Origin of the sequence: Nonomuraea sp. NPDC050783, from assembly GCF_040802095.1 — a bacterium.
Taxonomy (GTDB): domain Bacteria; phylum Actinomycetota; class Actinomycetes; order Streptosporangiales; family Streptosporangiaceae; genus Nonomuraea.
Genome location: NZ_JBFAHK010000013.1, coordinates 112,935 through 163,619, shown reverse-complemented (window position 1 = coordinate 163,619; position 50,685 = coordinate 112,935). Strand labels below are relative to the sequence as shown.

Genomic DNA, 50,685 nt, shown 5'->3' with positions numbered 1-50,685 from the left:
GCCACGACGTCCCCGCCCCTCGTCGCCTCGCGCTCGCACCATAGTCGTCAAAGGACGTGGGATGAATGCCTGATGGAAACGCGTCGGGCGGTCCGGAAGCCCGGCCCGCGGCGGGCGTCACGACGGCTCGAGCAGCGCGTGGTCCTCGTCGAAGATGTCGCCCGCGGAGATCACGATGAGCGGGTCGGGCTCCCCGACGACCTGGTGGTCCTTGCCGTCGTAGTCGAAGAGGCTGAGCACGTACCGCATGGCCTCCAGCCGGGCGCGCTTCTTGTCGTTGCTCTTGATGACCGTCCAGGGGGCGCACTCGGTGTCGGTGTGCAGGAACATGTCCTCCTTGGCGCGGGTGTAGTCGTCCCACTTGTTCAGCGAGGCCAGGTCCATCGGCGACAGCTTCCACTGCCTGACCGGGTCCACCTGGCGGATGATGAACCGGGTGCGCTGCTCGGCCCGTGACACCGAGAACCACAGCTTCACCAGGTGCAGGCCCGACTCCACCAGCAGGCTCTCCAGCCGCGGCACCTGCTCCATGAACTCCAGGTACTCCTCATCGGTGCAGAAGCCCATGACCCGCTCCACGCCCGCCCGGTTGTACCAGGAGCGGTCGAACATCACGATCTCCCCCTTGGCCGGCAGGTGGGCGATGTAGCGCTGGAAGTACCACTGGTTGCGCTCGCGCTCGCTCGGCTTCTCCAGCGCCACGACGGTCGCGCCGCGCGGGTTCAGGTGCTCGGTGAAACGCTTGATCGTGCCGCCCTTGCCGGCGGCGTCGCGGCCCTCGAACAGGATCACCAGCCGCCGGCCCGTCTCCTTGATCCAGTACTGCAGCTTGACCAGCTCGATCTGGAGCAGCCGCTTGTCCCGCTCGTAGACGTCCCTGGCCAGGCGCTCGTCGTAGGGATAGTGCTGGCGCCAGGTGTCGACCGGCCGGCCGTCGGCGCGCAGCAGCACGGGATCGTCGTCCTCGCGGTCGTCCACCCACAGCCCGGGGGTGGAGTCGAGCAGGTCCGGTCGCTGATCCTGGGCATCGGTGGGAGTGGTGGCGTCCATGGCGCTCTTCTTCACGCAGAAGCGGCAGGTTATGCGCGTACGAGGCGGGATTTCCAGAAGTTCACCTCGCGGACGGCTCCTGTCACGCCCCCGGGGCACACCCTTTAGGGTGGATGGCCGTGACAGCCAACCAGTCCCGCCGTGACCAGCTCAAGGAGTTCCTGCGCGCCAAGCGGGAGGGCCTGCGGCCCGCCGACGTCGGCATGCCCGACGCGGGCCGCCGCCGCACCCCCGGGCTGCGCCGGGAGGAGGTGGCCGTGCTCGCCGGCGTCGGGGTGTCCTGGTACACCTGGCTGGAGCAGGGACGCGACATCAAGGTCTCCGACGCCGTGCTGGACGCCGTCGCCCGCGCGCTGCGGCTCGACGAGGCCGAGCGCACGCACCTGTACGTCCTGGCCGGCCTCAACCCGCCCGACCCGGCGGGCCGCCCCGGCGAGCCGGTGAGCGGGCCGCTGCGCGCCGTCCTGGACGGCTGGATGCCCAACCCGGCGCACGTGCTCGACCGGCACTACAACCTGGTGGCGGTGAACGACGCCGCCCGGTGGGTGTTCGGGTTCGACGACGAGGTCGGCAACTGCATGGTGGCCTTCTTCACGCACCCGGTCTACCGGGGCCGGTTCACCTCGTGGCAGGAGTTCGCCCCCGACATGGTCGCCGACTTCCGGGCCAGCGCCGCCCGCTACCCGGACGATCCGGTCTTCGGCCGGATCGCCGACGAGCTGCGCGCGGCCAGCCCGGAGTTCGCCGAGCTGTGGGCGCGGGCTGACGTGCGCTCCCGCTCCCAGGGGGTCAAGGCCATCACGCACCCCCAGGCGGGGGAGCTGGTCTTCGAGTACTCGCTGTTCCGGATGCCGGACCGCCCCGACCTCAACGTGGTCCTGCACACCCCGCATCCCGACACCGACACCAGGCGGAAGGTGGAAAGCCTGGTGGTGACACACCCAGGATGAGCCGACACTGCCTGACCGGCGGCCCGGGCAGCACGATGGACGTCATGAGAGCGATCACGATCCCCGCCTTCGGCGACGCCGACGTCCTCCGTCTCGACGAGGTCACCACCCCCGAGCCCGGCCCCGGCCAGGTGGCCATCGACGTGGCCTACGCCGGAGCCAACTTCGCGGAAATCCTCTACCGGCAGGGCGTGGTGGACGTCCCGCTGCCGTTCGTGCCCGGCATCGAGGTGTCCGGCCGGATCCGGGCGCTCGGCCCGGGCGTCACGCACCTGCGGGTCGGCCAGCAGGTCGCCGCGCTGACGATCGTCGACAGCGGCGGGTACGCCGAGGTGGTGACCACGTCCGCGGAGCTGGTGGCGCCGCTGGACGGCCTCGACCTGAAGCCGGCCGTCGCGGCGGCGCTGCCGTCCAACAGCACCACCGCCTTCCTGGTGCTCGACCGGGTGGCCCGCATCGAGCCGGGGGAGAGTGTGCTCGTGCACGCCGCGGCGGGCGGCGTCGGCAGCCAGCTCGGCCAGGCCGCCCGGCTGCTGGGCGCGGGCCGCGTGGTGGGCACCGTGGGCAGCCCCGGCAAGATCGAGGCGGCCCGGGAGTTCGGCTACGACGAGGTGGTGCTGCGCGACCGGGCGGAGCAGGCCGGGCGGTTCGACGTCGTGGTGGACATGGTCGGCGGGCCGTCCCGCCGCGCGAGCCTGGACCTGCTCGCCCCGATGGGCCGCATGGTGGTGATGGGCAACGCCTCCGGCGCCGAGGACGTCGGCATCCCGGCCAACGAGCTGTGGTTCACCAACAAGACGGTCTCCGGGTTCAACCTGGCCGCGTTCTCCGCCGCCTTCCCCGAGCAGGCCGGCCGCGCGCTGCGCCGGGCGGTGGCCGCGGCGGCGCGCGGCGAGCTGCGGGTGCGGGTGGAGTCGCTGCCGCTGGAGCAGGCCGCGCAGGCGCACCGGCGCATCGAGTCCGGCGGCAGCACCGGCAAGCTCGTGCTGGAGGTCGGGCGCGGCTGAGCCCTCGGCCGGGACGTTCCCGCCGGTCGCGGCGGGGTAGGGCTTGCGGAGACCGTGACCATCGGGGGAGGTCACCATGGGGGCTGTCAGCGGCCAGGGGGGCAGCGGGCTGGCGTTCGAGGTGCTGGATCCGGCGCCGCTGGGGGTGGCGGTGACGCGGGGCCCCGGGCACCGGCTGATCTACACCAACGCCATGTACCGGGCCCAGTTCAGCGACCCCCGGGGCGAGATGCCGATGGAGGAGGGGTTCACCGAGTTCGTCAACCTGCACTACCGCCGGCAGTTCGACCACGTCTACACCACCGGCGAGCCGATCGTCACCACGGCCGAGCCCGAGCCCTCGGAGGGGACGCCCCACGAAGGCAGGGAGCGCTTCTTCACCTCCAGCCTGTCACGCGTCGTCTTCGGCCCCGGCGACCACGGCGTGCTGGTCATGGTGATGGACGTGACCGAGCAGGTCACCGCCGCGCGGCGGGTGGCGGCCCTCGCCGAGGGACGCCGCCGCGCCCTGCGGCGCTACGAGAGCCTGATGCGGGTCAGCGCGCAGATCTTCTGGGTGACCGACAGGGAGGGCTACGTCAGCGAGCGCAGCCCGAGCTGGGAGCGGGTGACCGGGCAGTCGTGGGAGGAGTACCGCGGCCAGGGCTGGCTGCGCATGGTCCACCCCGAGGACCGCCGGGCCACGGTGAAGTCCTGGTCGCGGGCGGTCGAGAACATCACCGGCATCTGGGAGCACGTCTACCGGCTGCGTACCATCGGCGGCTACCGGCACTTCCAGCTCCGCGCGGTGCCGATCTGCGAGAACGGCCGGGTCGTGGAGTGGGTGGGCACGAGCACCGACATCGAGGAGGAGTGGCAGGAGCAGCGGCGGCAACGCCTGCTGGACCGCGCCGCCGCGGCCACCGCGCGGCTGCGGAGCCTGGAGGAGATGCTCGGCGCGCTGGCCGACGTGATCGTGCCGGAGCTGGCCGACGGCTGCGGCGTCTACCTGGTCACCGACCTCATCGACGGGCGGGACGGCGGCCAGCCGCTCGTCGTCGAGCGCCTGGCCACCGCCGCGCGGGCCGGCCTGGTGCGCCTGCCGCCCTACAGCGAGGAGCGCCTGGCCGCCGGCAACGCCTTCACCAAGGCCATCCGCCGCCGGCGGCCCCTGCTGAAGACGTTCCCGGCCGGCTCGCCCCCGCCGGACGCCGCGCCCTGCGGCACGCTGCCCTGGCTGGAGGCCAACGACGCCAACGCCATGCTGATCCTGCCCGTCGTGGTGGACGGCGCGGTGCCCGCGGTGGTCGGCGTGGTGACCTGCGGCGACCGCCCGCCGATCGGCCGGGCCGACACCAAGCTCCTGAGCCAGATGTTCGACCACGCCCACGACACCCTGAGCCGGGCCATCCGCTTCCAGCGGGCCCAGCAGGTCGCGCTGGCCCTGCAGTACAGCCTGCTCGCCGAGCCGCCGCGGCTGCCCGGCCTGCGCATCGCGGCCCGCTACCGGGCCAGCCCGGCCGCGGCGGAGGTGGGCGGCGACTGGTACGACTCCTTCGTCCTGCCCGACGGCGTCCCGGTGCTGGTCATCGGCGACGTGTCCGGCCACGACCTCAACGCCGCCGTCGCCATGAGCCAGCTGCGTAACATGCTGCGGGCCCTGGCGATGGACCGCCGCGAGCCGCCGGGCGACATCCTCGCCCGGCTCAACACCTCGATGGAGTCGCTGTCGGAGGAGGTCACCGCCACCTGCGTGTACGCCCGCGTGGAGCAGTGCGACACCGGCCCCCGGCTGCACTACGCGGTGGCCGGGCATCCGCCGCCGCTGCTGCTCACGCCCGGCCGCCAGGGGCGCTACCTGGACGACGCGGTCAGCCCGCTGCTCGGCTTCCCGTACGCGGTGCCGCGCGTGTCGCGGATGACGCCGCTGCCGCCGGGCGGCACGGTCCTGTTCTACACCGACGGTCTGGTCGAGCGGCCGGGCGAGCATCTGGACCGCGGCCTGGAGCGGCTGCGGCTGGCGGCCGAGCGGCTCGCGGACCGGCCCGTGGACAAGTTCTGCGACCAGCTGCTGAGCCGGCTCCCGACGACCGGCCTGGACGACATCGCCGTCATAGCCCTGCGGCTGCCCGCCGGCCACGAAGAGTGCGGCTGAAAAGGCGGCGGGAAACCCCTCCTGGCCCGCGCCGGGCAGGCGGTGCAGCGAGCTCTTGGGCAGCCCGAGCCGGGTGGCGAGCTCGTCGAGCGTCACGCCCCTGCTGTGCTTGCCGATCTCCTGCCGGATCGGCGGGGCGCGGTCGACGCTCCCCACCGGGGATCGGGCCTCAGTCACACAGTGCACTGGTCCAGGAGTTCGAGAAGGTGGTGGTAGGGCTCGCCGGTGGCGCGGGTCAGGCCCAGCTCGCAGGTACGGTTGACCGAGGCGTGCGCCGCGTACCTCCCGGCCCGCACGGCGGCGGCCTCGGCACGGGTGGCCGAGGCGGTCAGCTCGGGGTGCAGCAGGCCGCGGTCGCCGGCGAAGGCGCAGCACTGCCAGCCCTCCGGGATCACCACCCGCTCGGCGACGGCCCCCGCGATCGCGGCGATGGCGGCGTCGAGGCCGAGCTGCGTGGAGGAGCAGGTGGGGTGCAGGGCCAGGGACGGCAGCCGCCGCTCGACGCTCAGCCGGGGCAGCAGGTGCTCGGCGGTGTAGGCGACAGCGTCCACGACCTCCAGGCCGAGGCGGTGGAAGCCCTCGGTGCAGGAGGCGGCGTCGGTGACCACCGGGAGGCGGCCGTCGCGGGTGGCCGCGCGCACGGCGTCGCGCACCCGGCCGGACATGGCCCGGTGGCCCTCGGCGTGGCCCTTGGACGACCACGGGGTGCCGCAGCACAGCGAGCCGATCCCCTCCGGCACGTGCAGCCGCACGCCCGCGCGCCGGGCCAGCCGCGCGAAGGCGATCATCACGCCCGGCCCGCCGTCCGCGGGGGCGAACATGGTGTTGAGGCAGGACGGCAGGTAGACCACGTCGGCGTCGGGATCGAGGACCGGGCGGCGGCGCATCCCGCCGCGCGGCAGGTCGCGGCTCCACCGCGGGACGGCCTCGGCGCCGGCCAGGGCGCGGGCGGCGCCGCCGGCCGCCTCGGGCAGCGCGGGCGGGGCCGCGGCGGCGGTGTCCAGGGCCAGGCTCATCGCCCGGGTGACGCCGTCCCAGTGCCTGGCGGCGCTCTTCCACGCCGTGCGGGCGGCGCGGCCGTGGCGCTCGGCGCGCAGCCGCTTGGTCAGGTCGCCGGTGTTGATGCCGACCGGGCAGGCGGTGGCGCACATGCCGTCCACCGCGCAGGTGTCCACGGCGTCGTAGCCGTAGGCGGCCTCCAGCTCGCGGGCCAGCTCGTGCTCGCCCGCCTCGCGGGCGGCCGCCAGCTCGCGGCGCAGCACGATGCGCTGGCGCGGGGTGGTCGTCAGGTCGCGGCTGGGGCAGACCGGCTCGCAGTAGCCGCACTCCACGCAGCGGTCCACCTCGGGCTCGACGGTGACGACGTGCTTGAGGTCGCGCAGGTGGGCGTCGTCGTGGTCGGTCAGGACGACGCCGGGGTTGAGCGTGCCCCTGGGGTCGCACAGGCGCTTGACCTCGCGCATCACGTCGTAGAGCTCGTCGCCGTACTGGCGGCGCACGAACGGCGCCATCACCCGGCCGGTGCCGTGCTCGGCCTTGAGCGTGCCGCCCCGCTCCAGCACCGCGTTCACCATGTCCTCGGTGAAGTCGGCGTAACGGTCGAGGCCGGTGGCGAAGCGCTCGTTGAGCATGAAGTGCAGGTTGCCGTCCTTGGCGTGGCCGAAGACGACGCTGCGCTCGTAGCGGTGCCTGGCGAACAGGGCGGTCAGCTCGTCGCACAGGTCCGCGAGGGCGGCGACCGGGACGGCGACGTCCTCCAGCAGCGCGGTGGTGCCCGAGGGGCGGGCGCCGGCGACCGCGGCGTACAGGCCCTTGCGGATGTGCCACAACCCGGCCCGGCCGCCCGGGTCCCGGCTGAGCCGGGCGGGCACGGCCAGCTCCAGCTCGGCGAGGGCCCGCCCGGCGGCCCGCTCGCGCTCGGCCAGCAGGTCCGGGTCGGACTCCTGCCACTCGACCAGCAGCGCGGCGTGCCCGGCGACGTCCAGGGCGCGCAGCAGGTCGTCGGCCTTCGGGTCGGACTGGGCCACCCGCAGGGACTCGGCGTCCAGCAGCTCGACCGCGGCCGGCTCGGCGGCGACCAGGGCGGGCATGGCGGCCATCGCCTGGTGCAGGGTCGGGAAGAGCAGCAGGCCGGTGGCGGCCAGCGGGTGCGCGGGCACGGTACGCAGCACCGCCTCGGCCACGAACCCCAGCGTGCCCTCGCTGCCGATGATCAGGTGGGCCAGGATCTGCGCCGGGGAGTCGTGGTCGAGGAAGCTGTTGAGGCCGTACCCCATGGTGTTCTTGAGCGAGAACTGCTGCCGGACGCGGCGCACCGAGTCGGGGTTGCCGCGGATCCGGTCGCGCAGCCGGGCCAGGCCCTCCGCGAGCGCGGGTTCGAGCGCCCGCAGCCGCTCGTCGGCGTCCGGCGCGCCGGTGTCCAGGACGGTGCCGCTGGGCAGCACGACCGTCATCGACTCCAGCGTCCGGTACGTGTTGGCGTGGGTGCCGCAGGTCATGCCGCTGGAGTTGTTGGCCACCACGCCGCCGATGGTGCAGGCCGACTCGCTGGCCGGGTCGGGGCCGAGCTTGCGGCCGTAGGGGGCCAGGCGGGCGTTGACCTGGCGCAGCACCGCGCCCGGCTGCACCCGCACCCGCTCCCCGCCGTCCAGCACCTCGATCGCGCGGAAGTGCCGGCGGGTGTCCACCAGCAGGTGCTCGCTCACCCCCTGGCCGCTGAGGCTGGTGCCGCCGGAGCGGAAGGTGAGCGGCAGGCCGGTACGCAGCAGCGCCGCCACCTGCTCCGCGCTCCGCGGCACCAGCACGGCCTGGGGGGTGAGCAGGTAGTGCGAGGCGTCGTGCGCCATGCCGAGCCGGTCGGCGGGCCGGGTGCGGGCGATGCCCGGCACCGCCGCCTCCACCCGGGCGAGGACGGCTGGGTCGGGCGCGGCCAGTCGGCGCGGTTCGGAACGGGTCACGATCGTGCTCTCTTCACTGGGACTTCCGGGAACGCGGGCCGTGCGGTCGCCGTGCGGTTACCGCCGTGGGCCCACGACGTGCTGGCGCTGGCTGCCCAGGCCGTCGATGCCGAGCTCCATCACGTCGCCCGGCCGCAGCCAGATCGGCGGGTCGAAGCCCATGCCGACCCCCGGCGGGGTGCCGGTGTTGATCAGGTCGCCCGGCTCCAGCACCATGAACTGGCTCAGGTGGTGCACGATGACGTACGGGTCGAAGATCATCGTCTTGGTGGTGCCGGTCTGCCGGCGCACGCCGTTGACGTCCAGCCACATGCCGAGGTTCCGCACGTCCGCGATCTCGTCCGGGGTGACCAGCCACGGCCCGGCCGGGTTGAACGTCTCGGCCGACTTGCCCTTGCTCCACTGGCCGCCGCGCTCCATCTGGAAGGCGCGCTCGCTGACGTCGTTGACCACGCAGTAGCCCGCGATGTGCGCCGCGGCCTCCTCCACCGAGTCCAGGTAGGAGGTGCGCCTGCCGATCACGATGCCCAGCTCCACCTCCCAGTCGGTCTTGGTCGCGCCGCGCGGGATGCGTACCTCGTCGTTCGGGCCGATCAGCGTGTTGGGCGACTTGGTGAACAGGATGGGCTCGCTGGGGACGGCCTGGCCGGTCTCGGCGGCGTGGTCGCTGTAGTTCAGCCCGATGCACAGGATCTGGTGAGGGCGGGCGATCGGCGCGCCGATCCGCTCACCGGCGAACTCCCGCCGCTCCCCGGTGGCCACCCGCTCGGCCAGCAGGGCCGGGCCGCCGGCGGCGAAGAACCGCTCGTCGAAGTCGGCGGTGACGTCGGAGACGTCCACGTAGTGGCGCTCGTCCACCCGCACGACCGGCCTTTCGGCTCCGGGCGCGCCCAGACGCATCAAATACACGAGGTGCCTCTTCTCAGCAGGGGGTTCTCAACAGGGGTTCCAGCAAGGCGGGGGCAGGCCGCGCCGTCGTCGAGCGTCACGCGGGCTCCTTTCCTGCCACGATGGCCCTGATGGCGGGCAGGTCGTCGATGAGGGACCGCAGCGGGGTGCGGTAGGCCAGGCCGCTGACGCTGATCGCGCCGCTCGGCGTGGTGGGCGAGGTCAGGTAGGCCGGCACCGCCAGGCAGTTGACGCCCGGCTCGTTCTCCTGGTCGTCGGTCGCGTAGCCCTGGGCGCGCACGCGCTGCAGCTCGGCGTGCAGCTGCTCGGCCGTGCCGAGGGAGCGCGGGGTGGGGCGGTGCAGGGTCCGGCCGCCCACCCAGGCGCGCACCGCGGCCTCGTCCGGCAGCGCGTGGGCCAGCAGCACCTTGCCGACCGCGGTGCAGTGCGCCGGGTTGCGGCCGCCGACCACCGAGGTCAGCCGGACCGCGCCGGCGGCCGGGTCGAGCTTGGAGCGGTAGATCACCGAGGGGCCCTCCAGCACCGCGTAGTGCACGGTCTCGCCGTGCCGCTCGCACAGCGCCTTGAGCACCGGCATCACCCGTACGTGGTCAGGACGGGCCTCGTGATGGGCGAAGGCCATCCGCAGGAACTCGTCGCCCAGCACGTAGCGGCCGTGCCCATGCTGGGCGGCCAGGCCGGCCCGGCGTAAGGCGGCCAGCGCGCGGTGGACGGTGGGCTTGGGGCTGGACACGGCCCGGGCCATCTCCTCCAGCCCGATGCCGTCGGGATGGCGGGCCAGCTCGGCCAGGACCGCCAGGACCCGATCGGAACCGACGAGCTTGGATCCGGGGTCGGGCTCGGCGGCCGGATCACCGGGATTCTCTGCCGACACGTTCCGAAGGTTAGACCATCGTTCCGCTAAACGGAAGCTGGCGCTCCGGCGGGGCGTTCAGTCCCCGGACGGCGGCGATCCGCCGGCCGTCGGGTCGTCGTCGAGGCTCAGCACCGCCTCGGCCACGGTGGGGAACAGCGGCAGCAGGCCGTGCGAGCCCGGCTGCGTCAGCACGCGCCGGACGTGCGCCCGCGCGCCCGCCACCGCCATCCGGCCGCCCCGCTCCCGCAACCCGCCCGCCAGCCGGACCAGCACGTCGTACCCGAAGTCGTCCAGCACGTCGAGCCGGCTCACCTCCAGGATCAGCCGGGGGGCCTCCCCGGCCAGCAGCTGCGCCTCGCGTTCGAGGTCGGTGGCGGTGACCGCGTCGATGCGTTCGTGCAGCACGATCGCCGTCCAGCTCCGGCGATAGTCCGGGACGCCTCTCTGCGCCGCCACCGTGGTGCTCCTCCATGCCTGACCGTGGCCTACCACTGCCCGCTTTCCGGCGAAACGGTCTCAGGATCGCATGGTCATCGGCGGGCGCGTCCCGAACCGCGTCACGAACCGCGGCGGGAAGCCCCGGCGCCGGGGACGGGCACGGGCGGCGTGGGCTGGAGGCTTGTCGATTTCTTATGATGTGCCGGATCGGTGTCACCCGTAGTATTTGCTGCTGCACGGGGATGGAGCAAGGGACGGATCAGGCGGTGTCCATGGGCGAGTCGTTCGGATTGCACGTTCCGATCGGTGACGACCTGGCCCGGCTACGTGACGTGGTGGGCGCCTTCGCCCTCGACGCCGGGCTGGACCGGCAGCGCGTGGACTCGCTGGTCCTGGCCGTCAGCGAGGCGGCCAGCAACGTGCTGGAGCACGCGCGGGCGCCCGGCACGGTGAGCGCCCGCAGCGACGCCGAGGGCGTGACGGTGCAGATCGTCGACGAGGGCGGCACGCTGACCCACGACCACCTCGACCTCACCCCGCAGTGGCCGCCGCGGCGCGGCATGGGCCTGTGGGTGATCCGGCAGGTGTGCGACCGCGTGTCGCTCGATCACCCGGACGGCCGCTCGCGGCTGGAGCTGTTCATGCGCCGCGAGCCGGCACCCGGCCCGCGAGAGGTCTCCCACCAGCACCGGGCCGACGCCTGAGCCCGGCGGCCCGCCCGTCGCGGGGCGGTCCGCCGGTTCCTTCTCCCGGAGCGGGTCTCAGCAGGCGGCGAGAGTCCGCGGCGGCCCGTACGCCTGCCTGGCGCCCGCCTGTACTCCCAGCTCTTCGGCGCGGGCTGCGGCGCGCCCTCCCGCGACCACAACACCTCCTCGACCTCCAGCGTCACGGTGCGGCCGATGAGCCCCTCGCCCCGCTCCACCTCGCTCGTGGCGGGACCTGCCGCTCGGCCGCGGCCGAGACGACCACCACGTGATCGGCGTAGGTCACCCAGTCGGTGGCGGTGACGCTGGGCAGGCGATCGTCGCCGTCGGCGAGGAGGACCTGCCGCGCCGGTGAGGGCGCCCGCGAGCAGTCCGCGCCGCCTCCCCGCTGCGGGTACGTGCCGCGCCGCGCTCTCCGATTCGTGCTTCACGTGACCCTCTAGATGATTGATTTCAAGGGCTGCAGATCAGCTGTTCGGCTGCGGACATGAAGCGATGGCGTTCAAGATCCGTTTGTGACGACAGAACTGAACACCCTCGCGACAGCACTGTACGTGAAGATCGACGATCAGCTGATCGCTTTCCCTGACCTGGCCCCGGAACGTCCTGAGGTTGGCATCCAGCCCCGGCTCGGTGACGCCGAACCGGTCACCCTGGCGGTGCTGTCGGCGCTGCTCGGCTTCACCTCCGAGCGGCGCTGGCTGCGCTACGCCCGCGCTCACCTGACCGGCCTGTTTCCCTGCCTGCCCGGCCAGTCCGGCTACAACAAGCGCCTGCGCGCCGCCACCGCCCTGGTGCTGCACCTGATCCGCATCCCCGGCCGGGACACCAGCCTGTGGAGCGATGACGTGTGGGTGGCCGATTCCACGCCGGTGGAGTGTGGCCGTTCCCGGCAGAGCGCGCAGCGCTCGGACCTGGCCGGCTGGGCCGAATACGGCTACTGCGCCTCCCACTCCCGCTTCTTCTGGGGCCTGCGCCTGCACCTGCTGTGCACCCTGGGAGGCCTGCCCGTCGCTTTTGCCCTGACCGGTGCCAAGGCCGACGAACGCACCACCTTGCTGGGCATGCTCGCCACCGACCCGGACCTGCTCGAGCGCCACCGCGGCCAGGACCTGATCGCCGATATGCAGTACTACGGCCGCGACTTCGAACACGCCCTGGCCGGCGATGGCATCCGCCTGCTGCGCAAGGCCCGCAAGGGCGAGCTCCCACGCCCAGGCGCGCACCTGTTCAAGCCACTGCGCCAAACCATCGAATCCATGAACCAGACCCTCAAGGGCCAGCTCGACCTCGAACGACACGGCGGACGCACCCTCGCAGGCGTCGCCATCCGCGTGATCACCCGCATCCTGGCCCTGACCAGCGTGATCTGGCACAACGACAAGACCGGCCAACCCATCGCCCGATCACTTACCGCCTACGACCACTGATCCCAAATCCCTTGGAATCAATCATCTAGGCTGACTGTCCTTCCGCGCTCGGGCGGGGACGGAACTCGGCGCGCAGGCCCGCGGGCGCGAGGCGTCCGCGCGGCGCCGGCTCGGCGGCGGCCGCGTCGGGGGCGTGCACGTGGTAGCGCTGCGCGATGCGGGAGACGGCGAGGGTGAGCTGGCGCAGCGCCGGCGCGGACCCCGGGCAGTAGCGGGGGCCGGCCCCGAACGGCAGGTACGTGCCGGGCGCGGGCCGCGCGTCGCGCCACCGGGACGGGTCGAACTCCTCCGCGCGCGGCCACCAGCGCGGGTCGCGATGGATCAGGTACGTCGTGGACAGCACCTCGTCCCCCGGGCGCAGCCGCCAGCGGCCGAAGGCGACGTCGGCGCGGGCGATCCGGCTCATCGTCCACGCCGGGGGAGCCAGCCGCAACGTCTCCCTGACGACCGCCTCGGCCAGCGGCAGCCGCCCCTGGAGCGGCGCCCCCGCCCGCGACGGGCAGACCGGGATCGCGGCGGCCTGCCCGGAGAGCACGCCTTCCGTCGTGAGCGCACTCTCCGCGGCGAGCGCGGCCTCCCCGGCGAGGGTGGCTTTCGCGGCGAGGTCGGCTTCTGCGGCGAGGGTGGCTTCCGTGGCAAGGTCGGCTTCTGCGGCGAGCGCGGCCTCCGTGGCAAGGTCGGCTTTTGCGGCGAGGTCGGCTTCTGTGGCGAGGTCGGCTTCTGTGGCGAGCGCGGCGGCCAGGGTGGGGCGGAGGGCCAGCTCGCGGACCACGGACGTCAGCGCGGCGGCCGGCACGCCGTGCCCGCCGATCAGCACGCTCCACAACGCGCTGACCACCTCGCCGTCGCCCAGCGGGGGACGGGCGGCGAGCAGGACGCCGAGCAGGCCGCCGCGCCGGGGGCGGGCCGAAGCACAGCTCGGTCACGGTCCGCGCGGTGACGTCGAGCATCAGCGCCAGCACGTCGGCAGGACGTCCCGCCGTGCGGGCGAGCGCGTCGTCCAGGATCGCGACGGTCCGGGCGTCCAGGCGCGCGGCCGCGGCGTCGGTGAGCGCGGGACGCAGCACGCGGCGCGCCCGCATCCACGACCGGACCGCCTCGCCCGCCGCGCCCGGCTCCGGCTCCTTGCCGAACGGCGCGGCCTCCGTGACGTAGTCGCGGTTGGTGGCCGTCAGGACCTGGTGGGCCAGGCGCGGGTCGATGGTGAAGACGGTCCGGTCGTCGAAAGAGAACACGTCGCCGTGCTCACGATGGTGCCGGCGCAGGAAGGCGAGACGGTCACGGTCGTAGTCGGCGGCGTTGCCCAGCAGCCAGTGGCCGCGCGGCCCCGGAGGGCGTGCCGCGTCCAACGGCCGGGCCGCTCACTTGCCGTAGTGGTAGGGCCAGTAGGGGTACTTGCCGCTGACGCGGGCCTTGCCGAACAGGCGGGCGGTCACCTGACGCAGCACTCGCACGTTGTCCTCATCCTCCTCGCTGGGTCGAGCCGGATGACGTGACTATCGCTCACGTCTACCACCCGGTCAATACGCCCCGGCCCCACCGCCGAGGGGGGAGGAGGGGCGGCTCACCACTCGCGGGGCGCGATCAGCTCCTCGATGTCGGCCTCGGGGAACCCGTAGGCCGTGGCCACGAACCAGAAGTCCTCGGCGATCACCTCGCGGGCCACCGTCTCGATCTCGCTCCCCGCCGCGTCGAACTCGGCCTCCAGGTCGTTGAACTCCTCGGTGGCCGCGTGGGTCAGGGTGTAGAGCGCGTCGAGATCGGCCGGCCGCTCGGACTCGATGCGCTCGCACAGCCGCACCAGGATCTCCCTGCCCTGGTCCACGACGTGGTCGGGATAGTAGGCGTCGGCGTACATGCCCTTGAGGAAGGCATGGCCCGCGACGCGCGGATCGGTGGGGGGCACTGCGGTCTCCTGTCTCGCCGGTGGTCCGATGGTCCGGTGAGTCGATCCTGCCCGCCGCCACCGACAGTTTCCGGCGCGGGCGGGCGGGTCACGACGGCGGCCCCGGTCAGGCTCGGCCCGTCCTCGGCGGTGCCGTCCGCGTGCGTGCCCGCCGTCGCCGGCAGGGCCTCACGCCCACGCTCTGATCTCGCTGAACAGCCGGAGCGTCACCGGCCGCGGCCGCAGCCACGACGAGCCGGGCAGGTGCAGGCTCCCCGACGGGAACACCGTCTCCAGCACGATCTTCACATAGGGCCGGCCGCCGGGGATCTCGGCGCACACGGCCGACACGGGCGAGCACACCTCCCGGTTGCCGTACCGCAGCCGGCCGTGCCCGTCGCGGTCGAGATCCGCCGCCTCCCAGCACAGCACCGGCGGCTCGCCGTGCCGTTCCCGCCCGGGCGGCAGCAGCGGCAGCCGCAGGTCGAAGCCGGCCAGCGCGCCGCCGGGCCGCAGGTAGAAGGAGCCGTCGAGGCGGGGCGGCGCGCACAGCAGCCGGATGCCCTCGCGGCCGCTCGTCGTCAGCCTCGCCTCGGTCGCCTCCAGGACGATCTGCCACGCGCCCGGCCGCCACGCGCCGGGTTCGATGTGTGAGGACGTCGCCATGGTTCACCTCGCTGTGCGGTTCGTACGCCCGTCACCTTCAAGACGCGCACCGCCCGCCGCGTGTGACAACCGGCCCGTCCCTGAGGCGGACATCACATCACGGGCGCGCTCACGCCGCCGTCCAGCCCGGCTCGATCCACTCCGCCCGTCCCGGCAGGCCGGGCCGGAAGCGGGCGCGCGGCCGGGGGCCCAGCTCGTAGCAGACCGAGCCGAACGTCCGGGTGGGCCACTCCGGCCGGCCCGGGACGCAGATCGGCACGGTGTCGTCGGCGAGCAGTTCCTCGGCCTCGTGCGGCGGGCCGTCCGGGCGCAGGTTCTCCTCCAGGAAGCGCAGCCGGTCCTCCGAGTCGCGGACGCGGCCCGCGCGGCGGAGCTTGTCCAGGGCGTCGGCGTCGAGGTCGGTGCTGGCCAGCGGGTGGTTGGTGTGGGTGAGGCGGCCCTCGCGCAGGGGCACGGGCGTCGCGCCGGCCGCCGAGCACTCCAGGCTGTCGAGGCCCGAGGCGTCGCCGACGGCGTAGTGCTGGCCGCTGGCGTGGTCGAGGCGGCGCAGGAAGTCCACCGCCGTGGCGCGGTCGCGGCGGGCCAGGACGCCGCGGATCACCGCGGCCACCGGCAGTCCGTACGGGTTGCCGGTCAGCATGGCCAGCGTGTTGACGCACACGGCGACGCCCGCCGCGTTGACGCCGGTGAGCGCGAGCAGCCCGGCGGAGGTGAGCACCAGCTGCTCGGGGCCGTCCAGCGGGCGCAGCCGCAGCACGAGCTGGGAGCCGTCCATGAAGGCGGGCAGGTCCATGTTCTGCGCCAGGAAGGGGCGGCCCGCGGATGAGGATCCGACGACGCTGCAGCCGTGCCGGTGCAGGTGCCGCCGGCGCATCCACCAGCTCTCGTCCATCCAGTTGTAGGCCGCGACGTCGGCCGCCGGCACGCCCGCGCCCTCGGCGATGCCGCGCAGCTCGTCGGCGAGGGCGGGCATGAGCCGCCGGACGGTGCCGAGCAGCGGCGAGCCGGTGACCAGCTCGGCGGCGCCCGAGCCGGCCGTGGCCTCGCGCCACGCCTCCAGCGCCTGCCGCACGGCGGGACGCGCCTGCTCGCCGTGCGCCCGCCCCATCTCCAGGGGGCTCCCGGCGCACTCGACGACCGTCATCGTGCTTCGCTCCCGATCATCCTGCGATGGTAGGCGATGTCCTGCTATGTCGTGTCCTGCGGCCTACCGGTCGCGCGGCACCAGGCAGGGACGTTTCGGGTCGAACACCCAGTCCTTGACCAGGTAACGCATCGCCACCGCGTCGTCGCGCGCGCCGAGGCCGTGCTCCAGGTAGCGCTCGTGGGCCTCGGCCAGCGCGTCCCTGTCCAGCTCGACGCCCAGGCCCGGCCCGTCGGGCACGTCGATCCCGCCGCCGGTGATCCGGGGCGGCGCGGTCGTCAGCGCCTGGCCGTCCTGCCAGATCCAGTGGGTGTCCAGGGCGGTGATCTCGCCCGGCGCGGCCGCCCCGACGTGCGTGAACATCGCCAGCGAGATGTCGAAGTGGTTGTTGGAGTGCGAGCCCCAGGTCAGCCCGAAGTCGTGGCAGAGCTGGGCGACGCGGACCGAGCCGGCCATCGTCCAGAAGTGCGGGTCGGCCAGCGGGATGTCCACGGCGGCGGCGCGGACGGCGTGGGCCAGCTCCCGCCAGTCGGTGGCGATCATGTTGGTGGCGGTGGGCAGGCCGGTGGCGCGGCGGAACTCGGCCATCGTCTCCCGCCCGGAGAAACGGCCCTCCGCGCCGCACGGGTCCTCGGCGTAGGCCAGCACGTCGCGCAGCCCCCGGCCGATCCGGACGGCGTCGGCCAGCGGCCAGGCGCCGTTGGGGTCGAGGGTGACGCGCGCGGCGGGGAAGCGGCGGGCCAGCGCCCTGACCGCCTCGGCCTCCTCCTCGCCGGCCAGCACCCCGCCCTTGAGCTTGAAGTCGGTGAAGCCGTAGCGCTCCTGGGCGGCCTCGGCCAGCGCGACCACCGCGTCGGGCGTGAGCGCCTCCCGGCGGCGCAGCCGCGACCAGCGGTCCTCGCCCTCGTCGCCGGTCAGGTACGGCAGGTCCGTGCGGCCGGGGTCGCCGATGTAGAACAGGTAGCCCAGCACCGGCACCCGGTCGCGCCGGCGGCCCTCGCCCAGCAGCTCGCACACGGGCACGCCGAGGTGCTGCCCGTGCAGGTCGAGCAGCGCGGACTCCAGGCCGGTCACCGCGTGCACGGTGGTCCGCAGGTCGAACGTCTGCGTGCCGCGCCCGCCGGCGTCGCGGCCGGCGAAGCGGGCCGACACCTCGCGCAGCAGGCCGCGCAGGCGCGCCACCGGCTGCCCGGCCAGCAGCTCGCCCGCCTCCTCGACCGTGCGGCGGATGGCCTCGCCGCCGGGCACCTCGCCGAGGCCGGTGCGGCCGTCGGAGTCGGTGACGATGACGACGTTGCGGGTGAAGAACGGCCCGTGGGCGCCGCTGAGGTTCAGCAGCATGCTGTCGTACCCGGCGACCGGGACGACCTCCACGCGGGCGACGGCCGGTGCGGCGGCGCTGGACATGCGGCTCACTTGATCGTGTCGATGAGGGCGGTCAGCTCGGCGAGCTCGGCCTCGGTCAGGTTCTGCAGCGGCGGCCGGACCGGCCCGGCGGGACGGCCGACGGCGGCCAGGCCCGCCTTGACGATCGAGACGGCGTACCCCTTCGTCCGGTTGCGGATGTCCAGGTACGGCAGGATGAACTCCCTGATGCGCCGGTAGACGGCCGCGCGGTCCTGGGCGCGCACGTCGGCGTAGAAGTCGAGCGCGAACCGCGGCACGAAGTTGAAGATCGCCGAGGAGTAGGTGCTCATGCCGAGCTGCAGCAGCGGCAGGGCGAAGGTCTCGGCCGTGGGCAGGCCGCCGATGTAGGCCAGGCGGTCGCCGACGCGGGCGTAGATGCGCGTCAGGCTCTCGATGTCGCCGACGCCGTCCTTGAAGCCGATCAGCGTCGGGTTCCGCTCGGTCAGCCGCTCGACGGAGCGGTCGTTGAGCACGGCGTTGGCCCGGCTGTAGACGACCACGCCGAGGCCCGTGGCGCCGCAGACCGCCGACACGTGCTCGACCAGGCCCTCCTGGCCGGCCTCCGTGAGGTAGGGCGGCATCAGCAGCAGCCCGTCGGCGCCGGCCGCCTCGGCGGCCCGGGCCTGCGCGACGGCGGTGGCGGTGCCGCCGGTGGCCGGCGCGAGGACCGGCAGCCGGCCGTCCACCTCGGCCACCGCGGCGCGTACCACCCGGTCGATCTCCTCGGCGGTCAGCGAGAAGCCCTCGCCGGTGCCGCCCGCCGCGAACAGGCCGGCCACCGGGTACTCGCTCAGCCAGGCCAGGTGGTCGCGGTAGCCCGCCTCATCGAACTGCAGGTCGCTGGTGAAGTGGGTGACGGGGAACGACAACAGGCCGCTCCTGAGCCGGTCGGCGAGCTCCTGCGGCGGGAGATGGGGCATGCTGGCGCGTCCTCTGCTCGGGGGAGACCTGACGCCGCCAGGCTAATGACGAGGAGCGATTCCTGTCCAAGTGCGATTATGTATCCGGTGATACCTGGAGAGCATCGACGCCCGGGCCGGTACGGCGGGGCGTTCCAGGAAAAGAATGCGCTGAAGCTGTCACAAGCCGGCCCCCTGCCTTGTCCCAGCTGATGACCGGCCGGCGCCCCCGCGGCCCGGCGGCGACAGGAGGAGAGCTCATCATGAGGATCGTGGTAATCGGCGGAACCGGCCTGATTGGGTCCAAACTGGTGCGGAAGCTGGGCGAGCAGGGCCACGAGGCGGTCGCCGCGTCGCCGAACACCGGCGTCGACACCCTCACCGGTGCAGGGCTGGCCGAGGTGCTGGCCGGCGCCTCGGTGGTGGTGGACGTGTCGAACTCGCCGTCGTTCGAGCGGGCCGCGGTGCTGGAGTTCTTCGAGACCAGCACCCGGAACCTGCTCGCGGCCGAGTCGGCGGCGGGCGTCGGCCACCACGTCGCGTTGTCGATCGTCGGCACCGAGCGCATGCCGGAGAACGGCTACTTCGCCGCGAAGATCGCCCAGGAGCAGCTCATCGAGAAGTCGTCCATCCCGTTCTCGCTCGTGCACGCGACGCAGTTCTTCGAGTTCGCCCGCGGCATCGCCGACGAGGCCACGATCGACGGCAAGGTCCATGTGGCACCCGTACGCTTCCAGCCCATCGCGGGCGACGACGTCGCCGAGGCGGTCGGCCGGGTCGCCACGGGGTCGCCGCTCAACGGCAGGATCGAGATCGCCGGGCCCGACCAGTACCGGATGGACGAGTTCTTCCGCGAGGCCCTGGCCGCCTGGGGCGACCCGCGCGAGGTGGTCACCGACCCGCACGCGCGCTACTTCGGCACCGAGCCGGGCGAGCGGACGCTGGTGCCCGGCGAAGGCGCCGGCCTCGGCCGGCTCCGCTACCGCGACTGGCTCGCCGGGCAGTGAACGGCGTGCCGGAGCACCAGCCCCGTCCGGGGGCTGCCGGGGTGGAAGGTGCCTGAAGCCCCGCCCGCCACCGGAGCGGGCAACGCGCTGGAGCAGGCCGCCGCCGAGGCGGGCAACGCGCTCGAACGGGCCGCCACCGAGGGGGGCAACGCGCTCGAACGGGCCGCCGCGGCTTTCGTCGAGCTGCGGCCGCGCCTGTTCGGCATCGCCTACCGGATGCTCGGCAGCGCCGCCGAGGCCGAGGACATCGTCCAGGAGGTCTGGCTGCGCTGGCAGGCCGCCGACCGGCCGAGCGTGGAGAACCCGCCGGCGTTCCTGGCGCTGGTCACCACCCGGCTGGCGCTCAACGCCGCCCAGTCCGCCCGCGCCCGGCGCGAGTCCTACGTCGGGCCCTGGCTCCCCGAGCCGGTGGACACCAGCGCCGACCCGGCACTCGGCGCCGAGCGCGGCGAAGCGCTCGAACTGGGGCTGCTCCTGCTGCTGGAAAGGCTCACGCCCACCGAGCGGGCCGCGTACGTGCTGCGCCAGGCCTTCGACTACCCCTACGGGCAGATCGCGGACATCCTCCAGCTCAGCCCGGCCAACGCCCGGCAACTCGTCAGCCGCGCCCGCAAGCACCTGACCGCCGGCCGGCGCGAGCGCATCGACAAGAACCAGCACCGCCGCCTGCTGGCGGTGTTCCTCGCCGCCGCCCGGCGGGGCGACGTGGCCGCGCTCGAGGACCTCTTCGCCGCCGACGTCGTCAGCGTCTCCGACGGCAACGGCATGCCGGGGTCGGCCCGGTTCCCGCTGCTGGGCGTCACGCGGGTGGCGCGGTTCCTCGCCGCGTTCGCGTCCCGGTACTGGCGGGACGCGAACGTCACCTGGGTCGAGGCGAACGGGCTGGCCGGCCTGCTCGTGCCCGGGGGCCGCGACGGGGTCGCGCTGCTCGCCGTCGACGCCTCGCCGGCGGGCATCCACCACCTGATGTGGGTGGTCAACCCCGGCAAACTGACCGCCTTCGCCCGCCACCGGCCGGACCGATCGGCGGAGCCCGAGGGCGGCGGGTCGTGACCGGGGAGGGCGCCGAGGCGCTGGCGGAGCTGCTGGACGAGCGGCGGCACCTGCTCGGCGTCGCCCTGTGGCTGTCGGGCTCGGCCGCCACGGCCACTGGCACCACGGCCCCCGGCACCGCGGCCCCCGGCACCACGGCCCCCGGCACCACGGCCACCGCTGCCGTCCTGGCGCACGGCGGCGCGAGGGCGGCCGATGGTGTCGTGGCGCGGGTGGTGCCCGCCGCGGGCGGGCTGCCCGCGGCGGCCGGTGGCACGGCGTGGGGGACGGCAGGCGGGGCCGGGCTCCGGCAGGTGGCGCCGGAGCGGCACGACCGCGCCGTACGCGGGTTCGCGGCGGCCTGCGACGCCGGTGATCCCGCCGCGATGAGGGCCCTGCTGGCCGGGGACGCGGTGGCCGTGAGCGACGGCGGCGGCAAGCTGCGCGCCCCGATCCACCCGGCGCGCGGGGCGGACGCGGTCGCCCGTTACGTCACGGCCCTGCTGGCCGGCCGGCCCGGCGACGAGCCGGCCCTCACCCGCGTGAACGGCCGTACCGGGCTGGTGCTGCGCCACTCCGGCCGGGCCGTGGCCGTGGTCGGCCTGAGCGTCGCCGCCACCGGCATCACAGCCGTATGGATCATCCTGAACCCGGACAAGCTGCGGCACTGGCACCTCTCGCCGCCACGTCCTGCCCCGGGCACGCCCCGCGCCCGGACATGAAAGGCACGACCTTCGTGAACGACTCCGCCGACGGCGTGCTCGGCCTGGAGCTGCGGCTGCCGGCTGCGCGCCGACCTCGTCGTCACCTGGCCCGGGGTCGGCCGGGAGACCACTGTCCCGCTGCTGGCGCGGGCCGGCGCGCTGTGCCCGTGCGCGAGGATGGCCCGCCAGGGCATCCCCGGCACGGTCAGGCTCGCGCCGTAGGGGCGTAGTGGGGGTAGCCGTAGCCGACGACCTGGGAGGCCGGGCGGACCCGCTGCTCGACCTTGCCGTTGCCGGTGTTGCCCTCGATCGTGGAGATCGTGCCGTCGCCGTTGTCCTTGACGACGAACCCGACGTGGTTGATGGCGCTGAGGTCCTTGCTGCCGCTCCAGGAGAAGAACACGACCGCGCCGGGCTTGGCGGCGCTGCCGAAGCGGTGGTTGGCCTGGAACCACTTGGCGTGGGCCACGGTGTAGGCGTCCCAGCCGACCTGCGAGCGGGCGCCGCTCTGCTCGCCGACCCAGGAGACGAACATCGAGCACCACGGGGCGTCCACGTAGGAGGCCGTGCTGCCGCCGCCGTCGCGGGCGATGGTCTCGGCCGCGCGCGGCGAGGAGGCGTACCACTTCTGGAACTTGGTGCCGCCGCCGTTGGCGTCCTCGCTGGTGCCGACCTGGGCCCTGGCGGTGGCCAGGACCTGCTCGGCGGTCACCTTGAGCGCCTTGGAGCCCTCGGCGCCGGCGCTGCCGGTGCTGCCGGTGTCACGGGTCCGCGCGGCCGGGGCCGCGTGGGCGGCCTGATGAGCGACCTGATGGGCGGCGTGCGCGGTGGTGTGCGCGGTGGTGCCGGCGTTGGCGGCGGCGCCGAAGCCGAGCGCGCCGGCGGCGACGGTCGCGCCGAGCGCGGCGCGGGCGAGGTTGACACGGGCATGCGTACGACGGTGCTTGGCCATGCGGAAACTACTCCTGAACGGTGTGTCGTGCGGTGGTCGCTGACAGCGGCGAGGCCGGCTGCCATCGGGGGGCTGTCGCACGGCTCCTGAGAGGGCCTGAGAAAGAAAAGACTGCGACGCCCGAAACGCGGAGGTATGTCATCTCGCGTCGGGTATGTGCAACATAAGCGTGCTCTGGGTAATTCCCGGGCAACGATACGTCCTTGAAACCACCCATGACGTTTGTCATGCCGCCCCGGCTGACGCATCGCACTACCTCGGCGCCACCGCGTTCCCGCAGGCTGGTGCCATGCCGGACGTGCTGGAACTGGAAGACGTACGCAAACGCTACGGGCCCGTCACCGCCCTGGACGGCGTCGGGCTCACCGTGGCGGAGGGGGAGACGGTGGCGCTGCTCGGCCCCAACGGGGCGGGCAAGAGCACGCTGCTGTCCATCGCCCTGGGCCTGCTGAAGCCCACCACGGGCCGGGCCACGGTCCTCGGCCGGCCGCCCGCCGCCGTCCTGCGCGACGGACTGGTGGGCGTGCTGCTGCAGGAGGCCGGCCTGCTGGAGGACGTCCGGGTGCGGGAGCTGGTCGCCGCCGTCGCCGGCATGTACGACCACCCGCCGCCCCTGGCCGCGACCCTACGGGCCGCCCGCGTCGAGGACCTGGCCGACCGGCTGGTGGGCCGGCTGTCGGGCGGGCAGCGGCAGCGGGTCAGGTTCGCGCTCGCCCTGGCCGGCGGCCCCCGCCTGCTGGTGCTCGACGAGCCGACCGTCGGCCTGGACGTGGACGGCCGCCGCGCCCTGTGGCAGGAGGTCACCCGCCGCGGCGCCACCACCGTCTTCGCCACCCACTACCTGGCCGAGGCCGAGACCTACGCCGACCGGGTCGTGCTACTGGCCGGCGGCCGGGTGATCGCCGACGGCCCGGTGGAGGCCGTCAAGGCCCTGGTGGGCGGAGGAGAGGTGCGCTTCGACAGCGGCGGCGGCACCCCCGACGTGGCCCGGCTGCGCGCGCTGCCGGGCGTGCGCGGCGTACGGGTCCACAACGGCACCGTGGCGCTGCGCACCGGCGACTCCGACGCCACCCTGCGGGCGCTGTTCGCCACGTTCGACGACGTCAGGGGCGTACGGACCGAGCGCATCGACCTGGAGAGCGCCTTCGTGAGCCTGACCGGGGGAGACTCGGAGGAGGGGACGGGATGACGGGTTCCTACGTGCGGCTGGAGCTGGTGCGGGCCTTCCGCAACCCGGTCGGGATGACCATGCTGACCGTGTTCCCGCTGCTGCTGTTCCTGCTGTGGGCCAAGGTGCTGACCGTGGCCCCCGCGGACCACTCGATGGTGTCGATGGCCACGTACGGGGCGATGGGCGGCGCGATGTTCGTCGGCGGCGCCATCGCGATGGAACGGGCCGGGGGCTGGCTGCGGCAGATCGCCGTCACCCCGCTGCCCGCCCACGGCTACGTGACGGCCAAGCTGCTCTGTGCCGCCGCCGGGGTGCTGCCCAGCATCCTGGTCGTGCTGGCGGCGGGCGCGCTGTTGGCCGGGGTACGGCTGCCCGCGGGCACGTGGGTGGCGCTGGTGCTGCTCATCTGGACGGGGGTGCTGCCGTTCGCCGCGCTCGGCGTGGCCTTCGGCTACACCTTCCGGGGGCAGCTCGCCGGCCTGGCCATGATGATCGTGTACTTCGGGCTGTCCGTCCTGGGCGGGCTGTGGGTGCCGGTGACGTCGATGCCGCCCGCCATGCGCGCCCTGGCCGAGTACAGCCCCACCTACCAGGTCGGCTCGCTCGGCTGGCGGGCGCTGGAGGGCCACACGCCGACGGGCCTCTCGCTCGCCGTGCTCGCGGGCTGGACGCTGGTGTTCGCCGCGCTGGCGCTGTGGCGTTACCGTCGGGCCTTGTGAGCAGCCTTACGGGCGACCCGATGAACGGGGAAGAGCTCGACCTGAGCCGGGGCCGGGCCGCGGCGCGCGCCGGGTCGTGCGCCTGGCTGGCGCTGCTGGGATGGCCCCTGTGGTCGTTCGCCGGGTCCGGGCCGGCGGCCGGGGCGGCGCTGGGGGTGATCGCGGGGGTCGTGGTCCTCGCGGCGTGCTGGCTGCGCACGATGTGGGGCCTGCTGGGGCCGGCGGGCCGCCCGTCGCCGGGGTGGCCCGCGGGGGTGGTCGCCACGGCGGCGGCGCTGCTGCCCGTGCTGGGGCCGCCGTGGGCGTACGTGAGCTTCGTCTACGTCGTCAGCGCCCTGGTGACGGTGCTGCGCGGGGGCGCCGCCCTCGGCGCGGCGCTGGCGGCGACGGCGGCCGTGGAGGTGGGCGCGCTGGCGGCGTACGGGGTGCCGTTCGGCCAGGTCTGGTGGGTGCCGGTGGCGATCCTCGCCCAGGCGGGCGCGGCGTCGGCGATGCTGCGCATGGGCGTGCTCCTCGCCCGGCTCGACGCCGCCCGCGCCCAGGTGGCCCGGCTCGCGGTGGACAACGAGCGCCTGCGCTTCGCCAGGGACCTGCACGACACCCTCGGCCACACGCTCACCTCGATCACCATCAGCAGCCAGCTCGCCGCCCGGCTGGCCCGCTCCGACCCCGACCGGGCGGCCCGCCGGATGGCCGAGGTGGAGCGGGCCGCCCGCCAGGCGCTCGACGAGGTGCGCCGCGCCGTTGCCGGCTACCGCGGCCTCGCCCTGTCCGGCGAGCTGCGGCAGGCGGCCCGCAGCCTCGCGCTGGCCGGGATCCGCCTGGAGATCTCCCCCGCGGCCGGCCCCATCCCGGCCGCCGCCGAGACGCTGCTCGCCTGGACCGTGCGCGAGGCCGCCACGAACGTCGTCCGCCACAGCGGGGCCCGCCGCTGCTGGATCGACCTCGCCGTGGACGCGCGCACCGCGTCCGTGGAGGTCCGCGACGACGGCACCGGGGGCGACGGGCCCCGCGACGGGGACGGCAACGGGCTGATCGGGCTGGCCGAACGCCTCGCCGCCGCCGGCGGTCACCTGGAGGCCGGCCCGCCGCCGGGCGGCACCGGCTACCGGTTGCGTGCCCGCGTCCCGGTGGAGCGGTCGTGATCCGCGTCCTCGTCGCCGACGACCAGGACCTCGTCCGGGGCGGACTGGCCGCGCTGCTGTCGCTGGAGGACGACATCGAGGTGGTGGCCGAGGTCGGGCGCGGCGACCAGGTGGAGGCCGCGGTGGCCGGGCACCGGCCCGACGTGGTCCTGCTCGACATCGAGATGCCCGGCATGTCCGGCCTGGAGGTCGCCGAACGCCTTCGCGGGCAGCGGGTGGTGATCGTGACGACCTTCGGCAGGCCCGGCTACCTCGCCCGCGCGCTGGAGGCCGGCGTGTCCGGCTTCGTCGTCAAGGACGCGCCGGTCGCCGAGCTGACGGCGGCCGTGCGGCGGGTCATGGCCGGGGAGACGGTGATCGACCCGAAGCTGGCGGTGTCGGCCCTCACCGTCGGGCCGAGCCCGCTCACCCAGCGTGAGACGGAGGTGCTGCGTGCCGCGGCCGGCGGCGCGACCGTCGCCGACATCGCCCGCCGGCTGTTCCTGACCGAGGGGACCGTGCGCAACTACCTGTCCTCGGCGATCGGCAAGACCGGCGCGCGCAACCGGGCCGAGGCGGTGCGGGTGGCCGATTCGCGCGGCTGGCTCTGACCCGCGGCCCGCGCGAGCGGCGCCCGCGCGGCGACGGCCGCTCGCGCGGGCGGCCGCGGGCCCGGGCGGCCGCGGGCCCGGGCGGATCACTCGGGTGCGTCGTTGCGCTGCTCGGTGCCCGTGCTGCCGTCGCCGCGCGTCCACCGGACGACGAGCTCGTCGCGAGCGCCGAACCGCACGAGGTGCCGCCCGACGACGTCCTCCAGGCGTTCCTGGTTGTCGGGGCTGGTCTCGATGCGCAGGTTGAGCACGCCCTCGGCGCACGACAGCTCGGCCCGGCCGCTGCCGTTGAAGTCGAGGGAGCCGGTGGCCGACTCCTCGGCCCACTCGCCGGTGACGCGGCGGCTCAGGTGCGAGACGAGCTGCTTGCCGTAACGGGCCGGCCGGTCGGTGCTGACGGCGGCGGTGCTCACGGCTTCGGGGCTTGGTGACATGAGTTCCCCCGTTATGGATGGTTCGGATGCGTTCGTAGTGGTGTGCAGGCACCAGTCTGCCACCGCCGTCCCCCGGCGAGCCGTCAGGCGTCGGGCCAGCCCAGGGGGAAGTGCTGGCCGGGCGGGGCCTCGCCGCCGGCCTGGTTGAAGGCGTTCATGGCGGAGACCAGCGCCCGGCACTGCTCGGGGGTCATGCGGGAGACGACGGCCGCGATCTCCTCGCGGCGGCGGGCCATCACGTCGTCGACGAGGCGGCTGCCCTCGGGGGTGAGGCGCATCAGGCTCTCGCGGCGGTTGTGCGGGTTGACCTCGCGGACGACGAGCCCGGCGGCGGCGAGGCGGTCGGCCATGCGCATGGCGGTGGAGCTGTTGACGTCGAGCAGGTCGGCCATGGTGACGAGCTTGGTCTCGCCGTGCAGGGACAGCACCACCAGCATGCGAAACTGGGGAAGGGTGACCCGGTCCTGGGCGGCGTCCAGGGAGCGGGCGGTGATGGCCACCAGCAGCCGCGAGCCGGCGAGGACGGCCGAGATGACGGCGTCGAGGTCGTCGGCGGTCATCCGGTCGCCCGGTGAGGGCTGTTCCATGCGGACAGTTGTACACGCTCGCGGCAGCGGCAGCGGCAGCGGCGGCGGACGCCCGGCACGGTCAGGCGGGCGGAGTGGGGAAGCTCTCAGGAGTGGTCAGGCCGGCCCGCCCCCGGTAGCTTGCTTGTCCGTGACACGTGGATGGATGCTGCCAGGGCTGATGGCGCTGTGCGGCCTTCTGGCGGCGGGCTCGCAGGCCGCCTCGGGTGCCCCCGTCGCCGCGGTCGTGCTGCTCCTGGTGTTCGTCCTGGCCGCCGGATGGTTGTCGCCGCTGGCGTTCCCGCGGCTGGTGAGCGCGGCGCGGGCCCGGGAACGCAGTGCCGCCGACGGCCGCGCGATCATCTACTGGCGGGCGGGCTGCCGCTACTGCCTGCGGCTGCGCGTGCGGCTGGGGCGCGACGCCCGCCGGGCGTACTGGGTGGACATCTGGCGCGACCCGGAGGGCGCGGCGGCGGTGCGGGCCGTGGCAGGCGGGAACGAGACGGTGCCGACGGTGGTGCTGGACGGGCAGGCGCACGTCAACCCCGACCCCGCCTGGGTACGCGACCGGCTACGCGCTCAGTAGCCCGAAGGGCGCACCAGGCCGGTCTCGTACGCGAAGACCGCCGCCTGGGTGCGGTCACGCAGCCCGAGCTTGAGCAGGATCCTGCTCACGTGCGTCTTGACCGTCTGCTCGGCGACCACCAGCCGGGCGGAGATCTCCGCGTTCGACAGTCCCTGCGCGATGAGCGCCAGCACCTCGGTCTCGCGCTCGGTCAGGTCGCCCACGCGCTCCATGAGCGGCGGGCGCGACGCGCCGCTCATCCGGGAGAACTCGGCGATCAGCCGCTTGGTGACGGTCGGGGCGAGCAGGGCGTCCCCGGCGGCGACCACCCGCACCGCGTGCGCCAACTCGGCCGCCGACGCGTCCTTGAGCAGGAAGCCGGACGCGCCCGCGCGCAGCGCCTCGTAGACGTAGTCGTCCAGGTCGAAGGTGGTCAGCACCAGGACCTTCACCGCCGTTCCGAGCTGCGCGGCGATGCGGCGGGTCGCCTCGATGCCGCCCAGCCGGGGCATCCGCACGTCCATGAGCACCACGTCGGGGGTCAGCTCGGCGGCCCGCGCCACCGCGTCGAGGCCGTCGGCGGCCTGGCCGACGACCTCGATGCCGGGCTCGGCGTTGAGCAGCACGGTGAAACCCTGGCGGACCATCACCTGGTCGTCGGCTATGAGCACGCGGATGCTCGTCATGGGGCGGCCTCGATGCCTTTCTCTCGGGGACCGGGCTGTGGGGGACCGGGCTGCGGGGGGTCGGGCTGCGGGGGGTCGGGTTGCGGAGGCCCGGTGACCTGGTGCGGGCCGGTGGGCAGGAACGCGCTGACCTCGTAACCGCCGTCCGGAGTGGGCCCCGCCACGAGGTCGCCGCCCAGCATGGCCGCCCGCTCGCGCATCCCGGGCAGCCCGTGGCCGCCGCCGGCCGCGGGCGGAGGCGGCGGCGTGCCCGGCGCGGTGTTGACCACCCGGATCGTGAGGGCGCCGGGCCGGTGGCCCAGCCGCAGCGTCACCGCCGTGCCCGGCGCGTGCCGCATCACGTTGCTGAGCGCCTCCTGCACGATCCGGAACGCCGACAGCTCCACGCCGGGCGAGAGCGGCGGCTCGCCCGCGCTCTCGCCCGTGCGCTCGACGGTGACCGTGAGGCCCGCGCCGCGCGCGTTGTCCACCAGCTCGCCGAGCCGGTCGAGGGTGGGCTGCGGGGCCTGCCCGGGGGCGCCCTCCGTACGCAGGACGCCGAGGACCCGGCGCAGCTCGGTCAGCGCCTCGACGGCGTTCTGCCGGATGCCGGCCAGGTTCTCCCGCAGCTCGGCGGGCGGGTCGTCCACCAGGTGCGGGGCCACCTGCGCCTGGATGGAGATCACCGACATATGGTGCGCCACCACGTCGTGCAGCTCGCGGGCGATGCGGTTGCGCTCCTGCAGGAGGGTGCGGTGGGCCCGTTCCTCGGCGGTCAGCTCCTCCTGGGCCTCCAGCCGGGTACGGGTCGTCCTGAGCGCGCGTACCCCCGCCCCGACCGCGACCGCGACCGCGTAGACCGGCAGCGCGATCGGCGCGTGCATGGCCGAGCTCTCGGGCAGGAACACGACGCACGCCGCCACCACCAGCACGGTGACGGCCAGCGTCTCGGCCGCGACGCGCGGGCGCACCCGCAGCGCCAGCAGGAGCAACACCCCGGCCTGGAGGAAGATGCCGGAGCCCGTCCACGGGAAGGCGACCGGGTCGAAACCGTCGGCCCAGCCGGCGGACGGCGGCGTGCCGGGCCCGCCCGGGGAGATCATCCACGGGAAGGTCAGGCTCTGCGGGAGGTACGTCATGCCCGCCCGCGCACCGGCGATCATGACGGCGATCGACGCCCAGAACGCCGGCAGCGGGCGGAACATCGCCACCACCAGGACGGCCGCCTGCGCCAGGGCGAGCAGCGGGACGGTGGGGTCCACCCCCTCGCCGTCCGGGAACAGGCCCAGCACCAGCGCGAACAGCACGACCAGGACGTGCGGGAGCCGGGACAGCGGGCGCGGGCCGCGCATGCGGGGGAGCGGGTCGGCGGCCGTCGCCCACAGGTCCCTGCGCAAGGCGCCGGGGACGCTCCGCGCTCCGGCCATCAGCCCTCGCCTCACGTCCTGCCCGCTCTCGTCTCCCCCGGGGATGCCGGCCGGGGCCGGATGATCCAGCCTAGCGGCGCGCCCCGGCGGCCCGCTCCGGTCACCCATCGGACACGATGCGCGCGATGCTCGCCAGCGCCGTGGAGCCGGCCGCCAGGTAGTCGCCGTGCCCGCCGCCGCCCGCCGCGAAGACCCGCGCGCCGAACCCGGGCGCGACCGGGTCCGCGCCCAGCCCCGCCGTGCCGAACGGCAGCTCGACGGACAGGTGCGGCAGCACGCCGACCCAGTCGCCGGACGTGCGCCCGGCCCACACCGCCGCCCGGGTGCGCAGCGCGGCGGCGTCCGGGACGCCCGCGCCGGGGCTGCCGAACAACACCAGAGCGGCGACCTCCAGCCCCGGGGCGGCGCGGCCGCACACCACCGAGCCGTAGGAGTGGCACAGGAGCGAGATCCGCGCGCCCGGCCTGGCGGCGCGCAGCTCCCGGACGAAGGCGCGCAGGGCGGGAGCGGCCTCATCGGCCCGGGACGGCCCCAGCGCCCACAGGCTGAGACTGCTCGGCGCGGCATAACCGAGCCAGACCACGACGACCGCCCCGCCGCTGGCCGCCCCGCCGCCGGCCGCCCCGCCGCTGGCCGCCCTGTCGCCGGCCGTCCCGTCGCCGGGTGGTCCGCCGCCGGGTGGTCCGTTGTCGAGCGCGTCCTGCAGGCGCAGGGCGCCGCCGCGCAGGGGGCCGTAGCGGTCCAGGTCGACGCCCGCGCCCGGAACGAGCACGGCGATCCGGCGGGCGGTGGCCGGCTCGCCGAACACCTCCACGGCCCGGCCGCCGTCCCGGCCGTCGAAGGAGAGGAAACGGCGGGCGGGATCGGCCATCTCGCGCAGCCGGGAAGCCCGCCGGTGATGACCGAGCCGGGCCGCCGCCCGACCGGCCGCCAGGATCTCCGCGCGGGCGGCCCCGTAGCGGGCGGCGAGCGCGGCCGGGGAGGCGTCCAGCGGCGGGACGGGGGCGGGCACGGGCGCCGGCACCGCCCCCGGCCGTACGACCCCCGCCATCGGCCCCACCACCGCCCCGCCCACCAGCGCACCGAGCAGGAGGCGCCGCACCCGCCCCGCGCGGGCCCGGCTTCGTCGCGGGTGGATGGGCATGATCATGGGCGGGTCCTCCGGGCGGGCTGGTCAGGGCGTGCTCGGGTTCTGACCGTACGGATCGCCGCCCGTAGCCGGACTCCCGCTGCGGGACGCAACTTTCGCGTAGCTCCGAAGTACTACGGACGCACGGGACGCACGGGACGCCCGCGACCGGCCCGGAGCCGGGTTCAGGACAGGTCGGGCAGCCCCAGGCCGAGGCTGGGACGGTCGATGCCGCCGTCCACCTCCAGCACCTCGCCGGTCAGGCAGCTCCCGGCGGGGGAGACGAGGGGGAGGACCGCGGCCGCCACGTCCTCCGGCTCGCCCACCTGCCGCAGCGGCGTGGCCCGCTCCATGCGGTGCCGTAGGCGAGGTAGCCGCGCCCGGCCACCCGGCCCCCGGCGGAGGAGACGTTGACGACCGCCCCGCCGCCCGCCGCCGGCAGGTGGGGCACGGCGGCCCTGGTCAGCTCGTACGCGATGCCGACGTTGAACTGGAACGTCCGCTCCAGGCGCCGGCGCCCGGTGTCGAGGAACGCGCGGGGCAGCGCGCCACGTCCGCCCCGGCCTGGGCGAGCGCGACGGCGGCATGGGGTTCGGGCCGCATGTGATGGCTTGTGGGTGGGCGGTCACACATAGCGGCCCACACAGTCATGGAAGCGGCCCGCTCGCACCGCGCAGTCGTAGGTGAAGCGTTCCCGGCCACCGCCGGCGGTGCTGAAGTCGTACTCAGCGACAACGCGTTCTCCTGGGCTCGCTGTCAGGGAGAGCAGCTCATATCGTCCGCCCGCCTCGATGACCTCGGGGACCAAGAAGCGGCTCATGATGTCCTCAACGCCCTGGTAAATGCGGCCTACGCTGTCGAACCTCGCCGCCGGATCGAAGGTGTCACGCGTGGCCGACTTGTCGCCGGCGTTGATCGCGGCCACGAATTTCTCGACGAGCGCCCGATGATGTCCGGGCACCGAGCCCGTCGCCGTCGTTCGTTCCTTCGTCGGTGAGGCGGTAGGGCTGGGCTGGGCAGGCTTGTGAGAACAGCCTGTCATGAGCACACACAGTGCCGCGCACACCACCAGAGTCGTCTTCTTCCTGGGCGTCATGCCGGCATACTCGGTCCGCCGGGTGGCCTCCGTCCAAGACCTGCCGCGATAACCATCGGTTATGCGATGAGCCGTGGGTGTCCGAGTCCGGAGCGCGGTCAGGTTCACCGCGTCAACGGCGTCATTCCGCGCTGACGCACGCAGCCGAGGACGGCACCAACACCCCGGCCTTGTTCGTCCGCTCCCGATAACCGAGAAACAACGGCGAACTCCCGGCTCAGGACACTGGAGGGCGGCGGAAAACCGGTCGACGGCCCGGACGGCGGCTGCCAGCATGGGGGGTGATGTACCGAGCATAGGAACACTCCGATCACCGACAGGGGCGGGTCCCCGGGCTGCGGCCCGGCGTGGCGACCACGGCCCCTGTCGCGGTCGCCTGTCACCGGCGACGGCCCGGCACCCCGATGCCGCGCCGCGCGCCGTCCCCGTCCGAGCGGACGGAGCCGCTGTGATCGTGAGACCCGGCGTCCACGGGACGCCGGAGAAGAAGGACATCCCATGCATCTCCACGAGTACGCGAGGTACGACGGCATCGGCCTGCGCCGCCTGATCGAGGCGGGCGAGGTCACCGCCGCGGAGGTCGAGGCCACCGCCCGCCGGGCGCTGGAGGCGGCCGACGCGCACGTCAACGGCCTGGCGCTGCCGCCGTTCACGCCGGCGCTCGGCCACGCCGCGGACGGGCCGCTCGCCGGCGTCCCGTTCCTGATCAAGGACCACGGGCCGGTGGCCGAGGGCGTGCCGTTCACCCTCGGCAGCCGCGCCCTGCCGGGCGTCCCGGCCTGGCGCGACACCGACCTGATGACCCGCTTCCGCGCCGCCGGGCTGGTCACCCTGGGCCTGACCACCGTTCCGGAGCTGTGCGTCAGCTTCTCCACCGAGCCGCTGCGCTACGGCCCCGCCCGCAACCCGTGGCACCTCGGCCGGGGCGCGGGCGGGTCGAGCGGCGGCGCCGCGGCCCTGGTGGCCGCCGGGGCGGTGCCCGCCGCGCACGCCAGCGACGGCGCCGGGTCGATCCGCGTCCCGGCGTCCTGCTGCGGGCTGGTCGGGCTCAAGCCGAGCAGGGGACGGGTCCCCTGCGGCCCTGATCTGGGCGAGCCGATGCTCGGCATGGCCTACGAGTTCGCCCTGACGCGCACCGTCCGCGACGCCGCCCACCTGCTGGACGCCGTTCAGGGCCCGGGGATCGGCGACAAGTACACCGCGCCGCCCCCGCGCCGCCCGTACGCCGCCGAACTGGGGCTCGCCCCGGACCGGCTGCGGGTCGCGGTGACCACGCGCAGCTGGGCGGGGACGGCGGTGGACGCCGAGGTGGCCGCGGCGGCGGTGCGTACCGGCCGGGTGCTGGAGGAGGCCGGGCACGCCGTCACCGAGGCCGGCCCGGCCGTGGACTGGGAGGCCGTCGTCAGCGCCTGGGTGTGCGAGAGCGTCGCCATCGCCTCGACGCTGCTGCTGGCCCCCCGGCAGGTGGACGAGGGCAGGATGGAGGCCGTCTCCCGGCAGTTCCTGAAGACGGCCAGGGAGTACAGCGCGCTGGACATGCTGGCCGCGTTCGACGCCCAGAACCGGGTCACCCGCGCGGTCGGCGCGTTCTTCACCGCCTACGACCTGCTCGTCACCCCGACGATGGGCCGCCTCCCGGCGCCGCACGGCACCCTCCGCTACGACGACCCCGGCCAGACGTTGTCCGGCTGGCTGGCGGAGCTGGCCGAGCACGGGCCGTTCACGCAGGTGTTCAACGTCTCCGGCACCCCGGCGATCAGCCTGCCCCTGGGGCACAGCGAGGACGGGCTGCCGATCGGCGTGCAGCTCGCGGCCCCCTACGGGCGGGAGGACCTGCTGTTCCGGGTCGCCGCCCACCTGGAGCAGGCCATGCCGTGGCGGGAGCGCACTCCCGCGGTGTTCACCGGCCGCCTCTGACGGCCGGAGGCGGGAACGCGGGCGCCCGGTCCCCTCGGCGGGCGGGGGGACCGGGCGCCCGAGGCGACCCTGGGGGCCGGTCAGTCGGTGGTGACGGCGTCGAGCAGGTCGCTGACGGTGGCGTCGGGCAGGGCCCTGGCCACCTCGGCGAGCGCCACCATGCCGACGAGCTTGTGCCCGTCGATGACCGGCAGCCGGCGCACCTTGTGGCTGGCCATCGTGCGCAGGATCTCCCGCGCGTCGTCGTCCGCGCCGATGGTGACGGCCTCGCCCTGGGCCAGCTCGCCCGCGAGCGTCTTGGCCGGGTCCTTGCCCGCGGCCAGGACCTTCACGACGATGTCGCGGTCGGTGAGCATGCCCTTGAGCCGGTCGTCGGTGCCGCAGATCGGCAGTGAGCCGACGTCCAGGCGGGCCATCTTCTCGGCGGCGACGAGCACGGGCTCGTCGGCGTTCACACACTCGGCGTTCGGGGTCATGATCTCTCGTGCGGTCGGCATGACACTCCTCGCATCCTTCGGGGGTCACTGCCGACTGCCCGCCCGTCCCGTCCTGAAACCGGGATTGCAGAGCGCTGCAAGCCGATTGCCAGAACCGTCCGAGATCGTTCTGCCGTGCGCACACCCGGTGCGGCAGAAAGGCGAGGCGGCACATGGCGACGATGACGACGATCAGCCCTTCCACCCTCAACGGGCGCCACCACAGGACGGCGCTCATGCTCTTCATGGTCATCGTGGTGGCCCACTGGGCCGAGCACGTGGTGCAGGCCATCCAGGTCTACGCCTGGGGCTGGCCGCTGAGCGAGGCCCGGGGCGTGCTCGGCCTGCCGTTCCCGTGGCTGGTCACCTCGGAGTGGATGCACTACGGGTACGCGCTGCTCATGCTCGTCGGCCTGATCCTGCTGCGCAAGGGCTTCACCGGCAGGTCGCGCACGTGGTGGAACATCTCCCTCGGCATCCAGGTGTGGCACCACCTGGAGCACCTGCTGCTGCTCGTGCAGAAGCTCAGCGGCCTGCACCTGATGGGCCGTCCGGTCCCCACCAGCGTCCTGCAGCTGGCCTTCCCCCGGATGGAGCTGCACCTGTTCTACAACGCCGTCGTCTTCGTGCCCATGGTGGTGGCGATGCTGCTGCACCGCCGCGCCGGCGAGGAGCACGGCGCCGCCTGCACCTGCGCGGTCGCGCGCTAGATGTCCCGGGAGCACCCGATGTCGCAGGAGCACCCGATGTCCCAGGAGTATCCGATGCCGCAGGACGCGGCCGTCGCGGTCCGGCGGCGACGGCGGGTGAGCGGGTTCGACGTGGTGCTGGCCGTGGTGGGGCTGGTGCTGCTGCTCGTCTCCGTGCCCCAGCTCGGCCCGGCGATCCGGGCCGCGCGGGCCGACGGGGTGAGCGGCGTGTTCACCGCGCGGGAGCTGCGCTGCGTCCAGCATCCCGGGCACGAGTCCTGCGTCTGGGCGGGGGACTTCGCCCCCGCCGCCGGCGGGCGGCCCGCGCGGCACGACGTCGAGCTGTACGGCAGCGACCGCGGCACGCTGGCGGCGGGCCGGACGGTCGCGGCGGTGGACACCGGGCGCGCGTCGCGCGTCTACGGGCCGGGCGGCTCGGGGGAGTGGATGTTCGTCACCCTGCTCGCGCTGGCCGGCCTCGGCGTGCCGGCCGTGATCGGCCGGCGCGTGACGCGGAACGCGCGCGGGCCCGCCCGGGAGCCGGCCCGGGAGCCGGGCTGTGAACCGGCCCCGGGGCCCGTTCAGGAATCGGAGCCGTCCGCGACCAGGACGTGATCGACGGCGGCCAGGGCCAGCGTCTTGTACCCGACCGAGTCGAACAGCACGGTGATCCGGTCGGGTTCGCGGCTCATCACCGTCCCCGGCCCCCAGCTCTTGTGCGTCACCTTCTCCTGGACCCGGAACGGCCCCTCCTCGGCGGCGGGCTCCTGCTCGGGGACGGCCTCCCCGTCCCGGCAGGTGTCGCACGAGCCGCACGCCGCGGCGGCGTACGGCTCGCCGAAGTAGGAGAGCAGGAAACGGCGGCGGCAGCCCCTGGTCTCCGCGTAGCCGCGCATCATGTCGACGCGCGAGCCGTCCAGGCGGCGCCGCGCCTCGTCCAGCTCGGCCGCCCGCTCGGCGGCCCGCTCCGGCGTGAGCGAGCGGCGGGCCCAGCGCAGGTCGCCGGCGTCGGTGACGGCGATCGCCCCGGCCCGCTCCAGCAGGTTGACGAGCCTGGTGAGCCGGGACGCGCTCATCTCCAGCAGCTCGGCCAGCTCGCGGGCGGGCACCGCGCCGGCGTGCTCGCGCACCAGCGCGGCCACCCGCAGCAGCGTCGCCTCGTCGGCCCGGCCGCCGCTGAAGAACCGGCGCAGGCCCAGGTCCTCCGGCCGGTAGAACAGCACGGCCGTGGCCGGCTCGCCGTCCCGGCCCGCCCGGCCGATCTCCTGGTAGTAGGCGTCGGGGGAGTCGGGCGGCGCGGCGTGCAGCACGTACCGGACGTCCGGCCGGTCGATGCCCATCCCGAACGCCGACGTCGCGACCACCACGTCCAGCTCGCCCGCGGCGAACAGCTCCTGGACGCGGGTGCGCTCGGCGATCCGCATCCCGCCGTGGTACGGCTCGGCCCGCAGCCCCCGCCCGGCGAGCGCGGCGGCGTACCGCTCGGTCTCCTTGCGGGTGGCGACGTACACCAGGCCGAGGCCGTCCTGGGCGGCGGCGTGCTCGATCAGCGCCCGGCTCTTGTCCTCCTCGGTGACGAACCTGCGCACCTCCAGCGCGATGTTCGGCCGGTCGAAGCCCCTCACGATCTGCACCGGATCGGCGAGGCCGAGCGAGCGGACGATCTCCTCACGGACGTTCGGCGCGGCGGTGGCCGTCATCGCCACCACCGGCGGATGCCCCAGCCGCTCGATGACCTTGCCGAGCCGCTGGTAGTCGGGCCGGAAGTCGTGCCCCCAGGCCGCGACGCAGTGCGCCTCGTCGATCGCGATCAGCGACGGCTCGGCCCGCGCGAGCCGCTCGACGACCTCGGGCTTGGCCAGTTGCTCGGGGGAGAGGAACACGAACTCCGCCCGGCCGCCCGTGACCTGCTCCAGCCCCTGCTCGGCGGAGGTGGTCGAGTTCACCGCCACGGCGCCGCCCGCGTCCGCCCGCAGCAGGCCGGCCACCTGGTCGCGCTGGAGCGCGATGAGCGGCGAGACGACCACTGTCGGCCCGTCGAGGAGCTGGGCGGGGATCTGGTAGACGGCCGACTTGCCGGCCCCCGTCGGCATGACGAGGAGCACGTCACGCCCGGCGAGCAGCTGCTCCATCGCCTCCTGCTGGCCCGGTCGCAGCCGCTCCCAGCCGAAACGCCGCTTGGCGGTGGCCCGCAGCCGCCGGCCGCGCGGCCCGAGCCGGTGCCGCAACGCCATCCCTAAACCCACGTGCCACCTGCCTTTCACCGTCATGGTGGCCGGGCCATTACCCAACCCGCCGCCGCCCATGCGCCCCGCCGCCGATCACCGGGCCATAACTTGACCGAAGCCCCGGTACCCGGCCGTCCGGGCAGGCAAGGAACCGGTCATGGACGCTCCGCCGCTGACCCCGACCACCGCCGACGGCCGGCTCGGCACCGCCGCCGAGCACCCCGGCCTGCGCGACCCGCGCTACCTGGCCCGGCGGCGCTGGTTCGCCGGGCTCGCCGGCGGGCACCAGGTGGGCGACCCGTCGCCGCGGATCACCTACCTCCCCAGCGAGCACGCCGTCTGGCGGACGGTCAAGCGGATCCTGGAGTCCGCGCACCGCTCGCACGCCTGCCGCGCCGTGCTGGAGGCCCGGGAGGCCGTGCGTTTCCCCGCCGACCGGCTGCCGCAGCACGCCGAGGTGGGCGCGCAGCTTCGGCGGCTGACGGGGTTCGACTTCACCCTGGCCGGCGGCGTGGTGGCCAACGAGCGCTTCCTCGGCTCGATGGCCGGCGGCTACTTCCACGCCGTGCAGTTCGTCCGGCATCCCGCCGTGCCCATGTACACGCCGGAGCCGGACCTCATCCACGACGTCTTCGGCCACGGCATCCACCTGGCCGTGCCGCGGTTCGCCGAGATCTACCGGCTGATCGGGGCCGCCGCCGCGCGCCTGCGGACCGGGCACGCGCTGCAGATCGTCAGCGACCTGTACTGGTTCACGCTGGAGTACGGGGTGGTCGAGGACGACGGCGCGACCAAGGCGTACGGGGCCGCGTTGTTGTCCTCCTACGGCGAGCTCGGCAGGTTCCGCTCCGCCCGCATCCGCGAGCTGGACGTGCCCGCCATGCTGGCCACCCCCTACGACATCGCCGGCTACCAGCCCGTCCTGTTCCGGGCGCGCTGCCTGAACCACGTCACCGACACCCTGGCCGCCTTCCTCGCCACCCTGGACGACGACACCGCCCTCCGCGTCCGCCCGCCGGCTGACGACCAGCCTGCCTGACGACCGGCCGGCTTGACGACCGGCTTGACGACCGGCCTGCCTGACGACCGGCCGGGCGGGGAGGCGGTCAGGCGGGCGGCCGGTCAGGCGGGCGGCCGGTCAGGCGGGGCCGGCGGCCGAGCGGTTCAGCCACTCCGCCAGCAGGGCGCGCTCGGCGCCGGTGAGCGCCGCCAGCCTCGGGACGACGGTCCGGAACGCGACGGCGGCCGCGGCCGCGTGGTCCCCGGCGAGGGCGGGCGCGTCGGTGAGCACGGCCCGCGCCACCGCCTCGTACATCGCGTCGGCGAGGCCGGGGTCGCGCTCCCGGGGCTCCCGCGCGAGCAGGGCGAGCACGGCACCGGTGCCGGCGGCGTGGATGAGCTCGACCGCGCGGCCCTCCGGCACCCGCAGCCGGCCGACCTCGGCGACGCGGCGCACGCGGGCCCGCAGGACCTCCAGCCCGGCGGACGCGGCCGGTGACCGCGCGCCGCGGCCGGGGTCGGCGAGCAGGCGGAACACCTCCGGATTGGCCAGGCCGAAGCCGACGTGCGTGTCCCATCCGGCCCGCAGCTCGGCCACCGGGTCGCCACGACGCCCGCCGGTCTCCTCGCCGGTCTCCTCGCCGGCTTGCTCGCCTGCTCGCTTGGCGCTGACGTAGGCGGCGAAGACGTGCTCGGCGACGGCGTCGAGCAGCCCGTCCTTGTCGCCGAACAATCGGTAGATGGTCGGCGCCTGGACGCCGGCGGCCTGGGCGACGGCGCGGGTGGTGACCCCGCCGGGCCCCTGCTCCCGCAGGAGCCGCGCCGCCACCTCCACGAGGTTCGCCCGCGTCCCCGATCTGCTGTCGCTCTCTGTCACATACCAACGTTAACACCAACTTGCTATCGACGTTAGAACCAGTGGTAACGTTATTAGCGTTCCATTGATAACGAAGGGCATATCATGATCATCATTACCGGCGCCACCGGCCGGCTCGGCTCGCTGATCGTCCAGGAGCTGCTCCGGCGCGTCCCGGCCGAGCGGATCGGCGTCAGCGTCCGCGACCCCGGGCGCGCCGCCGCCCTCCTCGCGAGCGGCGTACGCGTGCGCCGCGGCGACTTCACCGAGCCCGGCACCCTCGCCGCCGCCTTCGAGGGCGCCACCCAGGTGCTCGTCGTCTCCGCCGACGCCACCGGCCACGAGGCCGTCGCCCGGCACACCGCCGCCATCGACGCCGCCCGCGCCGCCGGCGCCGAGCGGATCCTCTACACCAGCCATCAGGCCGCCGCCGCGCACTCCCTCTTCGCGCCCATGCCCGACCACGCCGCCACCGAGCGGTACCTGGCCGCGACCGGCACGCCGTTCACCGCGCTGCGTAACGGGTTCTACGCGAGCGCCCTCCCGCACCTGCTGGGCCGGGCGCTGGAGAGCGGCGAGCTGGTCGCGCCGGCCGACGGGCCCGTGTCCTGGACCGCCCACGACGACCTCGCCGAAGCCGCGGCGGCCGTCCTGGCCGGCGAGCGCCGCTACGAGGGCCCGACCCCGCCGCTGACCGCGCCGGACGCCCTCGACCTGGAGGACGTCGCCGCCGTTCTCACCGAGCTGACCGGGCGCACCGTCCGCCGGGTCGTCGCCGATGACGACGAGTGGGCGGCGGAGCTGACCGGGCACGGCGTCCCGGCGGAGCAGGCGGACCTGCTGCTCGGCATGTTCCGCGCCGCCCGCCGTGGTGAGTTCGCCACCACCGGCACCACCCTGCGGGACCTGATCGGGCGTCCCGCCACCCCGGCCCGCGTGACCCTGGAGCAGGCTGTGACCTCGCGCTGAGCGTCCGGGCCCGGAGGGAGCGGGGTGCCGGCCTCTCGCGTCGCGCCGCGATGTCCTGGTATCGTCCGGCTTCCGACTCCGACCTCCTGTGAGATGACGCACGCATCGACGCCGCCGGCGCCGCCCCTGCCGCCAACGCCGGACACCCCCGCCCGCCCGCATCCGGCCCGCTTCCCGGGCGTGCGATGAGTGACCGCCCCGGCCGCGTCCACGTCGTGTGCGCCGAGGTGCCGCCCGACGTCGTCGGCGGGCTCGGCCGCTACGCCGAGCGGATGATGGCGGCGCTGCGCGGCCGTGGCACGCCGGTCGAGGTGCTGGGCGCGGTCAGGAGGGGGAGCCGCGCGCCGCGGGCCGAACGCCTCGGTGACGTCGTACTCCACCGGCTGCCGGTCGCGGGCTGGGGGCGTGACGGCGACTCCCGCGTGCCCGTGCCGCTGCGGCGCGCCGTCAGGCTCGCCGGGCTGCTCGCCTACAACCTGAGGGCCGCCGCCCGCATCCTGCGCGCGCGGCCGTCCCGGGAGAGGGGCGCGGGACGGGCGGCGGGGGCGGTCGTCGCCGTGCACGACTGGATGGGCTGTCCTGCCGGGATCCTGTGCGCGCTGCTCGGCCGCCTGCCGGTGGTGTTCCACGTCCACACCCGCGAGCTGAACGCCGCCCCCGGCGCCCGCCGCTCGCTCCTGCCCGCGGCCCTCGACGCGCTGGAGACCGCGCAGGCCCGGCTGGCCCGCCTCGTCGTGGTCCCGAGCGCCGCCGTGCGCGCCGAGTTGGTGGCCCGTGGCTGGCCCGCCGAGCGGCTGCGCGTCGTCCCGCACGGCTTCGAGGAGCCCGACCTGCTGCGGCTGGCCGCGCTGCCCGCCCGGGAACGCGACCGGCTGCGGGCCGAGGTCCGCGAGCGGTACCTGCCCGGCGGGAAGGGGCGGCTCGTCGTGTTCGCCGGGCGGCTGTCGCCGCACAAGGGCGTCCGCACGCTCGTCCGCGCGGTGCCGCGCATCGCCGAGGCGTACGACGACGCCGTGGTCCTGCTCATCGGCGCGCAACAGCCGCACACCGACGACGACGCCGCCGTGGCCCGGCTCATCGAGCGGACCGGGGTCGCCGGGCGGGTGGTGGCCGGGTACCGCTTCCTGCCCCAGGCGGAGGTGTTCGGCTGCTTCCTCGCCGCCGACGTGTGCGTCTTCCCCTCGACGTACGAGCCGTTCGGGCTGGTCGCCGTCGAGGCGATGGCGCTGGGCAGGCCCGTCGTGGTCGGCCCCGGTTTCTCCGCCGACGTCGTGGGCGACGGCGCGCTGCGCTGCCCGCGCGACTCGCCGGACGACCTGGCGCGGGCCGTCCTGTCCTGCCTCGACGACCCCGAGGCGGCCGGACGGCTCGGCGAGCGGGGCGCGGAACACGTGCGTGCCCACTTCACCTGGGACCGCACGGCCGAGGCCACCCTGGCCGCGTACGCGGAGGCCCTCGGCTGACCCCGCACGATGTGACACCGCAGACAAGGCAGACGCCACACAAGGCAGACGAGGAGACCCCATGCCGCACTACAGCAGGCTCTGCAGGATCGTGATCGACGTCGACGAGCGCCACCACGCCGAGGAGCTGGCGTTCTGGCAGGCGGCGACCGGCACCACGATGGAGCACTTCGCGAAGCATCCGGAGTTCCACGGCGTCCTGCTCGGCGGCGGCGAGTTCGGGCTGCTGCTCCAGAGCCTGGAGGAGGGCCAGAGCCGGGTCCACCTCGACATCCACACCGACGACCTCGACGCCGAGGTGGCCAGGCTGGAGCGGCTGGGCGCCGAGCGGGTGCAGTTCGTGAACGGCTGGTGGATCATGCGGGACCCGGCGGGCCTGCCGCTGTGCGTGATCCAGGACCCGCCGGGCACCCTCAACGACGACAACGCCCAGCGCTGGGACGACCCGCGGGAGGACGCCGCCTCGCACTGACCCGTGGCCCGCGGAACCGGCTGCCTCTCGCCGCGGGGGGTAGCCGGACGTCGCCGTGCCCGCTCGTCCTCATGATCGGCGGCAGCCCGGCGTCCGGGCTCTGACAGCCGTGGTTTCACTGTTTCTGCAATCGGTTGTTGCAGAAAAATCGTCATCACCAGCGCGAACGTTCAGCGCCGTTTGCAGTTTTACCTGGACGTATTGACGTTTCAGCCACGTAACGTCACTGTGGCTGCAACCGGTTGGTATCGGATTCCCAGAGACCCGCCGACGCGCGTCGGCGGACCATCGCCCTCCTTCACCCCCCGAAGCTCTGCTTCGCCATGCCCTGGAACGGAACGAATGGAGCTGAACGTGCGCAAGAACCAGCCCTCGGGACGGCGGCTGGCGGTCGTGCTGGCCGCCGGTGCCCTGGCCGCGGGCGGCCTGGTGGCCGTGCTCGACAGCCCGGCCTCGGCCGCCCCGTCCAACGGCGCCTACCAGCTGGTCAACGCCGGCAGCGGCCTGTGCGCCGCCGTCCCCGGCGCCGCCACCGGCGACGGCGTGCAACTGACCCAGACCACCTGCGCCCAGACCCCCGGCCAGATCTTCACCCTCACCGCCACCGGCTCGGCCTACCGCCTCACCGCCCAGCACAGCGGCAAATGCACCGGCATCCGCGACGCCTCCACCAGCGCCGGCAAAGCCGTCCAGCAAGAAACCTGCACCGGCGCCACCTCCCAAACCTGGCACCTGACCACCAACGCCGGCACCTACCGCATCGCCAACACCAACAGCGGCAAATGCCTCAACGTCAAAGACAACGCCACCACCACCGGCGCCCCGCTCCAGCAGAACTCCTGCGACTCCGCCACCACCAAACAATGGGCCCTGCGCCCCACCGGCAGCGAACCCACCACCACCCCGACCTCCACTCCCACCGCCACCCCCACGATCACCCCGACGGACGGCGGCACGCCGACCCCGCCGAGCGGCACCCTGTACGTGGCACCCAACGGCCGGGACGGCGCGGCCGGGACGCAGTCGGACCCGACCACCCTCACCTCGGCGATCACCCGCGTCGCCGCCGGCGGCACGATCTACCTGCGCGGCGGGACGTACGCCTTCTCGCAGACCGTCACCATCGCCCCCGGCAACAACGGCACCTCCAGCGCCCGCAAGAAGCTGGCCGCCTACCCGGGCGAGACCCCGATCCTGAACTTCTCCGCCCAGAGCGAGGATCCGGCCAACCGCGGCCTGGCCGTCAACGGGTCGTACTGGCACGTGTACGGCATCGTCGTCGAGCGCGCCGGTGACAACGGCATCTTCGTCGGCGGCAGCAACAACATCATCGAGCGCACGGTGACGCGGTTCAACCGGGACACCGGCCTGCAGCTCTCGCGGATCGCCTCCGACACGCCGAAGGAGCAGTGGCCGGCCGGCAACCTCATGCTGAGCGTCCTGTCGCACGACAACGCCGACTCCGACGGCGAGGACGCCGACGGCTTCGCCGCCAAGCTCACCGTCGGCTCCGGCAACGTCTTCCGCTACGCGGTGTCCCGCAACAACATCGACGACGGCTGGGACCTCTACACCAAGACCGAAACCGGCCCCATCGGCGCGGTGACCATCGAGGACTCGCTGTCCTACAACAACGGCACCCTGAGCGACGGCAGCCAGGCCGGCAACGGCGACCGCAACGGCTTCAAGCTCGGCGGCGAGGACATCCCGGTCAACCACGTCATCCGCCGCAACATCGCCTACCACAACGGCAAGCACGGGTTCACCTACAACCGCAACCTCGGCACGATGACGATCACCGACAACGTCAGCATCGACAACGCCGAGCGCAACTTCTCCTTCGACGGCGGCACCTCGGTCTTCCGCGGCAACGTCTCCTGCCGCAGCGGCAGCGGGTCCAACGACAAGATCGTCGGTAACGCCGACAGCTCCAACCAGTTCTGGACCGGCTCGAACGGGTCCCGGTGCTCCTCCTACACCGGTGCCCTGAGCTGGTCGTTCGCCTCGGACGGCCGGCTGGTCGTCACCTTCGGCGGCACCCCGGTCACCCCGTAACCCCCGTCTCCCGTCCCCTCGCCGGAGGAACACCCCGGCGAGGGGACGCACGCGTCCGGGACGGGTGGTGCGGGAGCTGGCGATAATGGACGTCGTGAATGTCCAGTTCCGTCCTGCTTTGTGCCGCGTCTGGCCTGCCCCCGCCCGCGAGGCCGTCCCGCGGGCGGGCGCGAGCCGGGGGCGGGCGTGAGCGCCGACCTGGTGGTGATCGGCGCGGGCGTGGTCGGCGCCGCCGCCGCCTACTTCGCGTCGCTGGCCGGGCTGCGGGTGGTCGTCGCCGAGCGCGGCGCGATCGCCGGCGGCACCTCCAGCGCCGGCGAGGGCAACCTGCTCGTCTCCGACAAGGAGGCGGGACCCGAGCTCGACCTGGCCCTGTACGCGCAGCGGGTGTGGCGTGAGGACCTGGCCGAGCACGCCGGGCTGTGGGAGTTCGAGTCCAAGGGCGGCCTGGTCGTCGCCGGGTCGCCGGCGAGCCTCGCGGCGCTGCGCGAGCTGGCCGTCCACCAGCGCCGCCACGGCGTCGAGGCCCGCGACGTCGCCCGGGACGAGCTGCGCGACCACGAGCCGCACCTGTCGCCCGAGCTGCACGGAGCCGCCTTCTACCCGCAGGACGCCCAGGTCCAGCCGATGCTGGTGGTCGCCCACCTGCTCCGCCTGGCCCGGCGGCTCGGGACGCGGGTGCGTACCGGCACCGAGGTGACGGGCTTCCTGCGCGACGGCGACCGGGTCACCGGCGTGCGCACCACGCGCGGCGACATCCCCGCGGGCGCCGTGCTCAACGCCGCCGGCACCTGGGCGGGCGGCGTGGCCGCGCTGGCCGGGGTGCACGTCCCGGTGCTGCCGCGGCGCGGGTTCGTGCTGGTCACCCAGCCCATGCCGGCGCGTACGATCCGGCACAAGGTGTACGCCGCCGAGTACGTCGGCGACGTCGCCAGCTCCGACGCCGCCCTCCAGACCTCGCCCGTCGTCGAGGGCACCGGCGGCGGCACCATCCTCATCGGCGCCTCGCGCGAGCGGGTCGGCTTCGACCGTACGGTGTCCACCGAGGCGATCGGCGCGCTGGCGGCCAAGGCGATCGCGCTGTTCCCGATGTTGCGCGACGTCCGCGTCATGCGTACCTATCTGGGGTTCCGTCCCTACTGCCCCGACCACCTGCCGGTCATCGGGCCCGACCCGCGGGCGCCCGGCCTGTGGCACGCCTGCGGGCACGAGGGCGCCGGCATCGGCCTGTCCGCCGGCACCGGCAAGCTCATCGCGCAGGCCCTCACCGGCGGGCGGCCCGACCTCGACCTCAAGCCGTTCGCGCCCGAACGTTTCCCGGAGACCGAGGAGGTGCCCCAGTGAGCGACCGCGTGACCGACCGCGTGACCGGCCGCGTGACCGGCCGCGTGACCGGCCGTGCGACCGGCCGTGCGCTCGGCCGCACGACCTACCGCATGACCTTCCGCGGCACGACCGTGCCGGCCGAGCCCGGCCAGAGCGTCGGCGCCGCGCTGACCGCGGCGGGAGTGCGCGACTGGCGCACCACCCGCAAGGGCGGCCGGCCACGCGGCCTGTTCTGCGGCATCGGCGTCTGCTTCGACTGCCTCATCACCATCGACGGGGTTCCGGACCGCCGGGCCTGCCTGGTCCCGGCCGCCGACGGCCTCCGCCTCGGCGACGCCCCCGACGCGCCCGTCCCCGGCGCCCCCGTCCCCGATGCGCCCGTCCCCGGTGCTCTCGTCCTCGATGCGCCCGTCCCCGGTGCCGAGGGCGAGCCTGGAGGTGGGCATGCCGCGTCCGCATGACGTCGCCGTGGTCGGCGCCGGCCCGGCCGGGCTGGCCGCCGCCGTCCAGGCCGCCGAGTCCGGCCTGCGCGTCGTCCTCGTGGACGGCGCCGCCCAGCCCGGCGGCCAGTACTGGCGCCACTACGACGAACGGCACACCCACCCGCCCGACCGCGCCACCGACCGCGCCACCGACCGGGCCACCGACCGGGCCACCGACCGGGCCACCGACCGGGCCACAGACCGGGCCACAGACCGGGCCGGGCACCACGGGTGGGGCGCGTTCGCCGGGTTGCGCGACCGGCTGCGTGCCCTGTCCGCCGCCGGTCTGGTCCGCTACCTGCCCGGCCTGCAGGTCTGGCTCGTCACCCGCGGCGACGACGGCGCCTTCACCCTGCGCACCACCCCGTCCGGCGCCACCGCGAGCCCGCCGCCGGGCGAGGCCGGTCCGGTCGTCACCGCGGACGCGCTCGTCCTGTGCCCCGGCGGTTACGACCGGCAGCTCCCCGTCCCCGGCTGGGACCTGCCCGGCGTGATGACCGCGGGCGGCGCGCAGGCCCTGCTCAAGGGCCACCGCACCGCGCCCGGCCGGCGCGCCGTCGTCGCCGGCACCGGGCCGTTCCTGCTGCCGGTCGCCACCGGCCTGGCCCGCGCCGGCACCCGCGTGGCGGCCGTGGCCGAGGCCAACGCCACGCTCGGCTGGCTGCGCGACCCGCTGGGCGCGGCGGCGGTCCCCGCCAAGGGCGCCGAGGCGTTGCGGTACGCGGCGCTGATGGCCCGCCACCGCATCCCGTACCGGACCAGGACCGTGGTCAGCGAGATCCTCGGCGTGGACCGGGTCGAGGCGGTCCGGCTCACCCGCGTGGACCGGGACGGCCGCCCGTGCGGGCCGGTCCGGGAGGTCCGCGCCGACCTGGTCGCCCTCGGCTGGGGCTTCACCCCCTCGCTGGAGCTGCCGCTCATGCTCGGCGCGGTCACCCACCAGGACGTGGACGGCTCCCTCGTGGTCTCCGTGGACCCCCTCCAGCGCAGCAGCGTGCCCGGCCTGTACGTGGCCGGCGAGGCGACCGGCGTGGGCGGCGCCGCCCTCGCGACGCAGGAGGGCCGGCTCGGCGCCCTGGCCCTGGCCCGCTCGCTGGGCCGCCCCGTGGACCCGGCGCTGATGGTCCGGCTGCGGCGGGCGATCGTCCGGGGCCGCCGCTTCGCCGCCGCCATGCACCGCGCCCACCCCGTGCCCCGCGCGTGGACCGGCTGGCTGCGGGACGAGACGCTGGTCTGCCGGTGCGAGGAGGTCTCCTACGGCGAGTTGCGCGAGGCGCACGACGAGCTGGGCGCCGAGGACCCGCGCACGCTGAAGATGCTGGCCAGGCCCGGCATGGGCTGGTGCCAGGGCCGGGTGTGCGGCTTCGCGACCGCCGGGATCGCGGCGTGCCTGGCCGGCCGGGAGCCCACGGCCGGCGACCTGCGCCCGCTGGCCGCCCGCACCCCCGCCGCCCCGGTCACCCTCGGCGAGCTGGCCGCCCTCAGCCGGGACGGCGGGCGCGGGCGTTGCGGTACTCCGCCACGACCAGATCGGTGAGCTCCTCCAGCGACGTCCGCGCCGTCGGCCGGTCGTAGGTGATGCTGCCGTGCTGGAGGAGGTTGACCCGGTCGCAGACCTCCAGGACCTGGGCGTAGTTGTGCGCGATGATCACGATGGAGACCTCGCCGCGGGCCTTCAGGTCGCGTACCAGGTCGAGGATCTGCACCCCCTCCTTCGCGCCCATCGCGGCCAGCGGCTCGTCCAGCAGGAGGATCTTCGAGCGGGAGTAGACCGAGCGGGCCACGGCGATGGCCTGGCGCTGGCCGCCGGACAGCTTGGCCACCTCCACGTCCACCGACGGGATGCCGACGCCCATGTCGTCCAGGTACGAGCGGGCCAGCCGGCGCATCTTGCGGTTGTCCAGCAGGCAGCCGAGGATCACCGGCTCCCGGTTGAGGAACATGTTGTGGTAGACGCTGAGCTCGTTGATCAGCGCCAGGTCCTGGTAGACGGTGTCGATGCCGAGCGAGCGGGCGTGCTCGACGGACCTGAGGGTCACCTCGGCGCCGTCGAGCAGGATGCGGCCGCCGTCGGGCTGGTGGAAGCCGCAGATGATCTTCATGAGGGTGGACTTGCCGGCGCCGTTGTCGCCGATGAGCCCGAGCACCTCGCCCCTGGCCAGCCGGAGGTTGACGTCGCGCAGCGCGGTCACCGTGCCGAACTGCTTGCTGATGTGCTCCACGCGCAGGACGTCGTCCACGCGGGGGCCGCCGGTGTCCGGAGAGGTCATCTCGTCCTGCCCGCCCTTCTCAGCCGGCTCAGGTAGACGTTGGCGATCATCGCGAGCAGGATCGCGCCGCCGAGGATCACGAAGTACGGGTTGGCGGAGATGCCGATGAGGTTGAAGCCGTCCTGCAGCTCGGCCAGCACCAGCGCGCCGAGCGCGCCGCCCACGATCGTGCCGGAGCCGCCGGCCAGGGCCGTGCCGCCGATGACCGCCGCCGAGACGGCGGTGAACATCAGGCCGGTGCCGCCGCCGAGGTTGGGGTCGATCGTGTGCACCCGGAACGCCTCCATCAGGCCGGCGAACGCCCCCAGAGTACCCGCGATCATGAAATTTCCGATCTTGATGCGACCGGTCCGCACCCCCGCCTCCTGCGCCCCCAGCAGGTTCCCGCCCACCGCGATCGTGTGCAGCCCCCACCGCGTCCGCGTGAACAACACGTGGAAGAACGCCACGATCACCAGCGCCCAGCCGAGATGCGCCCAGGACGCCGCCCCCAGCCACTGGCCGATCGCGTTGTCCACCGGCGCGGGCACCTCCGCGGGATAGGCGCCCGACGTGGTCAGCACGATCCCGGTCACCAGGTAGAAGGTGCCCAGCGTGGTGACGAACGAGGGCACCTTCAGCACCACCGTGACCAGCCCGTTGCCGAGCCCGATGAGGGTGCCGGTCAGCAGCGCCAGCAGGATCGCCGGGACCGCCGGGACCCCCCAGAAGTCGATCGCGTAGTGCATCATGAACGGCGCCAGCGCCGCCACCACCCCCACCGACAGGTCGATCTCGCCGCTGACCAGCAGCAGCACGATCCCGCACGCCACGATGGCGCCCGGCGCCGCCGCCTGGGTGATGTTGACCATGTTGTCGCGGGTCAGGAACGCCTCCGACGCCGAGGCGAAGTAGGCCCCCAGCGCCAGCGCCACGACCAGCACGCTCGCCTCGCGCCGGCGCAGGAACTCGTCCCTGACGCGCCGCAGGACGCCGCCCCCGCCGCGCGCCGCCCCGCCCTCCGGCGCGGGCGGCCCGGCCGGGTCCGCGGCCGCGGGCTGCTCGCGCAGGTCATCGCCGATGTCGGGCACGTGGCCCCTCCTCACTCGTGAGTACGGCCCGCGCCGCACGCGGGGCGCGAGCCGTACGGACGGCCGGTTACGTGGCGTGGGCGATGGGCCCGGACCGCTCGATCAGCTTCTGGGCGGTGTCGGAGCCCTCGAAGCGGGTCTTGGTGGTCTGGTACGGCCCCACGTTGTCCTTCGTCACGAACAGCAGGCCGGTGTTGGTCTCCGAGGGGAACAGCAGCCCGCCGCTGAGCTTGTACAGGTAGAGGTAGACGACCGGCAGGAAGCCCTGCAGGTACGGCTGCTGGTCGATGGTGTAGTCGAGGTCGCCGTTCTTGATGCCCGCCAGCGTCTCCGGCACCAGGTCGAAGCCGCCGGCCACCTTCAGCCCCTTGGAGCGCAGGTTGTACTTCCTGGCGATCTGCCCCACGGCCTGCGTGGAGCCGGCGTCCACGGCGAGCATCCCGGCCAGGCCGGGGTGGCCCTGGGCGTACGCGTCGATGATCGACAGGCCCTTGGTGACGTCGGCGTTCGTGCCGACCGAGCTGAACTTGATCGCCTTGCCGGAGTCCTTGAACGCCTGCGCGGCGCCGTCGATGCGCGGCTGGATGTTCAGCGCGCCCGGAGTGGCGATGAACCCGACGACCTCGCCGGAGTCCACCTGTTGCAGGGCCCGCTGCCCGAGGGCGTACCCCGACTCGTACAGCCCCTGGCCGACGTAGGCCAGCCGGCTGGAGCCCTTGTCCTCGCGGGCCCCGTCGGCGTTGTACGACACCACCGGGATGCCCGCGTCCAGCGCCCGGTCGATCGGCCCCTTGAAGGCGGACTTGTCCACGACCGCCACCGCCAGCCCGTCGGCCTTGCCGGAGATGGCGCTGTTGGTGGCGTTGACCATCTCGGCCACGATCGAGTCCTTGGACCCGGTCCACTGGAACGTGGCGCCGAGCAGCGCGCACGCGTCCTGGGCGCCGTACTGGGTGGGGGTGAAGAACGGGTTGGTGGTGACGTGGCAGACGAAGACGAACTTCCACTTGGGCGTGGCCGGGAAGTCGCCGGCTCCGGCGCCGCCCGCCGCCGCGGTGCCGCCCGAGGCGGCGGGCGTGCTCCCCCCGGAGTTCCCGCTGCACGCGCTGAGCAGCGCGGCCGCGGCGGCCGAGGCGCTGGCCAGCCCCGCGCCGGTCAGCAGGCGGCGCCGCGCGACCCGGTTGAGGTTGAGCGTGTCGAGGGCCTCCTCGACCTTCGGATGGATGTCTTTCATGATCCTCCCTCGGGGGATCCGCGGGGACGGAGGTGGGCGTGGCGCGAGGGTGTCACTCCGTGGAGAAGGCGTAGAGCGTGGTGGTCCGGTACACCTCACCCGGCCGCAGGACGGTCGAGGGGAAGGTGGCGTGGTTGGGGGAGTCCGGGAAGTGCTGGGACTCCAGGCAGAAGCCGGAACGCTTCGGGTAGAGGTGGCCGCCGGTGCCGCGCAGCGTGCCGTCGAGGAAGTTGCCCGAGTAGAACTGCAGGCCGGGCTGGTCGGTGACGACCTCCAGCACCCGCCCGCTGTCCGGCTCGACGACCTTGGCCGCCAGGCTGAGGCCCCGGCCGCGGCTGTCGAGGACGTAGTTGTGGTCGTAGCCGCCGCCGTACCGGATCTGCTGGTTCTTGCTGTTGACGCGGGCGCCGACGGCGGTGGGCCGGCGGAAGTCCAGCGGTGTCCCGGCCAGGCGGGCGATCTTGCCGGTGGGGATGAGCGTCTTGTCGATCGGCGTGTAGCGGGAGGCGTTGATCTGGAGGCGGTGGCCGAGGATCGTGCC

Annotated in this window: 49 protein-coding genes and 2 pseudogenes (1 of these 51 cut by a window edge); 24 read left to right on the top strand and 27 right to left on the bottom strand. The window is 74.3% G+C overall.

Translation table 11 applies throughout. The features are described from left to right. Positions 1–117: 117 nt before the first annotated feature. The gene (gene ppk2, locus AB0H75_RS31030; protein WP_367802382.1) at positions 118–1,050 is read right to left on the bottom strand and encodes a polyphosphate kinase 2; all 933 of its coding nucleotides are present in this window, start codon (positions 1,048–1,050) and stop codon (positions 118–120) included. A gap of 113 nt (positions 1,051–1,163) precedes the next feature. Here ppk2 and AB0H75_RS31025 point away from each other — a divergent pair, with 113 nt between their 5' ends. The 3 genes from AB0H75_RS31025 (at position 1,164) to AB0H75_RS31015 (ending at position 5,141) form a co-directional block, all read left to right on the top strand. Continuing rightward, a complete protein-coding gene (locus tag AB0H75_RS31025; protein ID WP_367802380.1) occupies positions 1,164–2,000 on the top strand; it encodes a helix-turn-helix transcriptional regulator in 837 nt (278 codons plus the stop codon). Positions 2,001–2,044: 44 nt separating this feature from the next. Then, positions 2,045–3,007: a zinc-binding alcohol dehydrogenase family protein gene (locus AB0H75_RS31020; protein ID WP_367802378.1), complete on the top strand. Its 963-nt coding sequence runs from the start codon at positions 2,045–2,047 to the stop codon at positions 3,005–3,007. 76 nt (positions 3,008–3,083) lie between these two features. Next, complete coding sequence (locus tag AB0H75_RS31015) at positions 3,084–5,141, top strand: SpoIIE family protein phosphatase (protein WP_367802376.1); 2,058 nt, start codon at positions 3,084–3,086, stop codon at positions 5,139–5,141. A 173-nt stretch (positions 5,142–5,314) separates the two neighbouring features. On the opposite strand, the gene AB0H75_RS31010 is transcribed toward AB0H75_RS31015, so the two are convergent. From AB0H75_RS31010 to AB0H75_RS30995, 4 genes are all read right to left on the bottom strand, one after another. After that, positions 5,315–8,098, bottom strand: coding sequence for an FAD-binding and (Fe-S)-binding domain-containing protein (locus AB0H75_RS31010; RefSeq protein WP_367802374.1), 2,784 nt, complete (start codon positions 8,096–8,098; stop codon positions 5,315–5,317). Between the two features lie 57 nt (positions 8,099–8,155). Beyond that, entirely contained in the window at positions 8,156–9,007 is an 852-nt protein-coding gene (locus AB0H75_RS31005) for a fumarylacetoacetate hydrolase family protein (protein WP_367802372.1), read from the bottom strand. Positions 9,008–9,083: 76 nt separating this feature from the next. Continuing rightward, a complete protein-coding gene (locus AB0H75_RS31000) occupies positions 9,084–9,881 on the bottom strand; it encodes an IclR family transcriptional regulator (protein WP_367802370.1) in 798 nt (265 codons plus the stop codon). A gap of 57 nt (positions 9,882–9,938) precedes the next feature. Next, positions 9,939–10,319 carry an STAS domain-containing protein gene (locus tag AB0H75_RS30995; protein ID WP_367802368.1) on the bottom strand — a complete coding sequence of 127 codons (381 nt, stop codon included), beginning with the start codon at positions 10,317–10,319 and terminating at the stop codon, positions 9,939–9,941. A gap of 254 nt (positions 10,320–10,573) precedes the next feature. Here AB0H75_RS30995 and AB0H75_RS30990 point away from each other — a divergent pair, with 254 nt between their 5' ends. Both AB0H75_RS30990 and AB0H75_RS30985 read left to right on the top strand, forming a co-directional pair. Then, the gene (locus AB0H75_RS30990; RefSeq protein WP_367802366.1) at positions 10,574–11,005 is read left to right on the top strand and encodes an ATP-binding protein; all 432 of its coding nucleotides are present in this window, start codon (positions 10,574–10,576) and stop codon (positions 11,003–11,005) included. Between the two features lie 515 nt (positions 11,006–11,520). Then, on the top strand, positions 11,521–12,435 hold the full coding sequence (locus AB0H75_RS30985; protein ID WP_367802364.1) for an IS982 family transposase: 915 nt from the start codon (positions 11,521–11,523) through the stop codon (positions 12,433–12,435). A 25-nt stretch (positions 12,436–12,460) separates the two neighbouring features. Here AB0H75_RS30985 and AB0H75_RS30980 read toward each other — a convergent pair whose 3' ends face one another. The 7 genes and pseudogenes from AB0H75_RS30980 to kdgD form a co-directional block, all read right to left on the bottom strand. Beyond that, complete coding sequence (locus AB0H75_RS30980; protein WP_367802700.1) at positions 12,461–13,252, bottom strand: cytochrome P450; 792 nt, start codon at positions 13,250–13,252, stop codon at positions 12,461–12,463. Between the two features lie 148 nt (positions 13,253–13,400). Then, a pseudogene (locus AB0H75_RS30975) lies at positions 13,401–13,784 on the bottom strand (cytochrome P450); the annotation flags it as partial. A gap of 215 nt (positions 13,785–13,999) precedes the next feature. Further along, the gene (locus AB0H75_RS30970) at positions 14,000–14,341 is read right to left on the bottom strand and encodes a DUF5713 family protein (RefSeq protein WP_367802362.1); all 342 of its coding nucleotides are present in this window, start codon (positions 14,339–14,341) and stop codon (positions 14,000–14,002) included. A gap of 168 nt (positions 14,342–14,509) precedes the next feature. Next, the gene (locus tag AB0H75_RS30965; protein WP_367802360.1) at positions 14,510–14,986 is read right to left on the bottom strand and encodes a hypothetical protein; all 477 of its coding nucleotides are present in this window, start codon (positions 14,984–14,986) and stop codon (positions 14,510–14,512) included. Between the two features lie 109 nt (positions 14,987–15,095). Further along, positions 15,096–16,130: a C45 family autoproteolytic acyltransferase/hydolase gene (locus AB0H75_RS30960; protein WP_367802358.1), complete on the bottom strand. Its 1,035-nt coding sequence runs from the start codon at positions 16,128–16,130 to the stop codon at positions 15,096–15,098. Between the two features lie 63 nt (positions 16,131–16,193). Then, on the bottom strand, positions 16,194–17,537 hold the full coding sequence (locus AB0H75_RS30955) for an enolase C-terminal domain-like protein (protein ID WP_367802356.1): 1,344 nt from the start codon (positions 17,535–17,537) through the stop codon (positions 16,194–16,196). 5 nt (positions 17,538–17,542) lie between these two features. After that, positions 17,543–18,457, bottom strand: a complete 915-nt coding sequence (gene kdgD, locus AB0H75_RS30950; protein ID WP_367802354.1) for a 5-dehydro-4-deoxyglucarate dehydratase — start codon at positions 18,455–18,457, stop codon at positions 17,543–17,545. Between the two features lie 242 nt (positions 18,458–18,699). On the opposite strand from kdgD, the gene AB0H75_RS30945 reads away from it, so the two are divergent. Genes AB0H75_RS30945 through AB0H75_RS30935 form a run of 3 tightly spaced genes read left to right on the top strand, consistent with a single transcriptional unit; the run spans position 18,700 to position 21,197 of the window. Continuing rightward, positions 18,700–19,443: an SDR family oxidoreductase gene (locus tag AB0H75_RS30945; RefSeq protein ID WP_367802352.1), complete on the top strand. Its 744-nt coding sequence runs from the start codon at positions 18,700–18,702 to the stop codon at positions 19,441–19,443. 48 nt (positions 19,444–19,491) lie between these two features. Continuing rightward, complete coding sequence (sigJ, locus tag AB0H75_RS30940) at positions 19,492–20,496, top strand: RNA polymerase sigma factor SigJ (protein ID WP_367802351.1); 1,005 nt, start codon at positions 19,492–19,494, stop codon at positions 20,494–20,496. Continuing rightward, positions 20,493–21,197, top strand: a complete 705-nt coding sequence (locus AB0H75_RS30935) for a hypothetical protein (protein ID WP_367802349.1) — start codon at positions 20,493–20,495, stop codon at positions 21,195–21,197. The genes sigJ and AB0H75_RS30935 overlap by 4 nt, the downstream gene beginning before the upstream one ends. 187 nt (positions 21,198–21,384) lie before the next feature. Here AB0H75_RS30935 and AB0H75_RS30930 read toward each other — a convergent pair whose 3' ends face one another. Beyond that, positions 21,385–22,131 carry a CHAP domain-containing protein gene (locus AB0H75_RS30930; RefSeq protein WP_367802347.1) on the bottom strand — a complete coding sequence of 249 codons (747 nt, stop codon included), beginning with the start codon at positions 22,129–22,131 and terminating at the stop codon, positions 21,385–21,387. A gap of 289 nt (positions 22,132–22,420) precedes the next feature. On the opposite strand from AB0H75_RS30930, the gene AB0H75_RS30925 reads away from it, so the two are divergent. From AB0H75_RS30925 to AB0H75_RS30910, 4 genes are read left to right on the top strand one after another with little or no spacing between them, the layout of a single operon-like run. Continuing rightward, a complete protein-coding gene (locus tag AB0H75_RS30925) occupies positions 22,421–23,320 on the top strand; it encodes an ABC transporter ATP-binding protein (RefSeq protein ID WP_367802345.1) in 900 nt (299 codons plus the stop codon). After that, positions 23,317–24,021 (top strand): ABC transporter permease, encoded by a 705-nt coding sequence (locus AB0H75_RS30920; RefSeq protein ID WP_367802343.1) that lies wholly within the window; start codon positions 23,317–23,319, stop codon positions 24,019–24,021. The genes AB0H75_RS30925 and AB0H75_RS30920 overlap by 4 nt, the downstream gene beginning before the upstream one ends. Beyond that, positions 24,018–25,166, top strand: coding sequence for a sensor histidine kinase (locus tag AB0H75_RS30915; protein WP_367802341.1), 1,149 nt, complete (start codon positions 24,018–24,020; stop codon positions 25,164–25,166). The genes AB0H75_RS30920 and AB0H75_RS30915 overlap by 4 nt, the downstream gene beginning before the upstream one ends. Beyond that, positions 25,163–25,756, top strand: coding sequence for a response regulator (locus tag AB0H75_RS30910; protein WP_367802339.1), 594 nt, complete (start codon positions 25,163–25,165; stop codon positions 25,754–25,756). Before AB0H75_RS30915 ends, AB0H75_RS30910 begins: the two co-directional genes overlap by 4 nt. 86 nt (positions 25,757–25,842) lie before the next feature. On the opposite strand, the gene AB0H75_RS30905 is transcribed toward AB0H75_RS30910, so the two are convergent. After that, positions 25,843–26,169 (bottom strand): DUF2218 domain-containing protein, encoded by a 327-nt coding sequence (locus AB0H75_RS30905; protein WP_367802337.1) that lies wholly within the window; start codon positions 26,167–26,169, stop codon positions 25,843–25,845. 104 nt (positions 26,170–26,273) lie between these two features. Beyond that, positions 26,274–26,777, bottom strand: coding sequence for a MarR family winged helix-turn-helix transcriptional regulator (locus AB0H75_RS30900; protein ID WP_367802335.1), 504 nt, complete (start codon positions 26,775–26,777; stop codon positions 26,274–26,276). A 130-nt stretch (positions 26,778–26,907) separates the two neighbouring features. Here AB0H75_RS30900 and AB0H75_RS30895 point away from each other — a divergent pair, with 130 nt between their 5' ends. Then, on the top strand, positions 26,908–27,342 hold the full coding sequence (locus AB0H75_RS30895) for a glutaredoxin domain-containing protein (RefSeq protein ID WP_367802333.1): 435 nt from the start codon (positions 26,908–26,910) through the stop codon (positions 27,340–27,342). Here AB0H75_RS30895 and AB0H75_RS30890 read toward each other — a convergent pair. From AB0H75_RS30890 to AB0H75_RS30870, 5 genes and pseudogenes are all read right to left on the bottom strand, one after another. Next, positions 27,336–28,007: a response regulator gene (locus AB0H75_RS30890; RefSeq protein ID WP_367802331.1), complete on the bottom strand. Its 672-nt coding sequence runs from the start codon at positions 28,005–28,007 to the stop codon at positions 27,336–27,338. The two genes, AB0H75_RS30895 and AB0H75_RS30890, sit on opposite strands and share 7 nt — an antisense overlap. Continuing rightward, complete coding sequence (locus tag AB0H75_RS30885; RefSeq protein ID WP_367802329.1) at positions 28,004–29,413, bottom strand: sensor histidine kinase; 1,410 nt, start codon at positions 29,411–29,413, stop codon at positions 28,004–28,006. The genes AB0H75_RS30890 and AB0H75_RS30885 overlap by 4 nt, the downstream gene beginning before the upstream one ends. 100 nt (positions 29,414–29,513) lie before the next feature. Further along, a complete protein-coding gene (locus AB0H75_RS30880; protein WP_367802327.1) occupies positions 29,514–30,563 on the bottom strand; it encodes an alpha/beta hydrolase in 1,050 nt (349 codons plus the stop codon). A 164-nt stretch (positions 30,564–30,727) separates the two neighbouring features. Further along, positions 30,728–31,050: pseudogene (locus AB0H75_RS30875) on the bottom strand (SDR family oxidoreductase). Between the two features lie 117 nt (positions 31,051–31,167). Then, entirely contained in the window at positions 31,168–31,638 is a 471-nt protein-coding gene (locus tag AB0H75_RS30870; protein WP_367802325.1) for a nuclear transport factor 2 family protein, read from the bottom strand. A 498-nt stretch (positions 31,639–32,136) separates the two neighbouring features. On the opposite strand from AB0H75_RS30870, the gene AB0H75_RS30865 reads away from it, so the two are divergent. Beyond that, positions 32,137–33,555, top strand: a complete 1,419-nt coding sequence (locus AB0H75_RS30865; RefSeq protein WP_367802323.1) for an amidase — start codon at positions 32,137–32,139, stop codon at positions 33,553–33,555. 80 nt (positions 33,556–33,635) lie between these two features. Here the strand turns inward: AB0H75_RS30865 and AB0H75_RS30860 are convergent, their stop codons facing one another. Then, entirely contained in the window at positions 33,636–34,052 is a 417-nt protein-coding gene (locus tag AB0H75_RS30860; protein WP_367802321.1) for a CBS domain-containing protein, read from the bottom strand. Positions 34,053–34,204: 152 nt separating this feature from the next. On the opposite strand from AB0H75_RS30860, the gene AB0H75_RS30855 reads away from it, so the two are divergent. Both AB0H75_RS30855 and AB0H75_RS30850 read left to right on the top strand, forming a co-directional pair. Continuing rightward, the gene (locus AB0H75_RS30855) at positions 34,205–34,741 is read left to right on the top strand and encodes a hypothetical protein (RefSeq protein WP_367802319.1); all 537 of its coding nucleotides are present in this window, start codon (positions 34,205–34,207) and stop codon (positions 34,739–34,741) included. Between the two features lie 36 nt (positions 34,742–34,777). After that, positions 34,778–35,335 (top strand): hypothetical protein, encoded by a 558-nt coding sequence (locus tag AB0H75_RS30850; RefSeq protein WP_367802317.1) that lies wholly within the window; start codon positions 34,778–34,780, stop codon positions 35,333–35,335. On the opposite strand, the gene AB0H75_RS30845 is transcribed toward AB0H75_RS30850, so the two are convergent. Then, positions 35,302–36,966: a RecQ family ATP-dependent DNA helicase gene (locus tag AB0H75_RS30845; RefSeq protein ID WP_367802315.1), complete on the bottom strand. Its 1,665-nt coding sequence runs from the start codon at positions 36,964–36,966 to the stop codon at positions 35,302–35,304. The two genes, AB0H75_RS30850 and AB0H75_RS30845, sit on opposite strands and share 34 nt — an antisense overlap. 139 nt (positions 36,967–37,105) lie before the next feature. Here AB0H75_RS30845 and AB0H75_RS30840 point away from each other — a divergent pair, with 139 nt between their 5' ends. Further along, on the top strand, positions 37,106–37,987 hold the full coding sequence (locus AB0H75_RS30840) for a phenylalanine 4-monooxygenase (RefSeq protein WP_367802313.1): 882 nt from the start codon (positions 37,106–37,108) through the stop codon (positions 37,985–37,987). Between the two features lie 99 nt (positions 37,988–38,086). On the opposite strand, the gene AB0H75_RS30835 is transcribed toward AB0H75_RS30840, so the two are convergent. Next, complete coding sequence (locus AB0H75_RS30835; RefSeq protein ID WP_367802311.1) at positions 38,087–38,824, bottom strand: TetR/AcrR family transcriptional regulator; 738 nt, start codon at positions 38,822–38,824, stop codon at positions 38,087–38,089. Between the two features lie 84 nt (positions 38,825–38,908). Between AB0H75_RS30835 and AB0H75_RS30830 the strand changes: the two genes are divergently transcribed. From AB0H75_RS30830 to AB0H75_RS30800, 7 genes are all read left to right on the top strand, one after another. Further along, positions 38,909–39,772 carry an NAD(P)H-binding protein gene (locus tag AB0H75_RS30830; protein ID WP_367802309.1) on the top strand — a complete coding sequence of 288 codons (864 nt, stop codon included), beginning with the start codon at positions 38,909–38,911 and terminating at the stop codon, positions 39,770–39,772. 185 nt (positions 39,773–39,957) lie between these two features. Beyond that, a complete protein-coding gene (locus tag AB0H75_RS30825; protein ID WP_367802307.1) occupies positions 39,958–41,235 on the top strand; it encodes a glycosyltransferase family 4 protein in 1,278 nt (425 codons plus the stop codon). Positions 41,236–41,296: 61 nt separating this feature from the next. Further along, a complete protein-coding gene (locus tag AB0H75_RS30820; protein WP_367802305.1) occupies positions 41,297–41,707 on the top strand; it encodes a VOC family protein in 411 nt (136 codons plus the stop codon). A 354-nt stretch (positions 41,708–42,061) separates the two neighbouring features. Further along, the gene (locus AB0H75_RS30815) at positions 42,062–43,762 is read left to right on the top strand and encodes an RICIN domain-containing protein (protein ID WP_367802304.1); all 1,701 of its coding nucleotides are present in this window, start codon (positions 42,062–42,064) and stop codon (positions 43,760–43,762) included. Between the two features lie 186 nt (positions 43,763–43,948). Then, complete coding sequence (locus tag AB0H75_RS30810; protein ID WP_367802302.1) at positions 43,949–45,106, top strand: NAD(P)/FAD-dependent oxidoreductase; 1,158 nt, start codon at positions 43,949–43,951, stop codon at positions 45,104–45,106. After that, complete coding sequence (locus AB0H75_RS30805; protein ID WP_367802300.1) at positions 45,103–45,549, top strand: (2Fe-2S)-binding protein; 447 nt, start codon at positions 45,103–45,105, stop codon at positions 45,547–45,549. The genes AB0H75_RS30810 and AB0H75_RS30805 overlap by 4 nt, the downstream gene beginning before the upstream one ends. Next, positions 45,533–47,107, top strand: coding sequence for an NAD(P)/FAD-dependent oxidoreductase (locus AB0H75_RS30800; protein WP_367802298.1), 1,575 nt, complete (start codon positions 45,533–45,535; stop codon positions 47,105–47,107). Before AB0H75_RS30805 ends, AB0H75_RS30800 begins: the two co-directional genes overlap by 17 nt. On the opposite strand, the gene AB0H75_RS30795 is transcribed toward AB0H75_RS30800, so the two are convergent. The 4 genes from AB0H75_RS30795 to AB0H75_RS30780 form a co-directional block, all read right to left on the bottom strand. Beyond that, a complete protein-coding gene (locus AB0H75_RS30795) occupies positions 47,052–47,840 on the bottom strand; it encodes an ATP-binding cassette domain-containing protein (protein ID WP_367802297.1) in 789 nt (262 codons plus the stop codon). The genes AB0H75_RS30800 and AB0H75_RS30795 overlap by 56 nt on opposite strands. Further along, the gene (locus AB0H75_RS30790) at positions 47,837–48,910 is read right to left on the bottom strand and encodes an ABC transporter permease (RefSeq protein WP_367802295.1); all 1,074 of its coding nucleotides are present in this window, start codon (positions 48,908–48,910) and stop codon (positions 47,837–47,839) included. Before AB0H75_RS30790 ends, AB0H75_RS30795 begins: the two co-directional genes overlap by 4 nt. A 67-nt stretch (positions 48,911–48,977) precedes the next feature. Continuing rightward, entirely contained in the window at positions 48,978–50,144 is a 1,167-nt protein-coding gene (locus tag AB0H75_RS30785) for a sugar ABC transporter substrate-binding protein (protein ID WP_367802293.1), read from the bottom strand. A 52-nt stretch (positions 50,145–50,196) separates the two neighbouring features. Next, positions 50,197–50,685, bottom strand: the final stretch of a protein-coding gene (locus AB0H75_RS30780) for an aldose epimerase family protein (protein WP_367802291.1). The gene runs 717 nt beyond the window's last position; only the last 489 of its 1,206 coding nucleotides appear in the window; its start codon lies beyond the right edge, outside the window — the gene reads right to left on this strand; its stop codon occupies positions 50,197–50,199.

What these genes read in the sequence shown, in the direction of transcription:
- ppk2 (WP_367802382.1), bottom strand. Translation starts at nt 1,050, where the DNA reads ATGGACGCCACCACTCCCACCGATGCCCAGGATCAGCGACCGGACCTG.
- AB0H75_RS31025 (WP_367802380.1), top strand. Translation starts at nt 1,164, where the DNA reads ATGGCCGTGACAGCCAACCAGTCCCGCCGTGACCAGCTCAAGGAGTTC.
- AB0H75_RS31020 (WP_367802378.1), top strand. Translation starts at nt 2,045, where the DNA reads ATGAGAGCGATCACGATCCCCGCCTTCGGCGACGCCGACGTCCTCCGT.
- AB0H75_RS31015 (WP_367802376.1), top strand. Translation starts at nt 3,084, where the DNA reads ATGGGGGCTGTCAGCGGCCAGGGGGGCAGCGGGCTGGCGTTCGAGGTG.
- AB0H75_RS30990 (WP_367802366.1), top strand. Translation starts at nt 10,574, where the DNA reads ATGGGCGAGTCGTTCGGATTGCACGTTCCGATCGGTGACGACCTGGCC.
- AB0H75_RS30965 (WP_367802360.1), bottom strand. Translation starts at nt 14,986, where the DNA reads ATGGCGACGTCCTCACACATCGAACCCGGCGCGTGGCGGCCGGGCGCG.
- AB0H75_RS30960 (WP_367802358.1), bottom strand. Translation starts at nt 16,130, where the DNA reads ATGACGGTCGTCGAGTGCGCCGGGAGCCCCCTGGAGATGGGGCGGGCG.
- AB0H75_RS30955 (WP_367802356.1), bottom strand. Translation starts at nt 17,537, where the DNA reads ATGTCCAGCGCCGCCGCACCGGCCGTCGCCCGCGTGGAGGTCGTCCCG.
- kdgD (WP_367802354.1), bottom strand. Translation starts at nt 18,457, where the DNA reads ATGCCCCATCTCCCGCCGCAGGAGCTCGCCGACCGGCTCAGGAGCGGC.
- AB0H75_RS30945 (WP_367802352.1), top strand. Translation starts at nt 18,700, where the DNA reads ATGAGGATCGTGGTAATCGGCGGAACCGGCCTGATTGGGTCCAAACTG.
- AB0H75_RS30930 (WP_367802347.1), bottom strand. Translation starts at nt 22,131, where the DNA reads ATGGCCAAGCACCGTCGTACGCATGCCCGTGTCAACCTCGCCCGCGCC.
- AB0H75_RS30925 (WP_367802345.1), top strand. Translation starts at nt 22,421, where the DNA reads ATGCCGGACGTGCTGGAACTGGAAGACGTACGCAAACGCTACGGGCCC.
- AB0H75_RS30920 (WP_367802343.1), top strand. Translation starts at nt 23,317, where the DNA reads ATGACGGGTTCCTACGTGCGGCTGGAGCTGGTGCGGGCCTTCCGCAAC.
- AB0H75_RS30900 (WP_367802335.1), bottom strand. Translation starts at nt 26,777, where the DNA reads ATGGAACAGCCCTCACCGGGCGACCGGATGACCGCCGACGACCTCGAC.
- AB0H75_RS30890 (WP_367802331.1), bottom strand. Translation starts at nt 28,007, where the DNA reads ATGACGAGCATCCGCGTGCTCATAGCCGACGACCAGGTGATGGTCCGC.
- AB0H75_RS30885 (WP_367802329.1), bottom strand. Translation starts at nt 29,413, where the DNA reads ATGGCCGGAGCGCGGAGCGTCCCCGGCGCCTTGCGCAGGGACCTGTGG.
- AB0H75_RS30880 (WP_367802327.1), bottom strand. Translation starts at nt 30,563, where the DNA reads ATGATCATGCCCATCCACCCGCGACGAAGCCGGGCCCGCGCGGGGCGG.
- AB0H75_RS30870 (WP_367802325.1), bottom strand. Translation starts at nt 31,638, where the DNA reads ATGACGCCCAGGAAGAAGACGACTCTGGTGGTGTGCGCGGCACTGTGT.
- AB0H75_RS30865 (WP_367802323.1), top strand. Translation starts at nt 32,137, where the DNA reads ATGCATCTCCACGAGTACGCGAGGTACGACGGCATCGGCCTGCGCCGC.
- AB0H75_RS30860 (WP_367802321.1), bottom strand. Translation starts at nt 34,052, where the DNA reads ATGCCGACCGCACGAGAGATCATGACCCCGAACGCCGAGTGTGTGAAC.
- AB0H75_RS30855 (WP_367802319.1), top strand. Translation starts at nt 34,205, where the DNA reads ATGGCGACGATGACGACGATCAGCCCTTCCACCCTCAACGGGCGCCAC.
- AB0H75_RS30850 (WP_367802317.1), top strand. Translation starts at nt 34,778, where the DNA reads ATGTCCCAGGAGTATCCGATGCCGCAGGACGCGGCCGTCGCGGTCCGG.
- AB0H75_RS30840 (WP_367802313.1), top strand. Translation starts at nt 37,106, where the DNA reads ATGGACGCTCCGCCGCTGACCCCGACCACCGCCGACGGCCGGCTCGGC.
- AB0H75_RS30830 (WP_367802309.1), top strand. Translation starts at nt 38,909, where the DNA reads ATGATCATCATTACCGGCGCCACCGGCCGGCTCGGCTCGCTGATCGTC.
- AB0H75_RS30825 (WP_367802307.1), top strand. Translation starts at nt 39,958, where the DNA reads ATGAGTGACCGCCCCGGCCGCGTCCACGTCGTGTGCGCCGAGGTGCCG.
- AB0H75_RS30820 (WP_367802305.1), top strand. Translation starts at nt 41,297, where the DNA reads ATGCCGCACTACAGCAGGCTCTGCAGGATCGTGATCGACGTCGACGAG.
- AB0H75_RS30800 (WP_367802298.1), top strand. Translation starts at nt 45,533, where the DNA reads ATGCCGCGTCCGCATGACGTCGCCGTGGTCGGCGCCGGCCCGGCCGGG.
- AB0H75_RS30795 (WP_367802297.1), bottom strand. Translation starts at nt 47,840, where the DNA reads ATGACCTCTCCGGACACCGGCGGCCCCCGCGTGGACGACGTCCTGCGC.
- AB0H75_RS30785 (WP_367802293.1), bottom strand. Translation starts at nt 50,144, where the DNA reads ATGAAAGACATCCATCCGAAGGTCGAGGAGGCCCTCGACACGCTCAAC.